General features: G+C 50.8%; 37 protein-coding genes. 18 read left to right on the top strand and 19 right to left on the bottom strand.

The window, feature by feature from the left end:
- The first annotated feature begins 301 nt into the window (after positions 1 to 301).
- Together ACN0YR_RS17420 and ACN0YR_RS17415 are read left to right on the top strand one after the other, a co-directional pair.
- The gene (locus tag ACN0YR_RS17420) at positions 302 to 1075 is read left to right on the top strand and encodes a carbonic anhydrase family protein (RefSeq protein ID WP_417850510.1); all 774 of its coding nucleotides are present in this window, start codon (positions 302 to 304) and stop codon (positions 1073 to 1075) included.
- Between the two features lie 175 nt (positions 1076 to 1250).
- Entirely contained in the window at positions 1251 to 1457 is a 207-nt protein-coding gene (locus ACN0YR_RS17415) for a DUF3565 domain-containing protein (RefSeq protein WP_417850509.1), read from the top strand.
- 90 nt (positions 1458 to 1547) lie between these two features.
- Here ACN0YR_RS17415 and ACN0YR_RS17410 read toward each other — a convergent pair whose 3' ends face one another.
- Together ACN0YR_RS17410 and ACN0YR_RS17405 are read right to left on the bottom strand one after the other, a co-directional pair.
- Complete coding sequence (locus ACN0YR_RS17410) at positions 1548 to 2873, bottom strand: NAD(P)/FAD-dependent oxidoreductase (RefSeq protein ID WP_417850508.1); 1326 nt, start codon at positions 2871 to 2873, stop codon at positions 1548 to 1550.
- A gap of 9 nt (positions 2874 to 2882) precedes the next feature.
- Positions 2883 to 5462 carry a heavy metal translocating P-type ATPase gene (locus ACN0YR_RS17405; protein ID WP_417850507.1) on the bottom strand — a complete coding sequence of 860 codons (2580 nt, stop codon included), beginning with the start codon at positions 5460 to 5462 and terminating at the stop codon, positions 2883 to 2885.
- Positions 5463 to 6019: 557 nt separating this feature from the next.
- Between ACN0YR_RS17405 and ACN0YR_RS17400 the strand changes: the two genes are divergently transcribed.
- From ACN0YR_RS17400 to ACN0YR_RS17390, 3 genes are all read left to right on the top strand, one after another.
- Positions 6020 to 7903 carry a hypothetical protein gene (locus tag ACN0YR_RS17400; protein WP_417850506.1) on the top strand — a complete coding sequence of 628 codons (1884 nt, stop codon included), beginning with the start codon at positions 6020 to 6022 and terminating at the stop codon, positions 7901 to 7903.
- 310 nt (positions 7904 to 8213) lie between these two features.
- Positions 8214 to 8462, top strand: coding sequence for a hypothetical protein (locus tag ACN0YR_RS17395; protein WP_145200820.1), 249 nt, complete (start codon positions 8214 to 8216; stop codon positions 8460 to 8462).
- Between the two features lie 7 nt (positions 8463 to 8469).
- Positions 8470 to 10869 carry an alpha/beta hydrolase-fold protein gene (locus ACN0YR_RS17390; RefSeq protein WP_417850505.1) on the top strand — a complete coding sequence of 800 codons (2400 nt, stop codon included), beginning with the start codon at positions 8470 to 8472 and terminating at the stop codon, positions 10867 to 10869.
- 3 nt (positions 10870 to 10872) lie between these two features.
- Here the strand turns inward: ACN0YR_RS17390 and ACN0YR_RS17385 are convergent, their stop codons facing one another.
- From ACN0YR_RS17385 to ACN0YR_RS17375, 3 genes are all read right to left on the bottom strand, one after another.
- Positions 10873 to 12027 (bottom strand): glycosyltransferase family 4 protein, encoded by a 1155-nt coding sequence (locus ACN0YR_RS17385; protein ID WP_417850504.1) that lies wholly within the window; start codon positions 12025 to 12027, stop codon positions 10873 to 10875.
- Between the two features lie 452 nt (positions 12028 to 12479).
- Complete coding sequence (rseP, locus tag ACN0YR_RS17380; RefSeq protein ID WP_417850503.1) at positions 12480 to 14516, bottom strand: RIP metalloprotease RseP; 2037 nt, start codon at positions 14514 to 14516, stop codon at positions 12480 to 12482.
- Positions 14462 to 15676 (bottom strand): 1-deoxy-D-xylulose-5-phosphate reductoisomerase, encoded by a 1215-nt coding sequence (locus ACN0YR_RS17375; RefSeq protein ID WP_417850502.1) that lies wholly within the window; start codon positions 15674 to 15676, stop codon positions 14462 to 14464. Before ACN0YR_RS17375 ends, rseP begins: the two co-directional genes overlap by 55 nt.
- A 191-nt stretch (positions 15677 to 15867) precedes the next feature.
- On the opposite strand from ACN0YR_RS17375, the gene ACN0YR_RS17370 reads away from it, so the two are divergent.
- Positions 15868 to 16872: an aspartate-semialdehyde dehydrogenase gene (locus ACN0YR_RS17370; protein WP_417850501.1), complete on the top strand. Its 1005-nt coding sequence runs from the start codon at positions 15868 to 15870 to the stop codon at positions 16870 to 16872.
- A 290-nt stretch (positions 16873 to 17162) separates the two neighbouring features.
- Here the strand turns inward: ACN0YR_RS17370 and ACN0YR_RS17365 are convergent, their stop codons facing one another.
- Both ACN0YR_RS17365 and ACN0YR_RS17360 read right to left on the bottom strand, forming a co-directional pair.
- Positions 17163 to 18326 carry a fatty acid desaturase family protein gene (locus ACN0YR_RS17365; RefSeq protein WP_417850500.1) on the bottom strand — a complete coding sequence of 388 codons (1164 nt, stop codon included), beginning with the start codon at positions 18324 to 18326 and terminating at the stop codon, positions 17163 to 17165.
- A 314-nt stretch (positions 18327 to 18640) separates the two neighbouring features.
- Positions 18641 to 20965: an efflux RND transporter permease subunit gene (locus tag ACN0YR_RS17360; protein WP_417850499.1), complete on the bottom strand. Its 2325-nt coding sequence runs from the start codon at positions 20963 to 20965 to the stop codon at positions 18641 to 18643.
- A gap of 756 nt (positions 20966 to 21721) precedes the next feature.
- Between ACN0YR_RS17360 and ACN0YR_RS17355 the strand changes: the two genes are divergently transcribed.
- Positions 21722 to 22393: an ABC transporter ATP-binding protein gene (locus tag ACN0YR_RS17355; RefSeq protein WP_417850498.1), complete on the top strand. Its 672-nt coding sequence runs from the start codon at positions 21722 to 21724 to the stop codon at positions 22391 to 22393.
- Positions 22390 to 23748: an ABC transporter permease gene (locus ACN0YR_RS17350; RefSeq protein WP_417850497.1), complete on the top strand. Its 1359-nt coding sequence runs from the start codon at positions 22390 to 22392 to the stop codon at positions 23746 to 23748. The genes ACN0YR_RS17355 and ACN0YR_RS17350 overlap by 4 nt, the downstream gene beginning before the upstream one ends.
- Positions 23749 to 23859: 111 nt before the next feature.
- Here ACN0YR_RS17350 and ACN0YR_RS17345 read toward each other — a convergent pair whose 3' ends face one another.
- The 5 genes from ACN0YR_RS17345 to ACN0YR_RS17325 form a co-directional block, all read right to left on the bottom strand.
- Positions 23860 to 24324 (bottom strand): GNAT family N-acetyltransferase, encoded by a 465-nt coding sequence (locus ACN0YR_RS17345; protein WP_417850496.1) that lies wholly within the window; start codon positions 24322 to 24324, stop codon positions 23860 to 23862.
- 86 nt (positions 24325 to 24410) lie between these two features.
- Entirely contained in the window at positions 24411 to 24785 is a 375-nt protein-coding gene (locus ACN0YR_RS17340; protein WP_417850495.1) for a DUF488 domain-containing protein, read from the bottom strand.
- A gap of 277 nt (positions 24786 to 25062) precedes the next feature.
- Positions 25063 to 25938 carry a pirin family protein gene (locus ACN0YR_RS17335; protein WP_417850494.1) on the bottom strand — a complete coding sequence of 292 codons (876 nt, stop codon included), beginning with the start codon at positions 25936 to 25938 and terminating at the stop codon, positions 25063 to 25065.
- Positions 25939 to 26128: 190 nt separating this feature from the next.
- Positions 26129 to 26557, bottom strand: coding sequence for a DoxX family protein (locus ACN0YR_RS17330; protein ID WP_417850493.1), 429 nt, complete (start codon positions 26555 to 26557; stop codon positions 26129 to 26131).
- A gap of 40 nt (positions 26558 to 26597) precedes the next feature.
- A complete protein-coding gene (locus tag ACN0YR_RS17325) occupies positions 26598 to 27266 on the bottom strand; it encodes an isochorismatase family protein (protein WP_417850492.1) in 669 nt (222 codons plus the stop codon).
- Positions 27267 to 27441: 175 nt separating this feature from the next.
- Here ACN0YR_RS17325 and ACN0YR_RS17320 point away from each other — a divergent pair, with 175 nt between their 5' ends.
- The 4 genes from ACN0YR_RS17320 (at position 27442) to ACN0YR_RS17305 (ending at position 32080) form a co-directional block, all read left to right on the top strand.
- Positions 27442 to 27783: a winged helix-turn-helix transcriptional regulator gene (locus ACN0YR_RS17320; protein WP_417850491.1), complete on the top strand. Its 342-nt coding sequence runs from the start codon at positions 27442 to 27444 to the stop codon at positions 27781 to 27783.
- 277 nt (positions 27784 to 28060) lie between these two features.
- The gene (locus ACN0YR_RS17315) at positions 28061 to 29284 is read left to right on the top strand and encodes a sialidase family protein (protein WP_417850490.1); all 1224 of its coding nucleotides are present in this window, start codon (positions 28061 to 28063) and stop codon (positions 29282 to 29284) included.
- Positions 29285 to 29505: 221 nt separating this feature from the next.
- The gene (locus ACN0YR_RS17310) at positions 29506 to 31218 is read left to right on the top strand and encodes a M14 family zinc carboxypeptidase (RefSeq protein ID WP_417850489.1); all 1713 of its coding nucleotides are present in this window, start codon (positions 29506 to 29508) and stop codon (positions 31216 to 31218) included.
- A 127-nt stretch (positions 31219 to 31345) separates the two neighbouring features.
- Positions 31346 to 32080, top strand: a complete 735-nt coding sequence (locus ACN0YR_RS17305; protein WP_417850488.1) for an SDR family oxidoreductase — start codon at positions 31346 to 31348, stop codon at positions 32078 to 32080.
- Positions 32081 to 32291: 211 nt separating this feature from the next.
- On the opposite strand, the gene ACN0YR_RS17300 is transcribed toward ACN0YR_RS17305, so the two are convergent.
- The 3 genes from ACN0YR_RS17300 to ACN0YR_RS17290 all read right to left on the bottom strand — a co-directional run bounded on the left by ACN0YR_RS17300 (position 32292) and on the right by ACN0YR_RS17290 (position 35701).
- Entirely contained in the window at positions 32292 to 32858 is a 567-nt protein-coding gene (locus tag ACN0YR_RS17300; RefSeq protein ID WP_417850487.1) for a cysteine hydrolase family protein, read from the bottom strand.
- Positions 32859 to 32963: 105 nt separating this feature from the next.
- Positions 32964 to 34040, bottom strand: coding sequence for a pyridoxal-phosphate dependent enzyme (locus tag ACN0YR_RS17295; RefSeq protein WP_417850486.1), 1077 nt, complete (start codon positions 34038 to 34040; stop codon positions 32964 to 32966).
- 185 nt (positions 34041 to 34225) lie between these two features.
- Positions 34226 to 35701 (bottom strand): M81 family metallopeptidase, encoded by a 1476-nt coding sequence (locus tag ACN0YR_RS17290; protein WP_417850485.1) that lies wholly within the window; start codon positions 35699 to 35701, stop codon positions 34226 to 34228.
- 189 nt (positions 35702 to 35890) lie between these two features.
- Here ACN0YR_RS17290 and ACN0YR_RS17285 point away from each other — a divergent pair, with 189 nt between their 5' ends.
- Both ACN0YR_RS17285 and ACN0YR_RS17280 read left to right on the top strand, forming a co-directional pair.
- Entirely contained in the window at positions 35891 to 36052 is a 162-nt protein-coding gene (locus ACN0YR_RS17285) for a hypothetical protein (protein WP_417850484.1), read from the top strand.
- A gap of 167 nt (positions 36053 to 36219) precedes the next feature.
- The gene (locus tag ACN0YR_RS17280; RefSeq protein ID WP_417850483.1) at positions 36220 to 37251 is read left to right on the top strand and encodes a metal ABC transporter solute-binding protein, Zn/Mn family; all 1032 of its coding nucleotides are present in this window, start codon (positions 36220 to 36222) and stop codon (positions 37249 to 37251) included.
- A gap of 119 nt (positions 37252 to 37370) precedes the next feature.
- Here the strand turns inward: ACN0YR_RS17280 and ACN0YR_RS17275 are convergent, their stop codons facing one another.
- Complete coding sequence (locus ACN0YR_RS17275; RefSeq protein ID WP_417850482.1) at positions 37371 to 38090, bottom strand: Swt1 family HEPN domain-containing protein; 720 nt, start codon at positions 38088 to 38090, stop codon at positions 37371 to 37373.
- Between the two features lie 253 nt (positions 38091 to 38343).
- On the opposite strand from ACN0YR_RS17275, the gene ACN0YR_RS17270 reads away from it, so the two are divergent.
- The 3 genes from ACN0YR_RS17270 to ACN0YR_RS17260 all read left to right on the top strand — a co-directional run bounded on the left by ACN0YR_RS17270 (position 38344) and on the right by ACN0YR_RS17260 (position 43715).
- Entirely contained in the window at positions 38344 to 40677 is a 2334-nt protein-coding gene (locus tag ACN0YR_RS17270; protein WP_417850481.1) for a BatA domain-containing protein, read from the top strand.
- A 266-nt stretch (positions 40678 to 40943) separates the two neighbouring features.
- Positions 40944 to 42284, top strand: coding sequence for a two-component system sensor histidine kinase NtrB (locus ACN0YR_RS17265; protein ID WP_417850480.1), 1341 nt, complete (start codon positions 40944 to 40946; stop codon positions 42282 to 42284).
- A 69-nt stretch (positions 42285 to 42353) separates the two neighbouring features.
- Entirely contained in the window at positions 42354 to 43715 is a 1362-nt protein-coding gene (locus ACN0YR_RS17260; protein ID WP_417850511.1) for a sigma-54-dependent transcriptional regulator, read from the top strand.
- Positions 43716 to 43847: 132 nt separating this feature from the next.
- Here ACN0YR_RS17260 and ACN0YR_RS17255 read toward each other — a convergent pair whose 3' ends face one another.
- Positions 43848 to 44519: a helix-turn-helix domain-containing protein gene (locus ACN0YR_RS17255; protein ID WP_417850479.1), complete on the bottom strand. Its 672-nt coding sequence runs from the start codon at positions 44517 to 44519 to the stop codon at positions 43848 to 43850.
- Positions 44520 to 44872: 353 nt separating this feature from the next.
- Positions 44873 to 47797: a hypothetical protein gene (locus ACN0YR_RS17250; protein ID WP_417850478.1), complete on the bottom strand. Its 2925-nt coding sequence runs from the start codon at positions 47795 to 47797 to the stop codon at positions 44873 to 44875.
- A 40-nt stretch (positions 47798 to 47837) separates the two neighbouring features.
- Here ACN0YR_RS17250 and ACN0YR_RS17245 point away from each other — a divergent pair, with 40 nt between their 5' ends.
- Entirely contained in the window at positions 47838 to 48176 is a 339-nt protein-coding gene (locus ACN0YR_RS17245) for a transcriptional regulator (protein ID WP_417850477.1), read from the top strand.
- A 127-nt stretch (positions 48177 to 48303) separates the two neighbouring features.
- Here ACN0YR_RS17245 and ACN0YR_RS17240 read toward each other — a convergent pair whose 3' ends face one another.
- Positions 48304 to 49146, bottom strand: a complete 843-nt coding sequence (locus tag ACN0YR_RS17240; protein ID WP_417850476.1) for a DUF1573 domain-containing protein — start codon at positions 49144 to 49146, stop codon at positions 48304 to 48306.
- Positions 49147 to 49562: the final 416 nt, after the last annotated feature.

The raw sequence follows: 49562 nt of genomic DNA, 5'->3' as shown, positions 1-49562 counted from the left end.
AAGAACGCATTTCTCTAGGAAAAATGCTGTTCGCCACGAGGCAGAACCTGCAAACCAATTCGAAAGATGCTCTAATTTCGTTTGGTCGGGTTAGTTTGTTTATTCATGGTCCCCTCTGGGCTTTGTTTCTGCTTGTTCCCGAACCTCCAGGTTCACGCTTCACGGGGCGATCCTAACAGCTAGACTGAAATTGGCCGACTGGGCGGTTTAACAATTTTGATCGCTAACCTTGGAGCCGGCCCGGTTGAGTGGGTCGCCATGCTACAGGGGCGATCCACTCACCAAACGAGACATCAATTCAATGACAAGAACGCTCCCTCTTTTTTCGAACCGACTCACTGTTGGATGCTTGCTTTGCGTCCTCTTTGTTGGCTGTACACAGAACCAGTCTGACTCCACTCGTGCAGATGATCAGGGTTCCTCCAGCACTCTCAATGCCACGCCACGTGTCGAGAGAGTCTTAACGAAAGAAGAGCGCGACCAGCTGACGCCCGACGATGTGATCAAAGAGTTGAAGGAGGGCAACCAGCGATTTGTGTCGGGAACGCTGACGAGCAGAGACCATTCGAAACTAGTACGCGAAGCAGCTCTCGGGCAATATCCGAAAGCTGTAATCCTCTCCTGTCTTGATTCACGAATTCCAGTCGAAGATGCGTTCGACCGCGGGATCGGGGACGTATTCGTCGCCCGGATTGCCGGTAATTTCGAGAACACAGATATCCTCGGAAGCATGGAATTTGGCTGTAAGGTTGTCGGCGCCAAACTCATCCTGGTCCTAGGCCACGAACACTGCGGTGCGATCAAGGGGGCAATCGACAACGTCGAGCTTGGCAACATTACAGCGATGCTCAGTAACATCCGGCCAGCCGTCGAACACTTCGCTGATTACACGGGAGAAAAAACGGGTGAGAACGATGAGTTCTTACACATGGTTACTGAACAGAATGTCCGGATGACGATGGCAAACATTCGAGCAAAAAGCCCGATTCTCAATGAAATGGTCTCAAATGGTGACATCAAAATCGTCGGCGGAATCTACAATATGGAGACCGGAATAGTCACTTTTCTTGAATAGCAATGAGCGGCCAACACAGGTTTCACGCTTTGGTTCGCATTCTTGCTGAGCAAGAATGCGAACATGTTCAATGCGCACGATTCTGCAGGCTCCCTGTTGAGGAAGAGGTCGTCGCTGGCTGTTCAGACCCGATCAGCCTTTGTGAGAGGCGACTTTTGTTAATCGTGAGAGCGTCATGAAGCAACCTATTGTTGGATACCATAAAGACGAAGAAGACCACTGGGTTGCGGAGCTGAGATGCGGCCACAATCAACACGTTCGAAACGATCCGCCGCTGGTCAGTAGACCTTGGGTCGAATCAGAATCAGGTCGAGAATCGATGCTCGGTTTTAAACTCGATTGCAAGAAATGTGATTTAAACGCCCCAGCAGATAACAATTAATCTGCACTTCAATTGCTTCAGCATTTTCAATTCCTGATGCACTGTGCGGCCGAAAATTGTGTGGCGTTCAGGCTGCCTGGTTTGGAGATGTCAGCTCTGCTTTGAGTCGGGGGCGAGATCTTGATTGAACTCCTGATCGAGCTCTGAGGTTGGCTGCGTGATCAACCGGGCGGAGCGATTATAAGTGAAGTAGCTGTAGCTCCACTGGAACAAGACGAGTAACCGGTTCTGGAATTGCACGATCTGCATCAAGTGGATGACCAGCCACAGCAACCATGCAAAGAATCCGCTGAACGTGAATTTTCCAATCTCCGCGACTGCCGCCTTTCTCCCGATCGTCGCCATTGAACCTCGATTTTGATATCTGAAAGGTTCTGGCTTCAAATCTCCGCGTAAGCGGGCTTGAATAGTTTTCGCGACGTATCTGCCCTGTTGTATGGCGACAGGTGCAACTCCGGGAAGCGGCTTTCCGTCGTGATCTTCGCAATGGGCAATATCACCGATCACGAAGAGATCTGGGTGACCTTCAATATTGAGTGCTGAGTTCACGGGGATGCGTCCCGACTTGTGGCAGTCGATACCGATCTCGCTGGCGAGAACCTGACTCAGCGGATTCGGTTTGACTCCCGCTGCCCACATCACTGTGTGTGTTGCAATATGCTCGATACCTGAAGGTGTTTTCAGCTCAATCCGGTCTTTCTCGATTCCAGTGACCATCGTATGCAACCGGATTTCTACTCCTAATTCTTGAACCTTTCGAGCGGCACTTTCAGTCAGCTTCGAGGGATAAGTCGAGAGAATCGCCCCGCCTGCTTCGACCAGAATGATTCGGGCTTCTTTCGGATTGATATGCCTGAAGTCATGAACCAGGGTGTGGTGAGAAATCTCAGCCAGAGCGCCAGCCAATTCAACACCGGTCGGGCCGCCTCCAATCACAATGAATGTTAAAAGTTCTTTGCGTCGTTCGGGATCGGTTTCATTCTCAGCCAGTTCAAAACTTGTGTAGATGCGTCCGCGAATGGATGTCGCATCTTCGATGGTCTTCAAAGGAGGAGCGTACGTTTCCCAGCTATCATTCCCGAAATAACTCGGTCCCGCTCCGGCAGCGAGGACCAGTGTGTCATACTGCAGAACTTTGTCACGAAGAACAACCTGTTTTTGCTTGGCATTAAAACCTACGACCTCGCCCATCAGGATCTGGCAGTTTTTTTGTTTCCTGAGGATGGATCGAAGCGGCGTTGCGATATTCGCAGGCGAGAGCCCACCAGTTGCGACTTGATACAGCAACGGTTGAAAGAGGTGAAAATTCCTACGGTCGATCAGTGTGACTGCAACATCCACTCTCCGCAGCCGGCGAGCTGTTTCCAGCCCGCCAAAGCCTCCACCGATGACAACGACTTGATGTTTTTGAGCCATACGCGTCTCTTATTCATGAAATTGAGTGGTTCGCAATCGCAAGGCGTTCGCAATCACAGAAACCGAACTCATGCTCATGGCTGCCGCTGCGATCATGGGGCTGAGGAGGAGTCCGAAAAATGGATATAAAAGCCCAGCTGCGATGGGAACCCCCAAGGCATTGTAGAAGAATGCAAAGAACAAGTTTTGGCGAATGTTCTTCATCGTTGCGCGGCTGAGGCGAATGGCTTTCTCAATTCCTCGCAGATCCCCTTTGACCAGTGTGACGCCTGCGCTTTCGATGGCAACATCGGTTCCGGTTCCCATCGCGATCCCAACATCGGAAGCAGCCAGCGCTGGTGCGTCGTTGATTCCATCACCCGCCATGGCAACGCGCTTCCCTTCCTTTTGAAGTTGCTGCACTCGCTGATGTTTTTCTTCCGGACTCACCCCCGCCTGAACTTCGTCGATGTCGAGTTGATCGGCAACATGACGAGCTGTCACTTCGTTGTCACCTGTAAGCATCGCGATTTTCAGCCCCAGCTCGTGCAATCCTCTCACAGCATCATGAGTTGATTCTTTAATCGGATCTTTAATCGCCATCAACCCGGCAAGTGCACCATCAATGGAAACATGAATCACCGTATTCCCATCGCGGCGGAGCTCATTTGCCTGCTCTTCCGATTCAGAAACGCCAGTCACATTTCGATCAGAAAGAAACGATGAGCTACCGATCAGAATTTTTTGCTCATCGACCGTTCCCGAAACTCCAAGTCCTGTCGATGAGTCGAAGGACTCCACTGTTGAAAGTTGTAATCCACGTTCGCCAGCAGCTTCGATGATCGCCTGACCTAACGGGTGCTCGCTCTGCTTTTCAACAGCAGCCACAACCGCGATCAATTCATCTTCGTTCAGAGCTGAGAGTGAAACTGTTTTCGTCAGTTTCGGACGCCCCTCAGTGAGTGTTCCTGTTTTGTCGACAATTAAATAGTCGACCTTTTCAAGAACTTCGAGCGACTCAGCATCTTTAATCAGCACGCCTTCCAGCGCACCGCGTCCGACTCCAACCATAATGGACATTGGCGTTGCCAGTCCTAACGCACATGGACAAGCGATGACAAGGACAGCCACCGCATTGACGAAAGCGTAGCCGAGTTTCGCTTCGGCAGGACCGAAAATTGCCCACAGGATAAATGTTAGAATCGAAACGGCAACGACAGTAGGGACGAAGTAGCTGGAGACGGTATCCGCCAGCTTCTGAATGGGGGCGCGACTTCGCTGGGCGTTTGCCACCATTTCAACGATCCGTGAGAGCGTCGTTTCGCTTCCCACTTTTTCGGCTTCCATTTCGAAGGAACCCGTTTCATTCACTGTTCCACCGATGACTTCATCTCCGGTTTCCTTCAGGACAGGGACCGGCTCTCCAGTAATCATCGCTTCATCGACACGGCTACTCCCACTGGTCACTTTGCCATCAACCGGAATTTTATCTCCGGGAACGATTCGAATTCGGTCCCCCTGAACGACTTCATCGAGTGAGACAACCTTTTCCTCACCGTCTCTCACCACGCGAGCTGTCTCAGGCGTGAGTGACATCAATTCGCGAATCGCTCCACTGGTCTGCTTCCTTGCTCTGAGTTCCAATACCTGTCCCAATAAAACCAGAGCGGTAATCATGGTCGCAGCTTCAAAGTAAACCGGCACACTTCCGTGCTCGTAGAAGCTTTTCGGAATCAAATGTGGGAAGAGAATGGCGAAGAGGCTGAAGAAATAGGCCGCCGCTGTCCCCATTGAAATCAATGTGAACATGTTTAAGTGGCCGGTTTTTATCGACCGCACTCCGCGAATCAGGAATGGCCAACCACACCAGAAGAAGACTGGTGTCGCCAAGACGAATTGCAACCAATGAGAAGCTGTCGTTGAGACAATTCGATCCAGCGGGATGCCGAGCATCGGTCCCATTGCCAGAATCATAATTGGAACCGACAACGCGACTGAAACCCAAAATCGCCGTGTCATCGAGCTTAACTCATGATCGTCATCTTCATCATCGACACGGATCGTCTTTGGTTCGAGATCCATTCCACAGATCGGACAATCCCCCGGACTTTCCTGCTCAACCTCCGGATGCATTGGGCAGATATAGATCGTCTTCTGGCTTGCCCCCTTGAATGATGGATTCCGTTCCAGCGCCATTCCGCACTTCGAGCAATCATCCGGCTTGTCGCTTTCGATTCCCGGACACATCGGACAAATGTATTTCGCTTCACTTGAGGCATTTACGTTCGCCTGAGCGTTTCCCCCTCCGTGGCAGCAGTCCTTCACTTGAGAATCCTGCTCCGCAGCCTCGGCAACGGGAGACGTTTCTTCGGGGGCTCCACAACAGCCAGCATCTGGCGAGGAATCAACAGGGGCCGGTTCCGCATCGGTTGAGCAGCAACTCTCCATCACTTCCAGGCCGCTTGCCGAAGGTTGTGTTTCCTGCGACTGCTCACTCAAGTATTTTTTCTGACAATGCTCGCTGCAAAAGTAGACCGGTTCGCCACCAACAACCGATTTCCTACCAGTTTTTTCGTCAACTTCCATTCCGCATATTGGATCGATTGCCATTTTTTGACTCGAATTCGACTTGAGAAGACTCTGAGTTGAACACTGCCATGTTGTGCCATCTAGTATTTGGCATGCCACGCAAACTATTTGCTACCAGTAGTTTAGAAGAATTAGCCACCCGAGACAATGAGCTAAGTCTCAATTTGCCACAACTCATTTGCCCTGCATGTGTTAGAGAGTCGGTGCCGAAAATTTCGCGGGGTTGAAATGTGGACTTTGATCGCGATACATCAAAGCCGTCGAATACTGCCGAAGCATGTAGAGGAAAATGATTTCTCACCGCACTTGCACATTCTCATGAAGAGACTGGCGCAGGAAGGACGATAACGATCCGGGGGGATGTCCGCATTTGCGCGGAAATTCCAGCGCACTTTTTGAATCGGACCTCGAATTGTGCTTGGTGAAGATCGACAGATTTGTCGCCGAATCAAATCGCTTCACAGCGAAACATGAATCAGTTCTAGCGTTCAGTTTTTGATGAGCACTCATCACTTGATGGTATCTCATTAAAATTGTGATCGCAGCATGACACTCATGAATCCTCCCATCGATTCCTGATGACGTGTAGACAAACCATGTTGAACTTTTTGCTAAATCGGAACTCGCTGGGAGCGCGGAAGGAACGGACACCTTCAGCTCTTCTCTCGTTGATCATCCTGTGCTTCTTGGCAACAGGTGCTGTTGCTGCCGATCCGGTTTTCTCACGGACAAACAAGTTCAAAATTCCGTTTCAGTTTGACCAGGTTGAATTAAAAAAAATCGGAGCGAATGAGATTCAGCTGTTCGTCTCGATTAATCGTGGCGCCAGTTGGCGACTTCACGATTCAGTGCAACCGGACGCCGGCAAGTTCACGTATGAAGCGAGTGAAGATGGCGAGTTCTGGTTTTCGGTCCGGACGCGAACATCCAACGGATTGACATACCCGGCTGGGAATCATGAACCGGGATTGAAAGTGATCATCGACACCAAACAGCCGTCCCTCAGCCTCGATCTCACTGAAACACCAATCGGTGGAGAAGTGGAACTTCAATGGAATGCAACAGACGATCATCTGATTGAGAGTTCGTTACAGCTGGAGTTCCTCGATCCTGTGCAACAGACCTGGGAAAAAGTCGGGGTACGACCAGCGAGACAAGGCCGGACATCCTGGTCTGTTCCGAAAGCGGGGCTGGTTGAAGTCCGTGGACGTATTCAAGATGCAGCCGGGAATCAGGCTGAGATCGCTACGCAAACAATCGTTGCTGGAATGTCGAATCCCGTAAATCCTGCGCAGCAAAATGCTCGACCAGTTGCCAAAGATGCCAAGCCACAGATGCTGGCGAACCAACCGCTCGATGTCGGTATGGAGATCCGTCCCAAAAACGATTCCAGGATCGGCTCAAAGTTTCAGGGAACAGACTTGATTCTTCCCGGTGATGACCTTTTGAAGAAAACACCTGTCACCGCTGTGAGCAATGGAAACAGTTCTACTGAATTAGCACCGCTTCAGAAAGCGGCACCGAAGGCGACTCCACCACCGCTTGCCGGAGATCCTTTCTCGACGCCACCTCCGCAACCGACGCCACCCCAACAAACAGATCTCTTCCAGCAACCAGCGCCGCCTCAGCAGAAAGCGACAACTCAACAGTCGACACCAACTCAAGAATCAACGCAACCTCTGCAGGAAATGCCAGCTCAGCAATACGACTCCGGCTCGAAAGAGGCGACGACCTCGCCGAAAACGAATGAGGAGCGAGTGGAGAAAAGCAAAGTCGTTGACAAGGAACTCGTGAATCTTCAGCGTTCGCTCATGGATGCGACAGGACGCACGGTTGGGCACCTCGTCAACTCCGGCACTTTTCGTATCGCGTACGAACTGGAAGACGTTGGTCCATCGGGTGTTTCAAACGTTGAGTTATATATCACTGAAGATGGGGGAGCCAAATGGTTTCATTACGGAAGTGATCAAGACCGGGTCTCCCCGATTGTCGCGACCGTCCCCAGAGATGGTCAGTACGGATTTTCCTTCAGAATCCGAAACGGAGCCGGAATTGTGGCAACACCGCCACAACCAGGAGACAAACCAGAGATTGTCATCACTGTCGATCAAACACGCCCTGTCGTCAAAGTGAAATCTCCGCTACAGGTTGAGGGGAAAGACAAACTGAAAATCGAGTGGATTGCAAATGATCTACATCTCGACGCGAACGCTGTCGCACTCTATTACGCTTTGAAAGCTGAAGGTCCCTGGGTTCTGATCGATGGCTGGAAACCGAACACAAACAGTTATACATGGGACGTTCCCCAAGGCATCGCAAGTCAATTCTTCCTGCGGCTCGATGTTCGCGATGCAGCTGGAAATATCTCGCGAAATGACGTGAAAGCCCCCTTCTCAATCGACACTGCAAAACCAACGGCGCGTGTGATCGAGATCGAACCTCTCCAGAGCGACCCCAAGTAGGCAGGATTCCTGCCCTATCAGTTAGAAACTCCCTTTCAGGAGCATTAACTGGTGCAAATCTTCTAGCATAGCACGCTCGACAGGAAAACCGGGCCTCAGCCATCCGGTCGAAGAATAAGTCTGCTCGAACTGGTCTTTCGCTGCTGCCGAATCGGTTCTCAAAATGCAGATTTGTGAGAAAACCAGAGAATGCCAGTGGAATCAATGGGAAATCGTTGTTTCTCATTGATGTTCGTTCGACAGTCGTTGATTTCGAGGCTAAAGTAGAGAGGCTGAAACGCCCAATCTCTGTTTTGACTTCGAAAAATCCATGGCCGGTTACAACAAATACGATCTTCGCTTGGAATCACTCGTCATTGAAGGCGTCACCCATTGGGACGCTGGAGTTGCGGATTTGACTGACGATGAAAAGAAAATCGTGGCTCAAGAAATTCATCGTCATCCCGAGCTTGCATCCAAAATCAGTTACGAGCGAGCACACACCGGGTTCGCTCGGATCGTAACAGTCACCGAAGAAGATATTGCTCGACTCTATGAGCAGAATATCGCTGTGGAGTAGAAATCAAATGATCCCAATACTGCATCCCATCCGAGCCTGTCTTCTCATCGGGCTTCTGATTGGATTGCAGTCTCACTTCGCTGAAGCACAAGCGCAGTCATCGAGTGAGTCGGGCTCATCGAATAGCTCAGGCCCCAAAACCGGGCAGCCTTTGAATCTTCCGACTGGTTTCACACAAGAATCCTTTCGTGATGATCGGGGAGAGCATCGCTACCTTCTATTTACCCCGAGTGATTACACCCCGGATAAAAAATGGCCGGTCGTACTGTTTCTGCATGGTGCGGGGGAGAAAGGAACGGATGGGATTCTCCCCATCGCAGCTGGATTAGGAACTGCTCTTTCAGAAAATCCGCACCAGAAGTTTCTCGCCGTTTTTCCGCAGAATGAAAATATCCGAGGACGACACCTCACCAGTTGGCTTGCCGATTCTCAAGAGAGCCAGCGTGCACTGAACATACTGGCTCAGGTCGAAGCAAAATATTCAGTTGACCCTTCCCAGCGAGTCCTCGCCGGTTGGTCAATGGGTGGATATGGAGCCTGGAGTCTGGCAGCTGCAAACCCAAATCATTGGGCGCGCGTGCTCGCCCTCTCTGGAGGAGAAGTGGAGTCCCCACTCGCTCTTTCCAAACTTGCCGAAAGCAAAATTCCTGTCTGGGCGATCCATGGTGACGAGGACGCGCTGATTCCTTTCGGGCATTCCGTCGAGCTTGTCGAAAGGCTGAATGCGCAAGGAGGAAACGGAACAGCCACAATCGTGGAAGGAGTCGGACACGATGTCTGGCGATATGCTTTCGCAAACCAGAAACTCATGCAATGGCTCGCTGGTGCGAAGAGCAGTCAGCCAGTGGAATCCCTGCAGCTCGACTCTCTAGAGCCGCTTCCAGCCCGAAGCCATTTTTATGTCGAACAGTTCACACAACTAGAAGTTCTACCCGACACCATTTCCCTGCGGATGGGCAATGACGCACTCGAAGTCGTTGCACAAGGAATTTCAGAAGTGATCCCGTCGACAGCTCTGTCGGGGAAGTTGGACGACATCGAACGCCAGTTCAGTTCCGGCGGAGAGACGATCGAAGTAAAACTCTCCAACATCGAGTTCGAATGCAACGTTGTAGGAAGCGAACTCAAAGGAATTTCCGGGGGTCGATTCTTAACGCGATTCGAATTAAATCCACTCCGCCTGAAGATCGGCAACACCTCGCTGAAGGCGGGAGCCGTCTCTGCATCAACCGGAGCATTCCACATTGATCTGGGACACCGAAGACCAGTGCTCCTGGAAGTTGAGATTCAACCTAACGTCAATGGATCAGGACTGGAGCTCACGCCGCTTCGCCAACGGTTTTCCATCGAGGACAATAACTGGCACATCACTCCCCCTACAGAAGTCAAAGTCCACGGAGGCGACTACTCAGAAGCCAACATCGTGACCGGAGTGGTCGGCGGACTGTACCTCCAGAAAGCTCAAATTGAAAAAGCTGTACTGGGTGTGGTCCCTTCACTCATGAAGGTGGTTGAAGAAGGACTCAAGTCCCGAGAGACTCCAAGGCTCGCAAGATTGCTGTGGCCGTTGCCGGTACTTGTGCCGGATATGAGCATCGCCCCCAGCCAGGTCCGCACAGACAAAAACGGATTGTCGCTGGTCTTTGATATGCAGGTTCGGACTGGCCTCGCTGCACATTCGCAAAACGAATCAGCTTCTACAGTTCAACCGTTCGCTGTTGCAGAAATGTCTTCGTCTCGAAAACTGAATTTCGGGCTCGCTTTAAGTGCCATCAATTCACTCGGCTATTTTGCGATTCAAGATGGTCTGGCTTACGTGAACGTTCAGGACCTTCCGAGCGAACAATTGGCAGACCTTGCCGAATCGAAAGTGTTGCATCGTTTGTTCCCGGACGACGTCAAGCTTGACGACACTGACTGGAATGTTGGGCTGCGATTGATCGAATCATTCAAGATTCAATCAGTTCCGCAAGAGAACCGCCCCGGTGAGATCCTCATTGAAATCGAAATTCCTCACGCCAGACTGGAAGCTGCTCGTCTAAATTCCCAAGAAGGTTTAAGCATCGACTTTTCGCTGAAGCAACAGATTCAGCTCACTACGCTGAAAACAGATGGAATTCCAAGTGCTTTGGTTGTCACCTGGCTTCCAAACCCTGAAGTCAAAGCTCAGCGAAAAAACAAGAATCGAACGGCTCAATATGATGAGTTCGAAACGACCTTCAAAACGGCATGGAGCGAATGGACTCAATCACAGTCAGGTGCTGAACGTCCCATTCCTCAAATGAAGTTCGGCTCCTCTGCACTCACTCTGGAGTCATTTCTCATTCAAAACCAGATTGCGGAACTCACTTTTGGCCCCATCTCAGGAGAGAAGAGCGTCAAAGCGTCTGCTGTTGCCAGCGAGTGACATTCATCGCCCCAGGACCTCTTGATAAACATCGCGGATACGCTTTGTCATCACTTCGTGTCGGAATAAATCGGTGAAACGATCACGTCCCGTAGAACCGTATCGCTCTCGAAGCTCTGGATTCGCAGCAAGATCGAGAATCGCACTCGTCAGCTCCCTGATGGAATCTTGAGGCAACAAAAATCCTGTTTCACCGGGGATCACAACTTCTCGGGCGCCGCCGACATCGTAAGAAATCACCGGCTTGCCGGAGATCAACCCTTGAGGCAACACGCGGGCCAAACCTTCCCATTGACTGGTATGTGCGACGATGTCCATCGCATGCATCAGTTGAGGGATTTCACTCGTGGGGACGAGTCCAGAAAAACGAAAGAAATCTGTTAGACCAGCCTCTTCGATAATCGCTTCGTACTGGTCACGAAGAATCCCGTCGCCGACGAATAGATAGCGTACGTTTGGATTCTGTTTGATAACTTCGGTTGCAGATTCGATTAAAAATTCGTGCCCTTTCAGATGAAAAAGGCGTCCAATTTTCCCGACGACAATATGGTCTTCGCTGAATCCGAACTGTCGACGAACCTGCTCTCTTGAAATCGGAGGGTTCAGAAACGGTTCGACGTCAAACCCGCTCTGAATTGTGATGTACTTTTCCGCAGTTGAGATTCCCTCTGCGAGATAGGCGTCTCGCATCGCATCGGCAACGCAAATATATTTGCGAGTCCACCCCGAGACAGCTTTCTCCGCAGCAACGTATGCTTTGTAGGCGATTTTGGGTTGCCCGAAATGAAAGGCAGCCCCGTGGATCGAATGAACAACCGGGATCTTGAGCTTTCTCGCAGCGTAGCGACCAAGAATTCCTGCCTTGGAGCTATGAGTATGAATGAGGTCTGGTTGAATTTCTCGAAGCAGTCGAATCAACCGCTTGTACGCGCGCCAGTCATCGAGCGGCTGGATGCTACGCTTCATCTCAGGCAGGATTTCCAGCCGGAAACGGCCTTCTTTTGCCCTTGGAATGAGTGACCCTTCAGGGCCTTCAGCTGGCCCCGTGATCAAGCAAACATCATCTCCATGAATGTTGTGTTGATCTTCAACATTATGCAGCGTGTTTTCCTGAGCTCCACCCAGAATGAGTCGAGTAATGATATGGGCGACATTCACAAAGTTGCTGCTTCAGGCTTTCTCGTGATTGCGAGGTACGTGTCGGCTTTTGACTTTTCGGGAACCAGGAGTAAATAGTGGGGCTCTAGAGCAGCTTGCTCTACCGTGTGCCCGTGAAGAACGCATTTCTCTAGAACCAGTCCGAAAACCTCTGGAATAGCCACTTTCCTCAACGTTTGAGAGAGCAATTTCAAGTTTCAGGACCAGTTCTAGTCAAAATACTGTTCGCCACGAGGCAGAATTTTCAAACCAATTCGAAAGCTGCTCTAACAGTGGAAAGAAAGCATGATCGGCGATCCTGCTTTCTTTCCTACCCACTATTTCTGATCCACGACTCACTTCATAGTGCGAAAATTCAGAGCTCAACAGTGAAACTTCGCACTCGACCAATCGACTTGGGATTGGAATCAAACCGGAATGCGGCTGACATAATCTGCAGTCGGTGAGTCCGTTTAACTGATCCACATGCTGACGACGTCCTGATACATGACGAAGCCCATCATACTGAGGATGAGGACAAACCCGACGAGGTGAGCAAAGTTGACAACACGTTCTGGCGGTTTTCTTCGTAGAATTCCTTCCCAGATGAGGAACACCATGTGACCTCCGTCGAGGACAGGAATCGGCAGAAAGTTGATGACCGCCAGGTTAATGCTGATCAGTCCCAGGAATCGCAGGAAGTGTCCGATCCCGAGATCGGCAAAACCGAACGCCATGCCAGCAATTCGCAACGGTCCGCTAAGCCCTTTATGCGAAATTGATCCCATAATCAAACCTCTTAGAGTGAGGTAGATATCTTCCATGGAAGTCACGGTATAGCGACCAGCCATTCCGATCGCGCCCTGTAGCGTGTCAGCAGACTGTGTCGTCATTTCGGAAGTGAGAACAAGTCCACGGACAGTCGGCATGTACCAGCCTTCAATCGGTTGCGGGTCCATCTGCACAATCACAGGCTTTTCGGCATCTGCTCTTTTGATCTCGAACTCCACGCTACGACTTCTACCGAATTCCTGAATCAGCCAGAAGGCGTAAGCGACGTTGTTCTCACGAATTTCAATGGCGTATGACTTCTCACCAATTCGATCCGGTTTGGCGCCTTCTTTCTGCTTCAGTGTGATCTTCAGTAACTGATCACGCTTTTGAATGCCGTGCTCGGCAGCAACGCTTCCTTCGTCAACAGAGTAGACGCTGTGCATCAAGTTGTACCCGACCCCGATACTGGGGATCGAAAGCAGACTTGCTGGTGAGAGGGGAGGCTCCGACCAGGCTGGTCGGCTTTCAGGAACGATTTTCAGTTCAACCTCTTCCGGTGAACCACCTTTGACTTCGCGAGAGACAACGACTGTGACCTCTTTGCCTGCTCGTTTCGAGAAATATTCAGTCAGACGGAATGGATCGTGAGCTGTTTCCAGTGCGTCTTCACCACCACCTGCAGATCCGGCTTCGACTCCATCCTCAATGATCTTGGCAATCTGATCGCCAACTTTGAGTCCCGCTTTTTCAGCAGGGGAGTCTTTGCGGACCGCCTCAACTTTGCCGATCCACATTCTCATACCGAAGCCAACAAAATGCTGCGGTGGGACTTTCAGGTGAACGGTTTCCGATGAACTCCCTTTTCGACGGACTCCAACATCGAGAGTTTCTGCGGCGTTTTCGTGGAGAACGTTAACTAATTGAGTGTAATCCTCGACGGCAGTTCCGTTGACAGACTCGATCGTGTCGCCCGGTTGAAAATCAACATCTGCCGTGGCCGTTCCTGGCAATTTGATGGAGAACTCTTCGGGTTTCGCAAATGTATGGACTGTGGTGCTGTTGTTGGGACGAAGTCCGATTTGGCGAACGATCCCTTCCTTTGCAGGAGTGAGCGTAATGTCAAATTCGGAATTGTCGTCATGGAAACCTTTCAGCCGTATCGCACCGCGTGAAAGAGCGGTCCCACGGAGAATATCTTCGAAGTTCTCAACGACACGTCCATTGATCGATGTAATCGTGTCGCCCATTCGCAAACCGTTCGTCCAGCCGGGCATGCCGACTTCGACATTTCCGACAACGCGATCTGTCGTCTCCACGCCTGAGCTGAAGGCGATGACAAAAAATATAAATCCGGTGATGATGTTCATGATCACCCCGGCGGAGATAATGGCCATCCGTTGCGGGACAGATTTCGCCGAATAGGAACGTGGATCTTCCGCGACCTCGTCATCGGTCATCTGCCCGGGGTCCATGTCATCCTGCCCCAGCATCTTCACGTAGCCACCGAAGGGAATCCAGCTCAGCCAATACTCAGTTTCGCCCCATTTCCGAGCGAGAATTGGCTGGCCGAAGCCGATGCTGAATCGCTCGACATTGACATCACACCATTTGGCGACAAGGAAGTGCCCCAATTCGTGGAAGAAAATGACCATCCCTAAGCCAGCAGCTGCGATCAATATGTTCAGCAGCGAGGAGCCGTCAAGGAAGGAGAGGAGTGTGAAGTCGATGAAGTCCAACGGAGTGCCTCCTGGCGCGCCCATCCATCGAGAGTGAGGAGTTCATCCAACGTTGGATTGCTCTCAAACTGATGTGACGCAAGTATCGAGCGACAAAGTCGCGGGATCTCTGGGAATGTTAATTGGTCTTGAAGAAATCGGTCGACAGCGACTTCATTCGCTGCATTCAACACGACTCCCGCAGTACCACCTTGATCTGCAACTTCGAATCCTAACGCGAGTGCGGGGAATCGTTCGAGATCAGGTGGCTCAAAATCAAGGGAAAATGTTTGAGATATGTCAAGTTTTGGACTGGTTCCTGCAATCCGATCGGGCCATGTGATTGCGTATTGAATCGGCAACTTCATATCCGGCGGAGAAAGCTGAGCCATGACCGAGCCGTCCACGAACTCCACCATCGAATGCACAATCGATTGTGGATGGACGACAACATCGATTTGTCTGGCATTGATTCCAAAAAGCCAGCGTGCCTCGATGACTTCCAAAGCCTTATTCATCATTGTCGCGGAGTCGATCGTGATTTTCGGTCCCATATCCCAAGTTGGGTGGTCCAAAGCATTTGCAACTGTCGCTTGAGCAATTTTCTCGGCACTCCAAGAGCGGAACGGTCCGCCGCTGGCAGTCAGGATCAATTTTGAGACATCTTCCCGCTTGCCGCAAGCGAGAGCCTGAAAGATTGCTGAGTGTTCACTGTCAACGGGAATCAATACAGAGCCGGTTTCGATCGCTTTTTGGGTGACCAGTGAACCGGCGACCACTAATGTTTCTTTATTTGCCAACCCGATCCGTTTTCCCGCCTCAACGGCCGCTAACGTCCCACGAAGTCCCGCAGCTCCTACGATTCCGGTGATTACGGTCTCAATTTCTGGAGCTTCAACGGCTTTGAGCAGAGCCTCTTCGCCATAGCGGACGTCAACAGTCGATGGGAAAGCGTTCGCTGCGACATCAGATGCCTGTACACCAGTCAGGACAACGGTTTGAGGAAGGAATTCAGCGGCACTGCGGGCCAATTCTCGCCAACTGGAATGAGCCGACAGAAGATCGATAGACATTGATTCTGAGTGAGCACGAACGACTTCGAGGCAACTCGTCCCAATTGAACCAGTTGCGCCAAGAAGTGCGATACGTTTTTTACTGTCCGACAAGAATCTTTGTCCCATTGAACTCTTTTCTCGAATGATGCTTAATTCTAGGCGTTCCAGTAAGGAAGCCGCAAGATTGTCTTACAACTGCGAATTCTTCAATCTGACACTGGACTGCGAACAATTTGCATGTGACCCTTGTCGCTGCATATGATTTCCCTTTCGGAATGAACCGAATTCCCATCTCTTTAGCTTTTTGAGGTCCGTCCGTGTTTAAGAATGTTGCCGTTGTCGGTGCGACAGGTGCCGTTGGGCAAATTGTGCGTCGTCTTCTCGAAGAACGAAACTTCCCAGCTGAGAAATTTCGATTTCTCGCCTCAGCCAGAAGTGCTGGAACGAAAGTGACGTTCAAGGGCGAAGAGCACACAATTGAAGAACTGACCAAAGATTGCTTTGCCGGATCTGACCTTGTTATCGCATCAACACCAGATGATATTGCTCAGGAGTACCTGCCCTCAGCTGTCGAGGCTGGCTGCAAAGTCATTGATGAATCGGGTTACTGGAGAATGAAAGAGGGGGTCGCCCTCGTCATTCCGGAAGTCAATCCTCAGGATGCTCTCGACGCAAAAGGAATCATCGCCAGTCCGAACTGCTCAACCACTCAAATGGTTCTTGCTCTCAAGCCGCTTCACGACGCTGCGAAAGTGAAACGGGTGATCGTCAGCACTTATCAGGCAACGAGCGGCGCCGGAGTCCAGGGGACTGCTGATCTCTTCGACGGGTCGAAAGCATTTCTCTCGGGAGAGAAATACGATTACAAAGCCTTCGCTCATCCGATCGCGTTTAACTGTATCCCTCAAATCGGCGGCGAAAAAGCTGACGGATACACCAGCGAAGAATTGAAAATGCTTTACGAGACTCGAAAGATTCTCGGTGACGACTCCATTCTCGTGAATCCGACTGCGGTCCGCGTTCCTGTTGCCAATTGCCACAGCGAATCCATCACCGTGGAAACTGAACGTCCGATTTCTCCGCAGGAAGCACGCGAACTCTTTGAGGCATTCCCTGGAATTCAGGTCATCGATGATCTGCCGAACAGCGCATATCCGCTCCCAAGCACTTGCGACGGTTCGGATCTTGTCTACATCGGGCGAATCCGCAAAGACATTTCGAATCCAAATGGTTTGAGCTTCTGGTGTGTGAGCGACAACCTTCGAAAAGGGGCTGCCACCAATGCCGTCCAAATCGGAGAACTGCTTGCCAAGAACCTGTAAGCGAAGATCCTTTCGTACTCGTGAGGATTCCTTTTATGACTTCACAGAGCCTTCGCTATAAGAAAGAAAACGAACACCTGTTCGAAAAATTCGACACCTAGAGCAGTTTGCTCTACCGTGTGCCCGTGAAGAACGCATTTCTCTGGTAAAAACGCTGTTCGCCACGAGGCAGATCCTGCAAACCAATTCGAAAGATGCTCTAACACAAAACGCCTTGACTGGTGAAATCCGGTCAAGGCGTTTTTTATTATCAAATTTTCTTCGGTGACTGACTCGACTTCGATCGGTTTTTAATGCGATGCAATATCGAGTTGAGAGCGACTTTTGCTCACTTGTGAAGCAGCTTGAATTTCGTCCGCGGGCTGTTCATCGGTTAGTTCTTCTACGGCGGGTTGTTCATTGGCGAGCTCTTCATCGGCGGACACGATGGCATCGTCTTTGCCAAGGATTTCAGCAGTGACGTCCTCACTGAAGTCGCTCACATCGTGCGGTTTCTCTTCTGCTGGAGTCGGTGCTCCGACGTTCATGCCCACTCCAGGATTGAAGATCAGCGAAGGCAAAAGGTCGGCGATCGCGTGCCAGTAAGTCGGGAAGACCGGGTATTTCAATTCTGGGTTTTCTGTTTGATACTCCGCCATTCGATTGCAAAGTGCATCATGCCGATACCGAGGATGTCGATGGTGCGGACCATGGACGAAGATGTCGAAATTCAAGTAAGTCGCCAGTCGAGTAATGGGACCGTTCCCGATGACCGTCCGCGTTCCCAGGAGTGGATCATAACTTTGCATCCCGAGGTGCTCGGTAAACTTTCGGAACGTTTGAAAAATTCCAGCCAGGATGTGTGGAACAACCCAGGCAGTGAGAAAGATCATCCACGTGTTTGTATAGGCAACAACTGCGATTGCCGCTGTCCAAAAAACCACGATCGCAATGTATTCGTTTCGAATCTTCTTTCGGATTTCTGGATTCGTGAGTGGTGAATCTTTGTGGAAATACAACCGCCCGTAAACACAAGGGGATGTGATCACACCAAAGGGAATTTCCAGCCAGCAGAAAATTCTGCGAAACCAAAGCGAGGTTTTGGGATCGGAGTATGGCCACAATTCCCAGTCAGAAGATTTGTTCAGATAGGCGTGATGCCTGATGTGACTTTCTCGATAGACATGAAAGGGAACGAAAATCATTGTTCCCAAAAAACGCCCGACGACAATGCTGAACTGCTTTGAGCCACATAATGTGTGGTGGGCTGCTTCATGGAAACAACTGGTCCAACAAAACAAGCAATATGCAGCGGTCAGAGTCCAAAGGACTTTCAACCCCCAGTAATCCATCGGCCAAGCCAGGGCGAGGCAGAGTATCGCCAAGAGACCAACCGGACCGAAAATGAATCGGGGGATTGCAGACTGCGCAATTGACTTCGATATTGAAGTCTGTTCATAAGTTGCGTTTGACATTACTTAGTAACACTTAGGGGCTTGTTGTTATCCTGTCCCTCCATGGTAAGTTCTGGGATGGCGTGGCTCATGATCTTATTTAGCCATAGCACCTATATTGCCCACATTCTACGTTCGTAAGAGTCGATTGAACAGATTATTCCAGTCAAAATCATCGATTAGATTATTCGTGAGCCTCTGTTTGGATCAGCAATTCGAGAGTTCCGGCCAGCTCGAATCGAGCAATTTTCGGGTTCGCCTGGCGGCTCATCACTGATTTTCGCAGGCATTCCCTGACCTGGAACACCTTGCGTAAGCACATATTCAGAAATAGCTTACGACGTAAGAGTGCTGTGAGCGGCGGGAACAGGGAGAGATTGGCTGGTGGAGTCCTCGGGAGCGTGAAGCTGTGAGTGCTCTTCAGCGTACTGACGACGTGAGATTAACAGGAGCAAAGCTGGCAGACAGACGAGATCGCACACAACCGCTGCACCAAGAATCGCTGCCATAATCAACCCAAACTGCTTTGTTGGGACAAATGCACTCAATGCAAAGACCAGCATTCCCATCGCGCAGATGAGAGTTGTCTGCAACATCGCTGCCCCACACGTCTGAATCGACTCTTTGATTGCGTTGACCGGTTGACGTGTTTCAGCGACACGATTTCTGTAAAAGCACAGAAAGTGAATGGTGTCATCAACCGCAATTCCCATGGCAACACCAGCTGTCATCATGGTTCCAATATCAATTGGAATGGACGCTCCACCCATCAACCCAAAGATGACAATGACTGGAAACGTATTCAAGATGGTGACCAGCGCGGCAACTTTGAAATCTCGCAGGACAAGTAGAATGCAGATGCCAATAAAGGCAAATGCTGTCAGCAGGCTTCGAAACAAATCGTTCAGAATCATGACCTGAATGTTTTCAATCAGCGGCATCATCCCAGAAAACTGGACTTGAATTCCACTGTCTTGAAACTCTTTCGAGCTGAGAAGCTGATCGACACGGGAGGTGATCCGCTGACCGATTTCTCCGTAACTGAGCCCTTCGGTGGCGAACGCACGACCAGTCACCCGCCATGACTGTTTTTGTTCGTCTTCAAAATAATAATTTAAAGAGTCCAGTGAAGAGCGTGCCGAGTGAAGACGTTTATTCACAAGTGCTTGACGCATCACCCGACCGCCTGATCCAGAACTTGCACGATCCGGAAGGAATGTAACTGCCGACATCGCAGCGTGAATGCCGTCGACATCTTCAACTAACGAATGGATTCGTTTCACGACATCGATTTGCTCAGAGATATTCGTGTTCGAGTTTTGATCAAAGCGAACAATGACTTCTACTGGAACGCTCGCACCGATATTCGATTCGAGCCAGTGGTAATCGCGGAGAATTTTCGTCTCTTTCCCAAACAACGATGTGACATCCACACTCGTTCGCATGTGTCGCATTCCCAGCAATGTGCAAACGATAAGTATTGCAAAAGTCCCCGTGATCATACCTGGGTAGGCCGGTACCCACTGGCTCAGGAAGTTCAGAGATTTCGAAGTGTTTCGCTGCCCAGTGGTGCGTCGAGAGACTGGCCATTTCATAATGGCATCGGGAAGTACGCACATCAGGAGAGTGACCGTCAGGATCAATCCAGCCGCAGAAAAACCACCGAAAACAGCAATGGGAGTCACTCGACTCACACTTAATGAACACAACCCGACAGCAGTTGTGAGTGTTGCCAAAACGCAAGGTTTCCAGCCTTCGGCCCACGCATTTCGCAAAGCCAATTCAACATCAATTGTTTCGGGCTGAGCTCGATAATAATTGACAAAGTGAATTCCAGCGGAAACCGTCAACACGAATATCAGTGGAGGCGCAACGATCAAAACAGCATCAAGTGTATAACCCGCATAGTAGATCCCAGCGAGCACGATCCCCTGTCCCAAGCAGGCAAGTCCCAGGATAACACCCGCGATGCGCCAGGACCGTAAGCAGTAAAAACAGAAGATTGCAGCGACAAGAGTTGAGAGTGCTCCGAAGAGATTGACTCCGCGCACACTTTCATCGTCGATTGCGACGCCATCATGTGGTGGACCGGCAATGACGATGGAATCGGCATTGAGGCCTGTTGTTGATTTTGTAATTTCAAGAAGATGCGCGATCGATTCGCGACGATGTTCGTTTCCGTCATAAGTGAGCACAACAACTGCGCAACTCGTCCGTTGATCTGGCCCAACGAGAAAACCTTCCAGTCGCTTTGCGGCATCAGATCTGGAAAGGCTCAAAGGCCGCTCAGTCATCTGTTGTACCGTCCCCGCGCCAGTCACAACTCGCTCAAAAGGGATAACTCCAATTTCGGCAAGCTTGTTTCCTTGCAGCAGACTCGTTTCTAATTTCGCCAGGCGAGGATCATCAAGCGTGCAACCTTCCCAACTGACGTAGACAACATCGTTGCCTTCAAATTCGTGTCTGAAACGATCGAACAACTGCCGCTGTGGATTCTCAGGCGAGGCCCACTTCTCTGGAGTAATCCGCATTCCATCGACACTTGAGCGGGCTCCATGAATGACGACAGGAACCAGCAGAACAATGACGGCGATGGCGACATTAGCCCGCAAACGAAAGCGTTTCTTGATATTCAAATTTCCGTTCGGGAGAGAATTCATTTTTGATGAACAAGTTTGAGAACCGTGGAACTTCCAGATTTTCAATACCAGATCAAATCCAATATTGGTCTTTACGTTCTGCCTCATAGCAAGCAGTTTATGCCCCCATAAAATGAAGTCATAAAAGTGACATTCATGGGCACAGCAAACAGCGAAAACGCTTTAAGGCAGGCAAACGATACTTCTGAAACCAAGGTCATTCATTTGATTTTCATTCACTTGGCCAAATTTTGTGAGAGCGAATGGGCCCAAAGAACTCTTCTGAAGACCAACTTTCGGTCCGAGATAATCCGAACAGTTCGAGCAGGTCGAATAATCCTTACAACCTTCGAAGAATCCCGACAACTCTTGGGATTCGCGAGTTGAACGACCTCGGTTCCAATGTTTGTTTTGAACTTCAGTCTCGCATCGAGAAATCGATGCTGATGTGAAAGTGAAATTTACGTATCAGTCTCGTTATGAGTGTCTATCAAGATGTGTCGAGTTTCCCGAAACTGAGGACAGAGAGTTTGAAATGTGGGCTTCCCAGCGAGCCCCCCTTTTCAATCCGTGAACCGGCAACGTACAACATCTTAGCGATCAAAAATGACAACGGCTTGAAGTCGTCAACCTGAGGGATGGTCTTCACAAATTTCAAGTGGACTGTTAGTCGCTACGATGTTCGAGACGAAGTCATTACCATGCCGTCTTTAACGTATAAACCTTTTTTCAGGGGTTTGCAGTTTCTCATTTCATTGAATGAAACAGGGATGAATCATGTCACTTGAACTTATCGATGTGCGTAAAAGCTATCGAAATCCGGGAGGGACAGAATTACCTGTTCTGAATATCCCGGAATTTCGACTCCAGGAGGGAGAGCAGGTCGCACTGGTTGGCCAAAGTGGTTGCGGTAAGACGACCCTGCTGAATGTCATCTCCGGAATCACCCGTCCTGATTCTGGAAAGGTCATTGTTGGAGGTGTTGATGTCACCGACTTACCGGAACCTTCTCGAGATCGGTTTCGTGCCGACCGCATCGGAATTGTCTTTCAAACGTTTCACTTGCTGCCAGCTTTTACAGCCCTCGAAAACGTCATCCTCGGGATGGCATTTGCAGGTAAGCAAAATCGAAAATATGCTGAAGAGCTCATTGACCGTGTAGGTTTGAAAGCACGAATGAATCACCGTCCGGGGCAGCTCTCAGTGGGTGAACAACAGCGAGTTTCCGTAGCTCGTGCACTCGCCAGTCGTCCTCGGCTCATGCTGGCAGACGAACCGACAGCGAGTGTCGACCTGGCGAACCAGGATCTCATTCTCGGCTTGATCCGCGAAACCTGTCGCGAGCACAACGTCTCGCTGTTACTGGTGACGCACTCTCAAGAAGTCTCCAAACAGTTCGATCGAGTTGAACATCTCAACGAATTCAATCAGGTAGAGGTGCTCGCATGAATCTGATTACGATTGCATTCAAAAACATGAAGCAACGATCGTTGTCATCGTTGCTGACGAGTTTCAGTGTTGCTTTGGGAGTCGCTTTAATGGTCGCCGTTCTGATTTTGAACGGCGTCGTAACCAAGCTCTTTCAGGAAACAGGGAGCGGATACGATTTAGTCGTTGGCCCCAAAGGAAGCGCAACACAACTTATTCTGAGCACGATCTATCGTATCGACAGACCGATCGAAAACTTGCCATGGCGGTACTACCAGCAATGGACAGAAGATCCTCGCGTTGAACATGCAATCCCAGTCAACCTGGGTGATACCACAGAGATGGGCGGGTTCCCGATTGTTGGTACAACGCCGCAATATTTTTTAGTTGAGTACGCCCCCGGAAAGAAGTTCCGCGTCGGCGCAGATGAAAATTCCATACGTGGAACCTGGGATGCCGTTGTTGGTTCAGAAGTCGCCCGTAAGAACGGTTGGAAAAAAGGGTCCAAATTCAAAATGGTCCACTCCGGACAAGATGACCATATCCACGAAGAAGAATTCACCATTCAGGGAATTCTCTCGCCGACAGGAACCCCTAACGACCGCACGGCCTTTGTCCACATCGACGGATTCTTCATGCTTTCCGATCACAGCAAGCCAGTTCGAGAAGCGATTCGAGCGGAAGCAAAATTCTTTGATGAAACCGAAGCGGAAGTCATTGAGCGACACAAGGAAGACATCGATGAAATCCTGAAGCACGAAGCGCAAGCTGCCGAGGATGAACATCATCATGCTCACGGTCCGGTTCCGGATATCCAGAAAGAAGTCACCAGTATTCTGCTCGTGATGGCTGGTAACGACCTGCAACGAACGAACCGAACGATCATCATCCAAAACGATTTGCGTGAGAACGGCCCTGCACAGGGAGCAAATCCCGTTCGCGTCATGGCGAGCTTGATTACCAATCTTGTGGGGAACATCAGACTCGCATTTCTCTACATGACCGGATTGATCATCGCTGTTTCAGGGATCGGAATTTTTGTCAGTATCTACAACTCCATGTCTGACCGGAAACGGGAAATCGCCATCATGCGTGCTCTCGGAGCCCGTCGAACGACAGTGTTTTCACTGATCCTGCTCGAATCAGTATTGATCTGTCTGCTTGGCGGAGTGATTGGATTGTTACTCGGACACGGAGTCGTCCTGGCGGCTGCCCCGATCATTGAACAACGAAGCGGACTCTTGATCGATCCGTTCGTATTCAACCCCGTGGAGTTCATCGTCATCCCGATCCTGATCGTAATGGCATCGATCGTTGGATTTTTGCCCGGCTTGACCGCCTATAAAACCGACGTTGCTGAAGGACTCCAAAGTTAGGGCCTGGTCTTTGCATGTCGCGTCCGAGCGGAATGCTTTTCACATAGTGAATCGCATCTCTCCAAGAAATCGAATGCGACATTTTTTACGAATCGCAAATCGCTGAAGGCTTCACTTCAGCGATTTGCGCATTTTGTAATTTCTAAATAGAACGTCACCGATGCTCACATCTTGAGGAGCGACCACTTCGAAGCCTTTTGCTTCGAAGAACGGTTTCGCCGTAATACTCACATCGGATGTCAGTTCGTTGAGACCGAGTTCGCTGGCTGTCTCGAAGATCTTCGTGACAAGAGAATTGCCGACACCTTTCCGCTGCCACTGATGATGCACATAGAAGTGGTCGATGTAGCCAGTCTCAAGCAAGGCTGCATATCCAACGATCACGTTCGCAACCTCGCAGACAAACGGGTTCATTCCGGCAATCCGGGTATGCCATTTCTCCCGGTCCATTTCATCGGGAGCCCACGTCTGAACCTGCTTGGTTGAGTAGTCACGACAGTTGACTGTTCGGATTGTGGAATAGAATAACTCCCACAATTCGAGTTCTTCACCGGGCCTGTATCTTCTCACATGCATGTTCAATGTTCTCGCCGGGTGCAATGTGGCCTGTTCACCGCGACTCGACCACAGCCTGTAGTACAGAGGGACGATTCATCGCAACGTCACCCTTGCTTCAAAAAGTCTTCCAGGACAACGGTGTGATTATGTTCGCCATCTTTTGCCGCGTAGATCATCAGAATCGTCTGATCACCCGCTTTGTCGAGTAATTCTCGGCGAGCCTCTTTCAGCTCTTTCAGTTCGTCTTTATAGCGTTCCTGAAACACTTTCCATTTCTCAGGGTCATGGCCGAACCACTTTCGAAGTTCACTACTGGGAGCCAGTTCTTTCGCCCACTCGTCCAGTTGAAGAGTCTCTTTCTTCACACCCCGAGGCCAAAGTCGATCGACGAGAACACGATAGCCTTCGTCTGAGTCTTCGATGTCGTAGGCGCGGATCGTCTTGATTGTTGGTTTCTTCTTTGCTTTTTTACTTGCCATGGCTGCGAAGTCCTGCCCGTTGATTCTCACTGATCGACTTCTCGATTGTATGAGAGATGAACATGCTTTTGTATTCTTCACAGCTCCAGGAACAGTTTGCAGGAACAACTTGCAGCTGACGAAACAGAATGACCAATCCACCTGAGACATTCATGGCTCGCCACGACACAACCTCATGCTGTGTCGGACGAACTCTGTACGGCTCCGGTTTTGCAAAGGCGACAGAATGAAACAGTCCGGCATTCTCGCCGCCTCACCAATTGAGCCCCCCCTCGCTTCACGTCGTCTCTGAGAGCCGGCCCATTTTGCCAGCCTTGTAATCGCGAATCGCTTTATGAATTTCCTCGCGAGAATTCATCACAAACGGTCCCTGTCCCACAACAGGTTCGCCAATTGGCTCTCCTGTGAGGACAAGAATCCTTGATTCGGAATCAGCAGCGATCTCGACCGATGTTCCCTCACGATCAAACACAACCAACTCGACCGCCTTCGCGAACTCATTGTTCACGTTCACGCTTCCCGACTGGACGACCAGCAACGATGTGTGTCCACTTGGGATTGTCAGTTCCGTCGAACCTCCCGGGTTCAATTGCACATCCCAAACGTTGATCGGTGTGAAGGTCGATGCGGGGCCAATTGCGTCGAACAATTCACCCGCAATGACGCGCGCGGTTCCAGCATTGTTCGGCAACGAAACACTCGGAAACTGCTCCGCCAACAGGTCTTGATACTTGGCTGGCGATCCCTTGTCTTTCGACGGAAGATTGACCCACAGTTGCACCATCTCCAGCAGCCCACCCTGTTTGGTGAACTCCTGGCTATGGAACTCTTCGTGAACAATCCCGTTCCCGGCAGTCATCCATTGCACATCGCCAGGGCCGAGCATTCCACGTCCACCACTTGAATCACGGTGTTCGAGTTCGCCCTGATAAAGAATGGTGACAGTTTCAAAACCTTTGTGCGGATGCTCTCCGACTCCACGCTTGGCATCCCCCGGCTCAAATTCATGCGGCCCTGCATAGTCAAGTAACAGGAACGGGTCGAATTCGTTGCCTCCCCCGTAGGAGAACAAGCTCCGCACCGGGAATCCATCCCCGACCCAATGCTGGGGAATGTTGCGGACGATTTGTCGGATGCTTTTTGCAGTCTTCATGTTTTGCCTTCCGCGATCTCACACGCCGACTCTGCTTGACGTTTGGTTGTCGATTGTTGAAACCGTTCGTCAACAGCCGGTCACGTTCGTTGATTGACACTGTTTGCATCCGTGCTGGGAACCAGATCCGTCCCAAAGGTCAAGGGTTTGCTTACGGCTTGTTACGTCCTGTTGAAGCTGAACCACGGATTCAAGCTTTCGACTTGCCACTCCGTGCTGGTGAACTCTTCTTGCCCCATAGAGAGTGGTCCAGCGAAAACCTGCCGGGACCAGTGAATACGATGGCTGCGTAGACCGACAGGAAAATTGCCGCCAGTTCCTTTCTTTGCCACGGGTCAGCCCCGTGAATCACGAAGAGCGCGATGATCATCGTGAAAGCTAGTGGCAACGCCGCCAGTCGCGTTCCTAATCCGAGGATCAGCAACAGCGAGCAACCGACTTCAGCACCGATCGCCGCGATTAGACTCATCTGGCTTCCTATTCCGAGTGGATCGGGAAATTTGTTGGCCAGTCCACTGAAACCGGCGAGCTTCTGGTAGCCATGGATCAGCATAAAACCACCGATGGCTACTCGAAGTATTAGTAGTCCGGTCGAAAGTGCCGTGTCTTTGTTGATCATCGTGTCACTCCATTCTTCGTCAAAACTGTGTTCTTGTTTTTCACTGGTATTTATCCATCTTCGTTTCAGGCCCATCTTTCACAACTGCCTGAGCCTTGGCAAAACTTTCCATTAAGCACTGATACGTCGGAACAATGTGTTCTGCAATAATTTGCCCAAACTGCGAGCCTTCAGGCCGGTTCCATGTCCGCATTAACTCCGCAACCATTGCGAATGTGTCCATCGGAATCGCCCCTGCCTGCGTGATGCGAGCGATCGTGAGATCGGTCGCCATCTTGCTCCAGTTCCCTGAAGCATCGACGACGCAATACGCCTTGTAACCTGCATCAACCGCACTAATCGCTGGGAAGGCCAGACAGACACTCGTCAACGTCCCGGCGATCACCAAGGTCTTGCGACCGGTCTTCTCGATCGCTTCCACAAACGGCGGATTGTCCCAGGCATTGATCTGTCCGGTTCGTGGAATGAACTGCGCGTGCGGGGCGAACTGGTGTATCTCGGGAATCAGCGGACCGTTGGGACCATCCGGGACTGACGCTGTCGTCAACACTGGAATGTCGAGCATCGTTGCAGTCTTTGCCAATGCGATCACGTAGTTTCGCAGGTCCGGGACGGGAAGGTCCTGAACCGTATTGAATAATCCGCTCTGATGATCGATGAGCAACATCACAACGTCGTCAGGGTCTATCATTCCGTTGGTGGATGCCATTTTGGACCTCTTAGAGATATTGAGTTGTAAACCACAGGTCACGAAGGATCATGCTCTCGAAACAGGTCGAAAGCTCACATCGTTTCAGTGACCTTGTTTTTTACGCCAGCTGATTCCACAATGCAAGTATGGGCGTAATTGTTAGTAGTTACAGTTAAGATACCACCCAGAGATTATGTTAAAAGAACAAGCAAAAAAAACACTGACTTGTCCAGTCGAAACCACGCTGAAAATCATTGGTGGTCGATGGAAAGTTTTGATCATCCACTTCCTGCTCAATGACACGATGCGGTTTGGCGAATTAACACGTTCGCTGAATGGGATTTCAGCGCGGACCCTCTCAAAGCAGCTCCGCGAACTCGAAGCGGATGGAGTCGTCCACCGCAAAGACTTCGGCGAAATCCCACCGAAAGTTGAATACTCGTTGACGCCACTCGGCAGGTCGCTGGAGCACGTCCTCCTCTCAATGGAGGCATGGGGGACCACAGTCGAGAAAGAACAGACGAAACGCAAATAGAGTTGAGGAGCCCACCAACCAGGTTGAAAGCAGAACGCGCACACCAATTCGGAAAATGCTGAAGAGGAGCAGTGATATGGAGAGGCATCATTCGCTTCAACGCAACTTCCACTCACTCGTTACTTGGGAAGCTTCTCGATGAGATACTCGAAGAACAAACGCCGAGGCAGTAACCTGAACGGTGCCGAGACGGCAATCGTTCCGCTCATTGAAAGCCACCAGGCTTAAGAAGTGGAATCCTTGAACGAACCACTCTCTCGACTCAAGAGTATTGACCATGAAATCCGGAATCAGCTTTTCACTCGTACTGTTATTGTCTCAAGTCGTTGTCGGTGACGAGGCCGACCGCATCGCCAGGCTTGAGAAGATTGCGGACCATGCACTGGAACAGCCGACGCTGAATACTTCACCACTCCCAGATTATGACTATGACAAACTCGATTATGGGATGACGATCGGAATTGATCGCACTCCGGGCGGACGATTGTGGGCGTGCTGGGTCGCGGGCGGAGATAGTCCCAAAGCGTTCTTTGTACTGGCGACGAGTGATGACAATGGTGAGAACTGGTCGAAGCCGCGCCTTGTTATCGACACCCATTCTCCAGACCTCCCTATGGATCGCAGTACACTTGTCGGAAACCTGTGGACTGATCCGCTCGGTCGATTGTGGCTATTCTTTGACCAGTCAATGCAGATGTTCGATGGCAGAGGGGGCGTTTGGGCAACTGTTTGTGCGAACCCCGACGCGGATGCTCCGGAATGGTCAAAGCCTACGCGAATCTGGCATGGTGTTACTCTCAACAAACCAACAGTCCTCTCCAATGGAGAGTGGATGCTGCCTATCTCACTGGATGAGCGGGGCGGACTGCATGAGTTCAAAGGCTGCTTTAGAGATCTCGATCCTTTACGAGGAGCAAATGTGTTCGTCTCGAAAGATCAGGGGACGACGTGGACTCGACGTGGGATGGCAAACTTCCCAAATCCAGATTGGCATGAGCACATGATCGTTGAACGTCAAGACGGGACGTTATGGATGCTCGCTCGAACTCGCAAAGGCATCATGGAGTCGACCTCTACCGACGTGGGGGTCACATGGTCCCAGCCGACTCTTTCACAGATTAAACACCCTGTTGCCCGGTTTCACATTCGCAGGTTGGCTTCCGGTCGATTGCTACTCATTAAACATGGTGATCAGATTGGGACTCATACGGGACGCGAACAGCTCAGCGCCTGGCTCTCTGAAGATGACGGCAAGACGTGGAAAGGTGGTCTCGTGCTAGATGAACGAAAAGGCATCTCCTATCCCGATGGGTTCCAGGCTCCTGATGGAACACTGTTCATTTCTTACGACCGCAACCGCGCGAAAGATGGTGAGATTTTGTTAGCTCGATTTACCGAGGAAGATGTCCTGGCGAAGAAATTGGTCAGCAAAAGCTCTCGCCTGAAAATTCTGATTTCAAAACCGCTGGCAAAGCGGGACCTCAAAGAAAAAACGAAGTAACAACACGACCGTCCATCCCGTTCGCAACAGCCAGCTTGGGGCGATCCCGTCACTTGGTCTCTCTTCGCAGGTCGAATCGAGAGATCGCGAATGCCAGACGAAATCAGTTTCATTAACTGAGAAGGTGGCAGTGCTTTGCTGTATGGACAATACTCTCTGTTGCGACCTGCTTGCCTGACTGATGCTCTTCATGCAGGGCATCTTTTTATGAGACAAACCACATGGCAAACTGTATAGCAAGTTGCACGGCAATCACCGAGAAAATCCATTCTCCACACCACTCCTCAGAAGTCATCGCGAAAACTGTCACCAAAGGATCGTTTATGTCCAAGTTGATCGTCCTGCTCCTCACAAGTTTCTGCCTGTATTCAATACCTTGCATTGCTCAGGATCAGGCCAATGTTGAGCGTGTGCACCGGGTGACTCATGATGAGTACGAGGCGACCCTGAAGTTTTGGGAACAAAAGTTTTCGGACTTTTTTGAATTGAAAGTCGTCGGAAGCACGGAGAAGGGTTATGACATTCATCTCATTAAAATCACTGATCCAGATGTTGATGACGCTCAGAAACAAATCGCTTTGATAACCTCACTGCATGGAGGGCCGGAGCGTTCCGGGACAACAACCGCGTTACACTTTGTCGAATGGGTGACTGGTGATTCTCCAGAAGCTCAAGAGCTGCGCCGCAAGCAAATTCTTCTGATCATGCCGATCAATCATCCCGAAGCATTTTTCGAAACGGATCGATTCGGCAACGCAGCCAAGATCGATCCCTACACAGGAGGAGGGCCGCAGCACTGGGATCTGAAAAAGCTTGAGTATCTCTCGCTCGACAAAGCTCCGGAAGTGAAAGCAGTTCTCAAAGTCGTTGATCGCTGGCAGCCTGAAATTCATGCAGATCTCCATGGCACAGGGTTGCAAGAGTATCCACTGGAGAAGCTGGGAGACCGAACCCGATACCAAGGTCAGACGATGTTTGAGGTGAGTGGGTCGGCCTATTCCAACTTTGCTCTGCGGCCGTGGGACTGGCGGGTGACTGAAGCAATGATCAAGTCAGGAGAACAGGCAGGCTATCCATCGGACCGTTTCGAAGCTGATGCACAACGATCTTTTCATGGTCCGGCAATGAGTGGAATCAGCGACAGGACCTGGTCCGGGCAGTCGAACTTCTACACTGCTCAATACGGGTATGCGAAGTATCACACGATGGTGAGTACGTTTGAAATTGGCTGGGAACAGAGCGGAATCGCCCGATTGCGTGGCCTGTTGGAAATCGGAAACAAGCCCTGGCAAAATGAACCATACGCCGGCTACCCGGTCAATCGGGTAAAGTTCTTCATCGGGCACTTCGTCACAGCTTATGGAAACACCGCTGCGGAGCGTCGTCAAAGCCGTGTCCAGTTGTGGCAGAATCAGGGGCAGTTTGGCCAAGCTGTGCTCTATCCCCAAACCGATGGCCGCGATACCTATTTCGTGACCACATCGGCAGCTGCCAATGAGCTGTTAGTGAAAGACAAGGATCAATTTCTGGAAGGACTTTCAAAACGAAAAGATATTGACTTTGATTCGTTCCAGCAAATTCTACGTCGAGGCCCCGAGGTGCAGGTTGCCGTCAGCAAGCCAAGTCAAAAGGTCGAGTCAACATATTCAAATGAGAACGGGATTGGCTTTCGCTTGCGAATTCCATATCGAAATCCACAATTCGACAGTATCAAACTGAATGGTCACTCCCTCAAACAAGATGCCAAAAATGGTTGGACCTCTTGGTTTGCAAACGGCTACACACAGGTCCAAATCAATTTGCCACCGAGTGAAACCAAGAATCAGGATCTGTTCCTGGTGACTTGCGAATACACACCGGACGAAGTCCGACGAATCGGCTGGGAACCTCCGCAGGAAGTCCAGGAACAACTCAAGTCGAAAAACAAACAGTGAGCAACTGGAGTGATACTTCCTCAGGCTCTTTCACTCTCAGTGAAGCGGCACGAGTGTTGCAACCGAGCAACATTCATGACATCGCAAACTGTTCTGATCCATCACGATGAATAAGAAGAAACAGATCATGTCCCACAATCGAAGTGCATTGGTTACCGGCGGGTCGGGCGGCATCGGGAGTGAAATTTGCAAACGACTGGCGCGGGACGGATATCGTGTGGTCGTTCACTACGGAACCGACCAGAAGGCAGCAGAGGAAGTCGTTCAGGAAATTACAGAGTCGGGTGGCGTTGCAATCGCACATTCGGCAGACGTGACGAATGAAGACGAGATACAAAGCCTGTTCGAATCTGCGATCACTGAATTCGGCAGTTTGAATGTCGTGGTGGCGAACGCAGGTGCCGGTGGGGGCGGTCCGGTTGAGGATGTCGAACTGGCTGACTTCAAGAAATTAGTCGACGTTAATCTTGTTGGAGCTTTTCTAACACTTCGCGAAGCAGCACGAAGACTGAGTGACGGCGGAAGGTTGATCTTCATCTCGTCGCAGTTGGCCGAACGACCTCGCATCGGAACAGGCGCGTATTCAGCGACGAAGGCCGGAATTGATGCCATGATTGTTTCGATGTCACACGAACTGGGAACGAAGGGAATTACTGTCAACAGTATCCGCCCCGGAGCAACAGAGCCCGGCATCTTCGCTGGAAGTAATGAAGAACGGAAGGAATTTTTCCGCAACCTTTCTCCCTTCAAGCGACTCGGTCATCCTAACGATATCGCCCCGATCGTTTCGTTCCTGGCTAGCAACGACGCAGCCTGGATCACCGGACAGCACCTCCGCGCAGATGGCGGAGCATCAAACTGATTCGAGAGCAGCTTGCCCTACCGAGTGCCAGTGAAGAACACGTTTCATCAATAAAATTGCTGTTCGCCACGATGCAGAACTTGCATACCAATGCGACAGATGCTCTATCCCGCTGCTTGCTGACCTCGTTACGGACTGTGCATGCCACAAACTGCGTACCACATCGCACATGGGTGTGAGACAGAGTCCGTGAACGAATTCATCGCAAAAACTACTTGAGTTCAGCCAGTAGTTCTTCGGTTGAGGCGACTCTGGCGTAGCCGAAGTCCAAGGCGGCCATGAAGGCGGCGTGGACCAGATTGGCGGGGACAGCCGTGCCATTAAACTCCAGCGCGAGCGTGGCACAGGCATCGTGGGCGACGGTGCATTGGTAGCCGAAATCGTTGGCGGCGCGGGTCGCGGCGTCGACACACATGTGGCTCATCGCACCACATATTAAGACTGTCTCAACGCCTTGCTCGTCCAACACTTCCTTGAGATTGGTCTCGCGAAAGCAGTTGATCTGATGCTTGAGGACAACCGATTCGCCCTCGTTGGGTTGAACAGTTGTGTGAATTTCTGAACCAGGAGTATTCGGGGCAAAGAACGGAGCGTCACTCGTCGGGAATTCATGCCGGACATGGACAATCGGAAGCCCCTGCTTCCGGAAAGCTGCCAGCAGATCAGCAGCCTTCGCTGCGGCTGCTTCTGTTCCTTCCAGTTCCCATTTCCCATTGGGGAAATAATCATTCTGCAAATCAATAATCAGCAATGCTGTTTTAGTCGCGGGCTTGGTCATGGTCGAACTCTTGGTATGCGAATGAGTGGTGTCAGAAATTTTATTTTATGAATTGGGTCAGGAAATCTCCTGCGAATTCAGTGTGGCAGGATGTTCCCGTTTTGCTTACCACTCATCAATTGCACTGATGTCAACAGTTGGACAGTTGACGTCGCTGTTGATGCGGTCGATGGCGGCGGAGTCTTTAAAGCCGGAGCCGGAGACGATGCAAACGATTTTCGCATCTTTGTCGATCTCTCCATTTTCGGCAGCTTTCAAAGCTCCTGCCAGTGCGACTGAGCCAGCTGGCTCGGAGAAAATGCCCTCTTCTCGGGCCAGACGTTTTTGAACGTCCCAGACGAATTGATCTGTCACCAGGTGACCAGTCCCTCCTGTGGCTCGGCATTCTGCGACAGCCAGGTGACCGTCGACAACACTGGCAACTTGCAGACCACTGACTTGAGTTGTGCAGGCAACCGGTTGTGCGCGTTTGGCTCCATCGCGAAGAGGTCCGGAAATCGTGTTGTTCCCTTCGGGCTGGACACATTCGACAGCTGGAAGGTTTTCGAGTTTTCCTTTCTCGACCATTTGCCCGAACCCACGTGCCATTGCGACACACAAACCCCCTCCTCCTGCGGGGCAAAAGACGTGATCGATTCCCTCCGGAGACTGCTCTGCGAGTTCGAAGGCCATTGTTTGCACGCCGGACATGCCTGTAGAACTGTAAACAAAAGCACTGACCTGCAATGCAGAATCGGGACGCTGGCCAAGCCTCTGAAGTTTCTCAAGAACGTTCGTCGTCGTGGTGGCGTCGGTTCCGAAATTCTTGATGCGGGCAATCTTCGCACCGTAGGCCATCATTTGAGTCAGCTTTCCGAGTGGGGCGCCTTCAACAATGGCGATGCGGCATTCAATCCCCGCGGCTGCGCAGTACGCTGCCAGTGCAGCTCCTGTGTTTCCGCTGGAAGTGGCGATGCATTTCCTTTTGCCTTTGGCGACCATGTGCGAAATCCCGGCGAAAGCAAACCGGTCTTTGTAGGAGCCAGTCGCATTTCCGGTTTCCAGCTTGAAGAACAAATTCTTCAACCCGGCAGCTGGGCCGATGCGGCGAGATCGCATCAGCGGAGTGTCTCCCTCACCCAGCGTGATGCGAGCTTCAACAGGAACCGGTTCAATCAAGTCCGCCCAACGCCAGATACTCATTTCGTTCTCGTTTCTCTATGAGATTTCATAAACGATAACCGGAAACTTCATGCATCCGGCTAATCTGTTTCGTGATAAATTTTAGGCCACTCACATTCTTTTGTGTTTATGAGGGGCTTTCCAAGTGATATCTCACTCATTTTCACGAGACAGATCACGTTCAACTTACTTCATAAGCATTCTAGTTAATAATTTGTTTCGCGTTCCAGTGGAAACATTGGGGTTCGGCGGTGCTGGTAGACCAGACGGCTCATGTCGGCACATGTTGAGCCGGAGGTGTTGACTCGAATGAATTGATCGCAAACATCGCGATAAGCTGCGATTGGAGCGTTGACTCCTTTGGCTACCAGGAACCGGAAGTTGTTTGGATCAAGATCGCAGCTGATGAGTTGATGCAAACTGAATGGGACCATCCGCAGCGTCGTCAGCATCAATGTCAGGCCATGTTCGGTTTCACAGATGGCGGTCTTGCCCTGGTCAAACTCTACGATACCGCCGTGCCGTGGTTGCGGCTCACTGAACTTGCCATCGTGCAGAGAGCGGACAGTCACTTCAACTTCAATTGGCGATCCGTGAAGTTTGTCCGTCTTTCCTCCCACAGTGAGTGTGAGCTTTTCTCCAACACCAGCTCTCTCGCACAGAGAAACCGCTTGTGGATCGTACAAACAACCGATAGCTGGCCCAATTTCTGCTTTATGAATGGCATCCATAAGTTCGGTTCCATCCGCCGAAGAGCCCCCACCAACGTTGTCGCCCATGTCGAGCAGACAGATTCGCTCAGAGGATTCTTTACAGAGTTCAATTGCCTGGGCGACTGAAGTGAACTCCCCGGCGAAGTTCTCTCGCATCTCCCACATTGTTGTGGCGAGTTGCTTGGAGAGGACGTCTGCAAGCATCTCGTTCCCGTCTGTCACAACGATCACGGATGAGCCCATTTCTTCCACGTCGGCATAAGGAAACCCGAGCAGGATACTATTCGAGAGGACGCCACCGATTTTGAGTTGGGCGTCTGCTGCCTCGTAAAGCGGTCGCAAATGTGGTTCTTCCGTACATTGTCGTTCAATGCTGATTGCGAGCGGAGGGAATTGAGCCGACATCGTGGGCGTCACTTCTTTGCGAACAGTTTTCACCATTAAATTGGCAGCCTCGATGCCCCGTTCTCGCTGATCAAGATGCGGATTCGACCGATAAGCGACGAGTGCGTCACAGCTGTCGACCATTAATGGGGAGACATTGGCGTGGGCGTCGAGTGTGCCGATGATCGGGACGTCGGGACCGACTAAAGACCGCAATTCGGAGAGCCAATAGCCATCGGCATCCGGAAATCGTTCGCTGACAGTCGCTCCGTGCGGTGCAACCAGATAACCATCGAGAGAACCTTTGTTGCGGACGATATCGAGCAGGTGGTTGATCAAGGCTTCGAAATCACCGGAAGGGATTGTTCCTGATGGGAGTGCTCTCGCAGCGAAGAGCGGGACTGCTTCCACTCCTTCTGCTTCAAGACCAGCAAAGAAACCGCCCACTTCGTGGTGTGAATCGGCGAGATCTCGACGGATTGCTTCACCAGCGCGAAGGAGGTTTTGTCGAAATGAGTCAACCGTTGTTGGCTGGCAGGAAAAGGTGTTTGATTCGTGAAGAAACGCAAGGATGCCGATTCGCATAGTGGAGGTCAGTCTTGAAGGTAATGGCTAAGTGAGTTGGTTTTATGATGAGTACGAGGATTTCACAAACACGTTCGCTCGCTCAAGCTGTCTTCTGCAAATTGCATTGAGACTTCATTGAGACTTAACTGCCCAGAGTCTTTTCGAAGAATCAGTTCAACAAGCTCTCAACGAATCACGCTCAACGAAATGGACAACTCAGCTGGTTCGCGGCTGCAAACAAAGTCGAACAGACAGCAGTCGATTCGTCAAGAAGTAACGACCGCATTCGTGGAGATGTCGGCATCTCAGCTACCCGCGATGCTTGCGAAAGACGATCACGACGACGAAGCAGCCTTTCGATATGAGTGAGGCTTTGTGAAGTGAGCCTCTTGGGAAAATGAGAACCATGCCGAACTGTACCCAATGCTACGGATTCGTTATACTCCCGAGTTCACCAGCAGGCAGCACGCGTGGTGGTTGCACCATGGCTGCCAGTGAAGGTTCTTTTTCACCCTGAAACTGCGTCGAGGAAGTACATGCGGAGACAACTCCCTAAGTTCCAAATTGTTCTATTGAGTGCGATTTGCCTGATTGTTTTGACATCGGTCGTTTTGACACAGGGATGTACAAAATCATCAGAGACGAACAGTCCCCAAAACGCTGGTTCGCCAACCACCGCCGAAAACCGTATTTCAGTGGTCGTGACGACCGGCATGGTGAGTGATCTGGTGCGTCATGTCGCAGGAGATTATGCCGACGTGGTGGGACTGATGGGAGAAGGTGTCGATCCGCACCTGTTTCGCCCGACAAGTTCCGACATCGGAACACTGATGAAGGCTGACCTAATCATCTATTCAGGGTTAATGCTGGAAGGCCCGATGCAACCTCAGTTCGAACTGGCACGCCGAAAAGGTCGCACCGTGTCCGCCGTCGCAGATGGGCTTCCCAAGAGTCAAGTTCGGTATCCTGCCGGACTGGAAGATCATCCAGACCCGCATATTTGGGGAGACGTCGAAACATGGGCGATGAGTCTGGATCATGTAGTCCGGGTTCTAAGCGAATTCGACCCGAAACATGCAGACGAGTATGCAGCGAATGCAAACGCCTATCGAGCGAAACTGATGGAAGTCCACGAGTACGCCAAATCTGCAATCGCAACCATCCCAGTGGAGCAACGCTACCTGGTGACTGCTCACGATGCGTTTGGATACTTTTCAACTGCATATGAAATTCCGGTGAAGTCAGTCCAGGGGATCAGCACAGAATCAGAGCCAGGCGTTCAGGATATTAACGAACTCGTTGATTTCCTCGTGCGGAACAAGGTTCCTGCGATCTTCGTAGAATCGACCGTGAATGCCGCCAACATTCAAGCTGTCGTCGAAGGTGCCAAGCAACAAAATTGGAACGTAAAAATCGGTGGGACTTTGTATTCAGACTCACTCGGAGCGCCGGGGACCTATGAGGGAACTTACATCGGAATGATGGATTCCAATGTTACCACCATTGTAAAAGCTCTCGGCGGAAAAGTCCCAGAGAAAGGGCTTCATGGAAAACTGTCACTCAAATAGAGACTGGCCAGATAAAAGCGGGCCAGAGCAAATTTTTTCCACGCGAACAACAGTTGTGTTCAAGCAGGCACCGGAAACAACGTCTCAACTTTGGAAGCCTCAATGAGAGTAAGCCTCAGCTAATTCTCGGAGACCGATTTGCAGTAGGGGCAAGGCTTTCGATAGACGATCCGATGGCATCGAGAACACTCTCGGGGACCGTACAGCAACGGAGCGGCCATTTTGAATTGCTGGTAAATCAGATAAATAAAGACCAGCAAGACGAAGGAAATCAGAGTGATTGTCCCCTCGTTGCTGTACAAGATTGCGTGAGCGATAATCAGTCCGCAGCAAAGTCCATAAATCACGATGACCCAGGACTTATTCCGTTGAAACGCGGTTTTCTGAACCTGGTTATTCACCTCTTCAGCCACGTGCGATTCCAGCAAATCCGCTTTTTCCCGCTGGATCACGGAAACGTTCTCAGCGTTCACAGATGTCAGCAATCGATGGACACTATCCAGAATCCGAAAGGCATCATCGAAGTCAAATGATTGTTGATGTGCCCAGCGGTTTCGGAACTCGCGTAATTCGCTGACAAGACTCCGCTCGTAGTGCCCGAGGTCATGTCGAAAAACAGAGTTCCACTGATCCCACATGACTGTCAGCAGAGAGTGGGCGTCCCAATCGAACTCCTTCCCGCCGGCGGTCGTTCGGTCGCGGTCATCGCGAAAGCTTCCCTTCACAGCACGCATCCAATTATCTCGATGGATTGCACGCAGCTTATCTTCAACGTACGGAGCAAGTCCGACCGTTAGGAGATCAAGCGCTGTTGAAACACGTTCACGATATGTGGCCACGAAATCTTTACCTTGTTGAAGGTTCTGTTCGCCCCGCAACGAACTTCGATAATAGTAAGTAATTAAACAGAAGTGATGTAGTGCCGTTTTTTGGGATTGTTCATTTCTCGGTCTGACTCCCGGTTCACCCCGGTTCATCCATATTATGCGCCAAGAACAGAATTATCCGAATCTTCGTTGCCATCCGATTTGGATCACTTAACATCGCGACATCGACCTGTTCCATTCGCACCATAGTCAAATTTGACCACAATTGACGAACTTCAGCTTAATTAATCCTGGAATACTATGGGGATTGTTAGCCTTAGCAATCCCGGTGGCAATTCATTTTCTCCTTAAACGGCAGCCTCGCATCGAATTTTGGGGGGCCAGTCGCTTCTTGAAAGTTGCAGTCAATCGAAAACAGATTCAGCTTCAAGTGCAGTCAATTTCTCAGTTACTCGTCAGAATCGCAATCCTGACTTTGCTCGTATTGAGTGCTGCTGAACCCCACTTGGGGGCACATCTCGATTCAAAAAATGTTGATAACCCCGTCCATCGCCTGCTGATTCTTGATACTTCGATGAGTATGTCGGCGACTGACGGTGGAAGATCCCGCTTTGATGAATTGCAAAGACAAGTCCTGTCGACATTATCAAACCGCTTTCCGGGAGACTCCTGGCAATTGCTCCTCCATGGGAATAACGATCAGCCAGATCGAATTCGTATCCCTATTTACGATCCTGAAGCCATTCAAGAGGAAGTTTCTCAACTCACCACGACTTCGCAGTCTGCAAGCCTCAGTGAGACTCTTCAACGTGCTCTGACGTATGCCGAAGAATTTCCGGGAAATACGAATGAAGTCCTCTTCTGGACCGACATGCCCGTTGCAGAATGGGATCCTGCCGGAGGTCAGACGTTCGAACTCAGCGAGCGTCTCAACCAACTTTCACAACTGGCCCATCTCTCGATCATCGATCTGAGTTCCGAGCGAACTGCTCTTGTGAATCTCGCAGTGAACGAGGTTCGATTGCAAAAAGTCCCAGCCAAAGTTGGGGCTCCGTGTACTCTGGAAGTGTTGATTGGAAATCCTGAAAAGCGAGCTGCGAAAACATTTGTGCAATTTCTTTCAAACTCTGAAGTGATCGCAGAAAAAGAGGTTGAGTTCGAATCACAATCTGAAAAAACGGTTCGGTTCGAGACCGTCTTTACCAACCCCGAACTCAAGCGCTGTGAAATTCGCATCGGTGAAGATGCACTCGCTGGTGATAATCACTATTTCTTTGCTGTCCCGGTTCAATCTGAACCTAGAGTGCTCGTCATCGAAGATTCCAACTCTTCGCCGGGGGCATTCCAGCAAAGCGACTTTTTGCGGCTTGCGATCTCGTCCTCTTCAGAATCCCGGCCCGCCGAGCCTAGCTCAGCCTCACTGTTTGTGAGCGTTGGCCCGACTGGGTTTCGAGAACAGAGTCTGGAAAAATTCGATGTTGTCATTCTCGCTGGAGTTTCAAATCTGACGACATCTGACAGCGAAAAGCTGCGACAATTTGTCGAGTCTGGCGGGGGTCTTATGATCTCGATGAGCGAAAGAATGTCGCTCAGTCAGTACAATGACCGGCTTGGTCCAAATGGAGCGAACCTGATCCCCGGAATCCTTGAGCAACGAGTCTCAATTCAAGTCCCTGGTGGAGTTCCGTTTCAAGTGCGTGACGCGTCCAGCACGCACCCAATGGTCTCTCCATTTCTGCATCATCCCGAGTCCGGCTTGTCGACAACGCGAATCTATTCCTACATTCGATTCACTCCGTCACCCAATCAATCGCAGCAACGTGTGGTTGACCTCGACTCCGGCGACTCACTCATTGTCGAACATCATGTCGGACAGGGGCGAGTGATCACGGTCTTCTCATCTTTCGACATTGACTGGGGAAGCTGGGTGCTGTGGCCAAGCTTTCTTCCAATGATGCGACAAGCTGTGGAGCACCTCTCCTTCAACCAGAATGGAATCGTCCAGTCACGCATCGGAAAAGTTGGTCCCGAAAATGTGCTGAGTCTCCCTGAAATTTCGTCAATCCAAAATGACCAAGGGCAGGTGATCTGGGATCAACAAATCGGAGCGGAACAATTGCCGGACGTCTTCGATTCCTATATGGCGCAGCCGGGTCTGTATTCGCTCAAGTCGAATCAGTCGCGCTCCCCTGTTCAAGTCCTCGCTCGCAATGTCGACATTGAGGAGAGTTCGCTGAAAGGCGTGGCGGCCGATGAACTACTGAGAGGCCCCTTCCTCAACGGCTTGAATGTGGAGATCGTTGAAGATGCCGAAATGTCCGCTTCCAGACGCCGAACATTTGGAATAGGAGCTGAGTCGCATCTCTCTCGATGGCTCGTTTTTTCAGCGATCTTGCTTCTGATTGTCGATCAACTATTTGCGATTCGCTCTCAACTTGCGACAGGGGCGATTCTCGGTCTGGTTGTCTCTGTCGCGTTTGTCCTGTGGGTTCAATCCTCAACTGTGATCTCTGTTGTCCTCATTCTCCTGTGCATGAGCACTGGTGCGATCCTTGTACAATTTTCGGATCGTGCCAGTTGGCGAACCGGTCGAGTCTGAACATTGCCCTGAAGATCAAAGAGAAAATTGATCACGAATCGTTCACTCTCACCCCTCAGCCCTCGACTCTGAAGAGGCTTCGCTTCACACTGATGGGAAGAGACTCCGTGATACTCGATCTTTGAACCTGCAATTTAAAAAATGCTATCGAGCAAATCCAATACTGTTTTTTACGTTCTGCCTCGTGGCGAGCAGTCTATGAATTCATGAAAGTGAACTTCACGGGCACGACAAGCATTGAAAATGCTCTAAGCTGGAAGTGAACTGTGTTTCGTACTCCCCCGAAAAATTATGGGAAGCTTTATCAGCTCGGAATCATCGGGTTGCTGATGCTGAGTGCAGTGGCATTGGCGATCACAATCTGGGTGGAACTGGATTTCCTGCGTGAGCAGAAAATTGTTGAAGAGTTAATCCGCAAACTTCCCAGCGACTCGACAGCCTCCGCCAAGGAACTAGCAGGGGCTTTGAGATGGCAGTTCCGCCTGACAACATTAGTCCTCGTCAATCTGGTGGTGACCGGATTCGCGGTCATGCTTCTCTGGCGAGCCTACCAGTTATCTCAAGAATCACTTCGCGACTTTAAGGCATTGGCTGCGGACATCCTGAGTAGTATCGATCAGGCTGTTATCACGATAGATGTGCAGGGAAATGTCACCAGTATCAATCGGTGTGGATTAGAATTGCTCAACCCCAAAACAGAATGCGTCGGACGACCACTTAAAGAACTTTCTGCAGTTCCTCTGCATGATTTTTGCACTGAATGGAAGATCGAAAAATCTCCGACGATGTTTCGAGACTACAAAGCCAACGTGAATGGAAGCCAAAGAGCACTCCGCGCCTTCTGTCAAACACTCTGCGACTACGCAGGAAACGATCTTGGAATGGTGCTTCAACTTCGTGATGTCACGAAGCGCGTCCTGATAGAAGATCGTATGCGCCGTATGGAACGATACATGGGGCTGGGGTCACTCGCTGCAGGACTTCATCACGAAATCAAAAATCCGCTTACGGCCTTATCGCTGCATGTCCAACTCCTCGAAGAACAAATCGCTGAAGACAATCCCAGCGAAGATGTTCTTCAAATGCTGAACGTCATCAAAACGGAAATGGCTCGTGTTGGTGGAGTGCTGGAAGGTTTTCGTGATCTCGCCTCGAGTGGTCAGTTGAATCTCGCACCAGTGAATCTCATGAATCTCATTCAACGGCAAGTGGAACTGGCGACTCCGCAGGCAGATCAACAGAAGATTCAAATTCAAACAGTCATCAAGTGCGATTTGTCGAAGGAGATCCCCGCTGATCGAATCCGTTTAGAACAGGTGCTTCTCAATTTAATCCTCAATGCCATGGAAGCAATGCCTGATGGGGGAACCCTCACGGTCACGGTCACTGAAGCCGATGGGAACGTACAGGTCGAGGTCGCCGATACGGGCAAAGGAATTCCCGAGGATCTACACGACAAAGTCTTCGACCCGTATTTCACAACAAAAAACGAAGGAACTGGTCTCGGACTTGCCCTTTGCGATAAGATAATGAATCAGCATCAAGGCAACCTGAGCTTCCATTCGTCGGAGCAGGGAACGAAGTTCCAGTTGACGCTTCCACGTTGAATCACATCTGCATGACAATCACAAAAGTGGTCGAATCTCCCAACCTGACAAAGCACAAGATTGCTGCAAATCATGGATGAAGAATTCCACATCCTCATTGTTGACGATGAGCCAAACATCCGCGCGGGCCTTGCGAAAGGGCTGGATAAAATCGCGGACCACATTCAGACTGCGAGCTCGGTCAACGAAGCGATTGACATGTTCGATGCTGGCTTTTATCAGCTTGTCATAGCAGACGTCCGTTTGCCAGGAGACCGAGACGGATTGGACCTGATTTCACTCGTCCAGCAGCGGAATCCGGAAACAACAACCATCGTCATCACGGCGCATGGAACGGTTGAGACGGCTGTCGATGCGATGCGACGCGGAGCTTTCGACTTCATTACGAAACCGGTTGATCTCAACCTGATTCGTCAGCAGGTCTCCAAAGCGATTGAACATCATCGGCTGCAAACTGAGAACAAGCGCCTGAAAGGGAGATTGGCTGAAGCTGGTGAAATCTCTGGCATCATTGGGAACTGCCGCGCGCTGAAGGAAGTCTTAACTCAAATCAGACAAGTCGCCGACACCGATGCAACAATATTAATTCAGGGGGAAAGCGGGACCGGTAAAGAACTGATCGCACGCGCGATTCACGACCTTAGCGGTCGATCGTCGGAACCGTTCGTCGCTGTGAATCTGGGGGCACTCCCGGAGACTCTCCTGGAAAGTGAACTCTTCGGCCATGAAAAAGGGGCTTTCACTGGAGCGTCTCGGCAAAAACCGGGGTGCTTTGAACAGTCAAACACTGGCACTCTTTTCCTGGACGAAATCACGGAGATTCCCACAAAAAGTCAGGTCGATTTATTACGAGTCCTTGAAACAGGAACTTATTCTCGCGTAGGCGGGGAGGAGTTACTTGAATCTAACGCGCGGATTGTCTCAGCCACAAATCGGGACGTCGCCCAACTTGTTGAAGAGGGAACCTTTCGTGAGGACCTGTACTACCGCTTGAATATCGTCCCGATCGAAGTTCCTCCACTCCGCCAGCGACGGGACGACATCCCCTTGCTCGTGGAACACTTTCTCAACCACTTCTGCTCGCGACACCATCGGCCGGAAAAAGTTTTTGAAAACTCCGCGATGGAAGTGCTGGTTTCTGCTCGCTGGCCAGGAAATATACGGCAGTTAAGAAACGTGATTGAACGGCTCGTCGTCACAAGCCGTGAAGATTCCATTTCCCTAACAGATTTACCGACCGATCTCACAATGCAGTCCGGTTCCGCTCCCTCACCAATCCAATCACTCGCCGAAGTCACCGAAGCTGCCGAGAAAGACGCCATTCAAATCGCGCTGGCAGCGAATGACTGTCATCGAGAACAAACTGCGAAGGCACTCGGCGTCAGTGTCCGCACACTCCACTACAAAATGAATCGCTACAATTTACATTAGCCTGCAGTGCCGGTGAAATCACTTTCATGACTTCACATGACTGCTCGCCACGGTGCAGAACGTAAAGACCAATTGTGGACTGGTTGCTTTTCTCAGCGTTTGAGAGCGCGAATTCAGGTTTCAGGATCTGTTTTACCGTTCTTCAAACATTTGGAGTTTTGCGAGTGCCTCAGCGGCTGTTTTGAGATCGTAACGATCATCGAAAGTGATGAGTTTTCCCTTTTGAAATGTCATGAGGATCGAAATCGACATTGGCTTGGTGAGAGGAAACCCGATGGGGTGGACCCAAGTCTCCCCCCAGATCACAACTTCATTTCCACTGTTGTAGTAGCGGTATCGGTCGGTGTGATCATAGTTCGCTGGCACTTCGAGCACGGAAAAGAACTTCTCGATCATGTCCGCGGCCCCCGCAACCCCATAGAACTTGCCAGCGAAGGGGAAGACCTCCGGATCTCCCTGCACAGTGAAAACTGATTCATCGCATAAGAACGATTCAATTTCCGAGATCGCATCCTTCTGCAGCGTATAGAGTGCATCAATATATTTACGAGCCATGACAACCGGGTCGTTTACCAAGTCCTCCGGGTAGATCTTCTCCCCCTCGGTACTGAACGCTTCGGCAATGTCAGCGACCGTATCACTGGAAATTGACTGCCCCGCCTCCGCTTTCGTAATCGCGCGTAATCCGTAGCCCGATTTTTCGGAGAGCATCTGCTGCGTCCAGCCGAGTCGTTCTCGGTGAAACTTCATCAATCTTGGAATGCAACGATATGTTAACTCAGGTGAGTCGATTGACCACGACATTTCATTCGTATCCCATTCCTTCCGCAAGCCCGCGTTGCGAAAAATTAATTTGCCCCCTGCAGCCCCAAGAGTGTGAGTATCGTGCGTAAGAGATCAAATCTAAGTACGAACTAAAGCAGTTTGCTCTATCGTGTGCCCGTGAAGAACGCGTTTCATCGCGAAAATTGCTGTTCGCCACGAGGCTGAACCTCTGGACCAATTCGAAAGATGCTCTATTCTGCAGATGAAGGCAAGAGTAATGAAGAGTTTAGAGCAGTTTGCTCTACCGTTTGTCCGTGAAGTACGCATTTCTCTCGTAAAAATGCTGTTCGCCACGAGGCAGAACCTGCAAACCAATTCGAAAGATGCTCTAGTCATTCTGGCAGCAGGCGTTTTACTTGGAGGTCGTCGATTTCTACGGCACCATTCCCTTGGAGTTCCAGCCTGACACGGAAGTCTGAGTCACGGGAAACTCTGCGGACCAGTTTGACGGTTTGCCATTCCTGCTTGGCCTCATGCAATCGAACCGCTCCCGGTCTTCCGACGAGAGTGTCGAAGATTAGAAATGCGTCTTCCGGTCCTGGAAACGGACTAGCTGTTCGAACCTGAGCAGAGATGACAACGATGTCCCCTGCCTCTGCATGGACTGCCGGACTCGTGAGAGCGATGGCTGAGTTTTCTCCGGGTGTCGATTCGAGTTGGAACGTCAAGTGGTGATCATTTCGACGTTGGTCGTACTGAATTTGAATCCGCTGGTTTCCGGTTCGAGTTGATCCATCACTCCAATTTTCCTTCATCGCTGCGACACTTTCGAAGTCGCCCGTAGGGATCAGGTTCTCGGTAATGCGAGATCTCTTGCCGAGTTCAATCATCGTTCTCCAATGGTCCGGAAGAGTCTGGAATCCAGTGGCGTCGAGGCTTGTGGTGGCAGAAGGGAGGTCTTTGATGGCAGCGTCCCAATACTTACGTTGTAGAGAACGCAGATGTTGAAGTGACTTTTGCGCAGCTGCGTAAGCCTCGACAGGGTGAGAGGCATCGAGTTCTTTGCTGGCTGTTTCCAAGCTTGCATAGGCTTGTCGTAAATCGAGTTCAGCCTGGACAACTGGAGGAGAGATTCCGATCAGTTCTTCGTGAACATTTTGGACCCGTTCGAATTTCAGGGCTGCCAGAGAGACCATGGCACGTGCGGCATCGTCGCGAACGCGGCGGCTTTCACGTTGAAGCCGTTCAATGACGTTCGGCTTGCTGGTGATGACGATAGCGGACTGCTGATCAAACTCTTTGAGATAAATTTCAGTTCCTCCGGCGGGCCAGGAAACTTCCAGGTTGGATTGTGTCACCCCGACTGGAGTGACCTCCCAAGCTTGCCAGATGTCACCTTTGAGGAGCATGCGAATCCCTGAAACGGCTTGCGGTCCCGGGACGCATTGCTCTCCTTCTTCGTACCAGACAGGAAGAATCAACAGGCCCTCGTCGCTGCGAATGACCGTTGCGAGGATTTCAGAAGGTTGCTTTGCACCCGTCGCACTGATTTGCTCGATCGGTGTGTCCCAGCGAGACTTCAGTGGAGCAAGAAGTCCCGTTTGTGTGTGCTGCATGTCCGCGTCAAAATGGACGAACAGGTCGTCAACGACTCGTCCCGTTGCCAGCCACGGTTCCAGAATTTTGCAGTGCGATGCGAACAGTCGAATCGCATGAACCCGTTCGTTCAGCCCCGGAACGTCGGTGTCGAGTGAGTATTGCTTCCAAAAGCCGACCCCTTTATATCCCGCTGCAATGGCAGCGTAGGCCTGTTGTAAAATCTGTTCTGGCTCTACGACCGGGAGCCGTTCTCCTTCTCCGCGATAATCGAGAAATGCAGGGGAAGCTTCCGTTTGAACGAAGGTAAACATCGGCTTTCCCGGAAGTGCGAGATTACGGCGATGTTTGAGCTGCTTGGCGTGTCGCGGCATGGAGATGTCGCTGTGAATAACAAACTGGCTGCTTCCCAGAAAATTGACATTTCGATGAAACGAACGTTCTTTCCCAGCGACATCCGCCAAGATTGGTCGCCTCAATTGTCGATCTGCATCGCGGACGTGTTCAACCCACGATTCGATATACCGAATGTCTTCTTCCGGGATTCCGTACCCAAACATCCAGGCCCAGATAGGTTCTGTCCACTCCTCAAAAGCAGGAAGTCCTTTTCGATTCAGGACCGCTTCTTCGGGCGTCAACTGCGGCGGTTGGGCGATCGCTCCGATGTCGGCATCGTGAAGGGCGCGGAGAAGCGCCTGGTCTGCATAGTCGGTAATCCAAAGAGTGTTGACCCCGGTTGCCTGAATCTCTGTCAGACTTTCTCCGTGGTACAGCGTGAAAACCGGGAAGAAAGGTTTGTCGTCTTTCAAGATCCGGTCATCAACAACTTGTAGCCGTGCTTTTGCCTGGCGTTGAGTATTGGCGTCGGGAGCGAGTTCCTGCGGGGAGATAATCGGGCCAAAGTTTACGTCATCGATTCGGACCGCAGTGGCTCCTTTCGGGATCGTCATTAAGAGTGCAATTTGATCAACGTAGGCCGTTCGTGCATCAATGTTAATAGAGTTCCCTTGAGCTTCGAATTGCGCGCGGGCAAGGATCAGGCGTCGTTCAACAGCTTCCGCTGAAGTTGCACACTCCAAACGCTGCCACTTCATCGTGTCAGTGTATGTCTCACCCGAGAGGTCGAGCGTCAAAGTTTGGCCGGTTCGAGGATCGATTTGATTTGGGAATCGCAATCGCAACACGAATCGCAGGTCAGGGGTTGTTGAGCGAACCCAGAGTGAGGCCTTGAGTTCATCAAAAAGCACTTTGCTCGGTGGAACATCCAAGACCAGACGCTGTTCTTCCAAGTATTGAGCCGACTGAAAGTGGTAGGACTCACAGCGTTGCCCTGAATGTCCATCGTTATCGATGATTTCACGAGTTTTGAGGTACTCGCTCAGCTGCGGGCTTTCAGCTCGCCAGTGGAGTTGTTCATCTTCAAAGTCGAGTTGAATTTGTTTGCGAGGCTGAATTTGGGCAGAAGCAGTGCCCGAAAACGTGACAGCCAGAATCAGCAGAAGAGACCAGGTGATGCACCGCAGCAACACTCCTCCCAAACCCACGCAATCATCCTGAGCGGCACAATCAGTATAACCGGCCACGGATTCCCAGCTGGAGGGACTATTTTGGAAGTTTTGATGATGTCGCTTGTAAATGGTCGTTGCCTTTTGGCAACATGACTGTGAGTGGGAAATGTTGACGGAAGTCCACATATTTCCTTCGCACTCGAAATGGGACATTGTTATCTCATTGAGCGTTTGCAGTCTTCGGGATCGTCCGATGGCTGAAGCAAAGGCAGAAGTCATGACGCAAAAACCAACTCGAATTCCAGAATCGACAGCGGATGAATTACCGCGAGAACTCATTGATCTCGGTAAAAAAATAGCTGCGCTCCCTGAGGAGCATTATCGGGAACTCGAACATTCTTATTCTCAGATTGTTGATTGTGTACGCCGTCGCAGACGGATTTTGAATCTCGTCCAAGAGGCGCTGTCTCAGTTACGCTTGGATGTCAAGTACTTGATGTTTGATCTCGAAATCACTCGTCAGGAACGTGACCTCCTGCAAGCACAAATCGAAGATGGTGGGCGTGACGATTTCACCAGTGACTGGTCTTAAAACCTTCTCTGGTGCGTTGAAGGTATTGAATCAGCATTCATGAGGTCAGACTCAGGATTTCGGGCCTATTTTTGATGGATCGAAGACCATTGAGGTGTCTCAGCGATGCGAATTACTTCATTGATCTCTACTTAATCTTTGATCGCTTAGTCGAGGGGGACTCTTGCTTGATTTCCTCAGCACTCGCTTGCTGAATGTTCGATTTCGGCCCCCAGACAAGAATCGGGACTCGGATGGTCCTGTACTCGCTGTCATCGGTATGAATTGCTAAGACCGAGACATGTCTCCCCGGTGGGACATCTCCAGGGACATCGATGCGAATGGGCGTCCTGGAAGTGCTTCCCTCAACAACTTTTTCTCCGAGGGTCACTTGAGCGGTACTGTCGTTGTATTCAAGATCGATAATATTCAGATTCAATCCGCGGTGATCTTCGAGGACGATTTCTCGTGAGTCTGCCTGACCGTGAGTCTGGTAGAAGTAGACTTCAGCAGGGGAGATAGAAACTTTCTTCTCCGGGACTGTCAGCTTGAATGAAACAATCCTCTCCTGTGGTTTTCCGTCGTTGTAGTTGACTTTGACAGTATATTCCTTGGGGCCAGGTGTTTCGTTCGCGGTTTTCACCGAGACGTAGAACCGTCCTTGTTCGCCCGGTTCGTAGCGAGTTTTTTCGCCATACAATCGTGGTGCTAAACAGCCACAACTTGGATCGAGCTTAAGGATCTCAATTGGAGTCGTTCCGGCATTGAAGAAATCGAAGTGCGCGGGAACCGTGCCGACGGGACGGACCTCACCGAGATGGACGGCATATTGAGAGAAGACAAGCGGATCACGTTCGACGAGACCTGAAATTGGTCGCGCAACCGGCACAGCTTGAGTGAAAATCCCCGCGAGGACTGCTGGCGTGAGTCCGCATAACACGAGCCCCGTCGCCCACAGCGGAAGGCGGCTTGTTGATTTTTGTTCTTCCATGAACTGATCCCCTGGGACTGAAATCGTTTGTCCACCTGAGTTTTATTCGAAATCACCAATACAGAACAAGATGGGTTCCGGGATGCCACGTCCGAGCAAGAATCACTGCACTTACGGATGATTCGGAGCAACACTTTTAAAGCGGGGAGCATGGGAAGATACCACCTTTAGTGAAGTAAGCATCTTTCTTGAAAAATCTTCAATTAACCGGCACCTATGCTGCTTGTGATCAGAAAAACGTAGGAATTCAGGCTCTTCCCCAGAATTTGTTGATTCTCCACATGATTGATTAGACGGTATGCGTAAGATAGACTATGTACGTGGAATGTGCTGGCAAAAGGTGTCAGCAGGACTTTAATTCCGACTGAGACTTTTCCATTTCGAAGCAATGAAGTGGACGATAACACAGACTAGGA

Origin of the sequence: Thalassoglobus sp. (assembly GCF_048270125.1) — a bacterium.
GTDB lineage: Bacteria > Planctomycetota > Planctomycetia > Planctomycetales > Planctomycetaceae > Thalassoglobus.
Note: the sequence above shows the minus strand (reverse complement) of the source record. Positions and strands in the feature narration are given on the sequence as shown.

What these genes read in the sequence shown, in the direction of transcription:
- ACN0YR_RS17420 (WP_417850510.1), top strand. Translation starts at nt 302, where the DNA reads ATGACAAGAACGCTCCCTCTTTTTTCGAACCGACTCACTGTTGGATGC.
- ACN0YR_RS17415 (WP_417850509.1), top strand. Translation starts at nt 1,251, where the DNA reads ATGAAGCAACCTATTGTTGGATACCATAAAGACGAAGAAGACCACTGG.
- ACN0YR_RS17410 (WP_417850508.1), bottom strand. Translation starts at nt 2,873, where the DNA reads ATGGCTCAAAAACATCAAGTCGTTGTCATCGGTGGAGGCTTTGGCGGG.
- ACN0YR_RS17405 (WP_417850507.1), bottom strand. Translation starts at nt 5,462, where the DNA reads ATGGCAATCGATCCAATATGCGGAATGGAAGTTGACGAAAAAACTGGT.
- ACN0YR_RS17400 (WP_417850506.1), top strand. Translation starts at nt 6,020, where the DNA reads ATGACGTGTAGACAAACCATGTTGAACTTTTTGCTAAATCGGAACTCG.
- ACN0YR_RS17395 (WP_145200820.1), top strand. Translation starts at nt 8,214, where the DNA reads ATGGCCGGTTACAACAAATACGATCTTCGCTTGGAATCACTCGTCATT.
- ACN0YR_RS17390 (WP_417850505.1), top strand. Translation starts at nt 8,470, where the DNA reads ATGATCCCAATACTGCATCCCATCCGAGCCTGTCTTCTCATCGGGCTT.
- ACN0YR_RS17375 (WP_417850502.1), bottom strand. Translation starts at nt 15,676, where the DNA reads ATGGGACAAAGATTCTTGTCGGACAGTAAAAAACGTATCGCACTTCTT.
- ACN0YR_RS17365 (WP_417850500.1), bottom strand. Translation starts at nt 18,326, where the DNA reads ATGTCAAACGCAACTTATGAACAGACTTCAATATCGAAGTCAATTGCG.
- ACN0YR_RS17360 (WP_417850499.1), bottom strand. Translation starts at nt 20,965, where the DNA reads ATGAATTCTCTCCCGAACGGAAATTTGAATATCAAGAAACGCTTTCGT.
- ACN0YR_RS17355 (WP_417850498.1), top strand. Translation starts at nt 21,722, where the DNA reads ATGTCACTTGAACTTATCGATGTGCGTAAAAGCTATCGAAATCCGGGA.
- ACN0YR_RS17350 (WP_417850497.1), top strand. Translation starts at nt 22,390, where the DNA reads ATGAATCTGATTACGATTGCATTCAAAAACATGAAGCAACGATCGTTG.
- ACN0YR_RS17345 (WP_417850496.1), bottom strand. Translation starts at nt 24,324, where the DNA reads ATGCATGTGAGAAGATACAGGCCCGGTGAAGAACTCGAATTGTGGGAG.
- ACN0YR_RS17340 (WP_417850495.1), bottom strand. Translation starts at nt 24,785, where the DNA reads ATGGCAAGTAAAAAAGCAAAGAAGAAACCAACAATCAAGACGATCCGC.
- ACN0YR_RS17335 (WP_417850494.1), bottom strand. Translation starts at nt 25,938, where the DNA reads ATGAAGACTGCAAAAAGCATCCGACAAATCGTCCGCAACATTCCCCAG.
- ACN0YR_RS17330 (WP_417850493.1), bottom strand. Translation starts at nt 26,557, where the DNA reads ATGATCAACAAAGACACGGCACTTTCGACCGGACTACTAATACTTCGA.
- ACN0YR_RS17325 (WP_417850492.1), bottom strand. Translation starts at nt 27,266, where the DNA reads ATGGCATCCACCAACGGAATGATAGACCCTGACGACGTTGTGATGTTG.
- ACN0YR_RS17320 (WP_417850491.1), top strand. Translation starts at nt 27,442, where the DNA reads ATGTTAAAAGAACAAGCAAAAAAAACACTGACTTGTCCAGTCGAAACC.
- ACN0YR_RS17315 (WP_417850490.1), top strand. Translation starts at nt 28,061, where the DNA reads ATGAAATCCGGAATCAGCTTTTCACTCGTACTGTTATTGTCTCAAGTC.
- ACN0YR_RS17310 (WP_417850489.1), top strand. Translation starts at nt 29,506, where the DNA reads ATGGCAAACTGTATAGCAAGTTGCACGGCAATCACCGAGAAAATCCAT.
- ACN0YR_RS17305 (WP_417850488.1), top strand. Translation starts at nt 31,346, where the DNA reads ATGTCCCACAATCGAAGTGCATTGGTTACCGGCGGGTCGGGCGGCATC.
- ACN0YR_RS17300 (WP_417850487.1), bottom strand. Translation starts at nt 32,858, where the DNA reads ATGACCAAGCCCGCGACTAAAACAGCATTGCTGATTATTGATTTGCAG.
- ACN0YR_RS17295 (WP_417850486.1), bottom strand. Translation starts at nt 34,040, where the DNA reads ATGAGTATCTGGCGTTGGGCGGACTTGATTGAACCGGTTCCTGTTGAA.
- ACN0YR_RS17290 (WP_417850485.1), bottom strand. Translation starts at nt 35,701, where the DNA reads ATGCGAATCGGCATCCTTGCGTTTCTTCACGAATCAAACACCTTTTCC.
- ACN0YR_RS17285 (WP_417850484.1), top strand. Translation starts at nt 35,891, where the DNA reads ATGGACAACTCAGCTGGTTCGCGGCTGCAAACAAAGTCGAACAGACAG.
- ACN0YR_RS17280 (WP_417850483.1), top strand. Translation starts at nt 36,220, where the DNA reads ATGCGGAGACAACTCCCTAAGTTCCAAATTGTTCTATTGAGTGCGATT.
- ACN0YR_RS17255 (WP_417850479.1), bottom strand. Translation starts at nt 44,519, where the DNA reads ATGTCGTGGTCAATCGACTCACCTGAGTTAACATATCGTTGCATTCCA.
- ACN0YR_RS17250 (WP_417850478.1), bottom strand. Translation starts at nt 47,797, where the DNA reads ATGTCCCATTTCGAGTGCGAAGGAAATATGTGGACTTCCGTCAACATT.
- ACN0YR_RS17245 (WP_417850477.1), top strand. Translation starts at nt 47,838, where the DNA reads ATGGCTGAAGCAAAGGCAGAAGTCATGACGCAAAAACCAACTCGAATT.
- ACN0YR_RS17240 (WP_417850476.1), bottom strand. Translation starts at nt 49,146, where the DNA reads ATGGAAGAACAAAAATCAACAAGCCGCCTTCCGCTGTGGGCGACGGGG.